Source organism: Halomonas sabkhae, assembly GCF_030409265.1.
GTDB classification, from domain to species: domain Bacteria; phylum Pseudomonadota; class Gammaproteobacteria; order Pseudomonadales; family Halomonadaceae; genus Halomonas; species Halomonas halmophila.
Genome location: NZ_JAUFPM010000025.1, coordinates 1 through 47,010, shown reverse-complemented (window position 1 = coordinate 47,010; position 47,010 = coordinate 1). Strand labels below are relative to the sequence as shown.

The 47,010-nt window shown below is 64.2% G+C and carries 43 protein-coding genes, 4 tRNA genes and 2 pseudogenes; 33 read left to right on the top strand and 16 right to left on the bottom strand.

Features of this window, described 5'->3' with window-relative positions; all coding sequences use genetic code 11:
• Nucleotides 1-184: 184 nt before the first annotated feature.
• From araD1 to QWY79_RS15740, 4 genes are all read left to right on the top strand, one after another.
• On the top strand, nt 185-1,171 hold the full coding sequence (araD1, locus tag QWY79_RS15755) for an AraD1 family protein (RefSeq protein ID WP_290274894.1): 987 nt from the start codon (nt 185-187) through the stop codon (nt 1,169-1,171).
• A 66-nt stretch (nt 1,172-1,237) separates the two neighbouring features.
• Nucleotides 1,238-2,815: an aldehyde dehydrogenase (NADP(+)) gene (locus tag QWY79_RS15750; protein ID WP_290274891.1), complete on the top strand. Its 1,578-nt coding sequence runs from the start codon at nt 1,238-1,240 to the stop codon at nt 2,813-2,815.
• 73 nt (nt 2,816-2,888) lie between these two features.
• Nucleotides 2,889-4,043 (top strand): fumarylacetoacetate hydrolase family protein, encoded by a 1,155-nt coding sequence (locus QWY79_RS15745; RefSeq protein ID WP_290274889.1) that lies wholly within the window; start codon nt 2,889-2,891, stop codon nt 4,041-4,043.
• Nucleotides 4,044-4,171: 128 nt separating this feature from the next.
• Nucleotides 4,172-4,936, top strand: coding sequence for a FadR/GntR family transcriptional regulator (locus QWY79_RS15740; RefSeq protein ID WP_290274886.1), 765 nt, complete (start codon nt 4,172-4,174; stop codon nt 4,934-4,936).
• 165 nt (nt 4,937-5,101) lie between these two features.
• Here QWY79_RS15740 and QWY79_RS15735 read toward each other — a convergent pair.
• Nucleotides 5,102-5,177 (bottom strand) — tRNA-Ala (locus QWY79_RS15735).
• Nucleotides 5,178-5,387: 210 nt separating this feature from the next.
• On the opposite strand from QWY79_RS15735, the gene uvrY reads away from it, so the two are divergent.
• The 9 genes from uvrY to nadB all read left to right on the top strand — a co-directional run bounded on the left by uvrY (nt 5,388) and on the right by nadB (nt 13,188).
• A complete protein-coding gene (gene uvrY / locus QWY79_RS15730; protein WP_290274882.1) occupies nt 5,388-6,035 on the top strand; it encodes a UvrY/SirA/GacA family response regulator transcription factor in 648 nt (215 codons plus the stop codon).
• Between the two features lie 58 nt (nt 6,036-6,093).
• Nucleotides 6,094-7,908 (top strand): excinuclease ABC subunit UvrC, encoded by a 1,815-nt coding sequence (gene uvrC / locus QWY79_RS15725; RefSeq protein ID WP_290274880.1) that lies wholly within the window; start codon nt 6,094-6,096, stop codon nt 7,906-7,908.
• 69 nt (nt 7,909-7,977) lie between these two features.
• Nucleotides 7,978-8,526 carry a CDP-diacylglycerol--glycerol-3-phosphate 3-phosphatidyltransferase gene (gene pgsA / locus QWY79_RS15720; RefSeq protein ID WP_290274877.1) on the top strand — a complete coding sequence of 183 codons (549 nt, stop codon included), beginning with the start codon at nt 7,978-7,980 and terminating at the stop codon, nt 8,524-8,526.
• 62 nt (nt 8,527-8,588) lie between these two features.
• Nucleotides 8,589-8,663 (top strand) — tRNA-Gly (locus QWY79_RS15715).
• A 200-nt stretch (nt 8,664-8,863) separates the two neighbouring features.
• Nucleotides 8,864-8,937: transfer RNA gene (locus tag QWY79_RS15710), tRNA-Cys, on the top strand.
• Between the two features lie 34 nt (nt 8,938-8,971).
• Nucleotides 8,972-9,060 (top strand) — tRNA-Leu (locus QWY79_RS15705).
• Nucleotides 9,061-9,658: 598 nt separating this feature from the next.
• Nucleotides 9,659-9,985 (top strand): hypothetical protein, encoded by a 327-nt coding sequence (locus QWY79_RS15700; protein ID WP_290274874.1) that lies wholly within the window; start codon nt 9,659-9,661, stop codon nt 9,983-9,985.
• Between the two features lie 487 nt (nt 9,986-10,472).
• On the top strand, nt 10,473-11,630 hold the full coding sequence (locus QWY79_RS15695) for an FUSC family protein (protein ID WP_290274872.1): 1,158 nt from the start codon (nt 10,473-10,475) through the stop codon (nt 11,628-11,630).
• A complete protein-coding gene (nadB, locus tag QWY79_RS15690) occupies nt 11,611-13,188 on the top strand; it encodes an L-aspartate oxidase (protein ID WP_290274870.1) in 1,578 nt (525 codons plus the stop codon). The genes QWY79_RS15695 and nadB overlap by 20 nt, the downstream gene beginning before the upstream one ends.
• 34 nt (nt 13,189-13,222) lie before the next feature.
• On the opposite strand, the gene QWY79_RS15685 is transcribed toward nadB, so the two are convergent.
• Together QWY79_RS15685 and QWY79_RS15680 are read right to left on the bottom strand one after the other, a co-directional pair.
• A complete protein-coding gene (locus QWY79_RS15685; RefSeq protein ID WP_290274867.1) occupies nt 13,223-13,585 on the bottom strand; it encodes a protein YgfX in 363 nt (120 codons plus the stop codon).
• Between the two features lie 7 nt (nt 13,586-13,592).
• On the bottom strand, nt 13,593-13,886 hold the full coding sequence (locus QWY79_RS15680; RefSeq protein ID WP_141318378.1) for an FAD assembly factor SdhE: 294 nt from the start codon (nt 13,884-13,886) through the stop codon (nt 13,593-13,595).
• A 230-nt stretch (nt 13,887-14,116) separates the two neighbouring features.
• Here QWY79_RS15680 and QWY79_RS15675 point away from each other — a divergent pair.
• From QWY79_RS15675 to lapB, 3 genes and pseudogenes are all read left to right on the top strand, one after another.
• Nucleotides 14,117-14,416: pseudogene (locus QWY79_RS15675) on the top strand (integration host factor subunit beta); the annotation flags it as partial.
• Nucleotides 14,417-14,471: 55 nt separating this feature from the next.
• Nucleotides 14,472-14,777 carry a lipopolysaccharide assembly protein LapA domain-containing protein gene (locus QWY79_RS15670; protein ID WP_141318374.1) on the top strand — a complete coding sequence of 102 codons (306 nt, stop codon included), beginning with the start codon at nt 14,472-14,474 and terminating at the stop codon, nt 14,775-14,777.
• 1 nt (nt 14,778) lies between these two features.
• The gene (lapB, locus tag QWY79_RS15665; protein WP_290274863.1) at nt 14,779-15,960 is read left to right on the top strand and encodes a lipopolysaccharide assembly protein LapB; all 1,182 of its coding nucleotides are present in this window, start codon (nt 14,779-14,781) and stop codon (nt 15,958-15,960) included.
• 24 nt (nt 15,961-15,984) lie between these two features.
• Here lapB and pyrF read toward each other — a convergent pair whose 3' ends face one another.
• Nucleotides 15,985-16,686 (bottom strand): orotidine-5'-phosphate decarboxylase, encoded by a 702-nt coding sequence (gene pyrF, locus QWY79_RS15660; protein ID WP_290274861.1) that lies wholly within the window; start codon nt 16,684-16,686, stop codon nt 15,985-15,987.
• A gap of 266 nt (nt 16,687-16,952) precedes the next feature.
• On the opposite strand from pyrF, the gene QWY79_RS15655 reads away from it, so the two are divergent.
• Nucleotides 16,953-17,285 carry a ComEA family DNA-binding protein gene (locus QWY79_RS15655; protein ID WP_290274859.1) on the top strand — a complete coding sequence of 111 codons (333 nt, stop codon included), beginning with the start codon at nt 16,953-16,955 and terminating at the stop codon, nt 17,283-17,285.
• 286 nt (nt 17,286-17,571) lie between these two features.
• Here the strand turns inward: QWY79_RS15655 and QWY79_RS15650 are convergent, their stop codons facing one another.
• Nucleotides 17,572-18,333 (bottom strand): SDR family oxidoreductase, encoded by a 762-nt coding sequence (locus QWY79_RS15650; RefSeq protein WP_290274858.1) that lies wholly within the window; start codon nt 18,331-18,333, stop codon nt 17,572-17,574.
• A 143-nt stretch (nt 18,334-18,476) separates the two neighbouring features.
• On the opposite strand from QWY79_RS15650, the gene QWY79_RS15645 reads away from it, so the two are divergent.
• From QWY79_RS15645 to QWY79_RS15625, 5 genes are all read left to right on the top strand, one after another.
• Entirely contained in the window at nt 18,477-19,010 is a 534-nt protein-coding gene (locus QWY79_RS15645) for an FxsA family protein (protein WP_141318364.1), read from the top strand.
• A gap of 196 nt (nt 19,011-19,206) precedes the next feature.
• The gene (locus tag QWY79_RS15640) at nt 19,207-19,500 is read left to right on the top strand and encodes a co-chaperone GroES (RefSeq protein WP_141318363.1); all 294 of its coding nucleotides are present in this window, start codon (nt 19,207-19,209) and stop codon (nt 19,498-19,500) included.
• 60 nt (nt 19,501-19,560) lie between these two features.
• Entirely contained in the window at nt 19,561-21,210 is a 1,650-nt protein-coding gene (gene groL / locus QWY79_RS15635) for a chaperonin GroEL (RefSeq protein WP_141318361.1), read from the top strand.
• 177 nt (nt 21,211-21,387) lie between these two features.
• A complete protein-coding gene (locus QWY79_RS15630) occupies nt 21,388-22,131 on the top strand; it encodes an RNA methyltransferase (RefSeq protein WP_290274850.1) in 744 nt (247 codons plus the stop codon).
• Between the two features lie 279 nt (nt 22,132-22,410).
• Nucleotides 22,411-22,881 (top strand): phosphate-starvation-inducible PsiE family protein, encoded by a 471-nt coding sequence (locus QWY79_RS15625; protein ID WP_290274847.1) that lies wholly within the window; start codon nt 22,411-22,413, stop codon nt 22,879-22,881.
• Here the strand turns inward: QWY79_RS15625 and QWY79_RS15620 are convergent, their stop codons facing one another.
• From QWY79_RS15620 to QWY79_RS15580, 9 genes are all read right to left on the bottom strand, one after another.
• On the bottom strand, nt 22,882-23,853 hold the full coding sequence (locus tag QWY79_RS15620) for a branched-chain amino acid transaminase (RefSeq protein ID WP_290274845.1): 972 nt from the start codon (nt 23,851-23,853) through the stop codon (nt 22,882-22,884). It abuts the gene before it with no gap.
• The gene (locus tag QWY79_RS15615) at nt 23,831-24,970 is read right to left on the bottom strand and encodes a class II histone deacetylase (RefSeq protein ID WP_290274844.1); all 1,140 of its coding nucleotides are present in this window, start codon (nt 24,968-24,970) and stop codon (nt 23,831-23,833) included. Before QWY79_RS15615 ends, QWY79_RS15620 begins: the two co-directional genes overlap by 23 nt.
• The gene (lhpI, locus tag QWY79_RS15610) at nt 24,967-25,908 is read right to left on the bottom strand and encodes a bifunctional Delta(1)-pyrroline-2-carboxylate/Delta(1)-piperideine-2-carboxylate reductase (protein ID WP_290274842.1); all 942 of its coding nucleotides are present in this window, start codon (nt 25,906-25,908) and stop codon (nt 24,967-24,969) included. Before lhpI ends, QWY79_RS15615 begins: the two co-directional genes overlap by 4 nt.
• A 1-nt stretch (nt 25,909) precedes the next feature.
• Nucleotides 25,910-26,266 (bottom strand): RidA family protein, encoded by a 357-nt coding sequence (locus QWY79_RS15605; RefSeq protein ID WP_141318351.1) that lies wholly within the window; start codon nt 26,264-26,266, stop codon nt 25,910-25,912.
• A gap of 44 nt (nt 26,267-26,310) precedes the next feature.
• Complete coding sequence (locus QWY79_RS15600) at nt 26,311-27,345, bottom strand: histone deacetylase family protein (RefSeq protein WP_290274837.1); 1,035 nt, start codon at nt 27,343-27,345, stop codon at nt 26,311-26,313.
• Between the two features lie 23 nt (nt 27,346-27,368).
• Complete coding sequence (locus QWY79_RS15595) at nt 27,369-28,646, bottom strand: TRAP transporter large permease (RefSeq protein ID WP_290274834.1); 1,278 nt, start codon at nt 28,644-28,646, stop codon at nt 27,369-27,371.
• Nucleotides 28,643-29,218, bottom strand: coding sequence for a TRAP transporter small permease (locus QWY79_RS15590; RefSeq protein WP_290274832.1), 576 nt, complete (start codon nt 29,216-29,218; stop codon nt 28,643-28,645). The genes QWY79_RS15595 and QWY79_RS15590 overlap by 4 nt, the downstream gene beginning before the upstream one ends.
• Before the next feature lie 95 nt (nt 29,219-29,313).
• Nucleotides 29,314-30,390: a TRAP transporter substrate-binding protein gene (locus QWY79_RS15585; protein WP_290274830.1), complete on the bottom strand. Its 1,077-nt coding sequence runs from the start codon at nt 30,388-30,390 to the stop codon at nt 29,314-29,316.
• 137 nt (nt 30,391-30,527) lie between these two features.
• On the bottom strand, nt 30,528-31,322 hold the full coding sequence (locus tag QWY79_RS15580) for an AraC family transcriptional regulator (RefSeq protein ID WP_290274827.1): 795 nt from the start codon (nt 31,320-31,322) through the stop codon (nt 30,528-30,530).
• A 256-nt stretch (nt 31,323-31,578) separates the two neighbouring features.
• Between QWY79_RS15580 and QWY79_RS15575 the strand changes: the two genes are divergently transcribed.
• The 8 genes and pseudogenes from QWY79_RS15575 to iadA all read left to right on the top strand — a co-directional run bounded on the left by QWY79_RS15575 (nt 31,579) and on the right by iadA (nt 39,912).
• Nucleotides 31,579-32,754, top strand: a complete 1,176-nt coding sequence (locus QWY79_RS15575; protein ID WP_290274823.1) for an alcohol dehydrogenase catalytic domain-containing protein — start codon at nt 31,579-31,581, stop codon at nt 32,752-32,754.
• On the top strand, nt 32,751-33,815 hold the full coding sequence (locus tag QWY79_RS15570; protein WP_290274820.1) for a proline racemase family protein: 1,065 nt from the start codon (nt 32,751-32,753) through the stop codon (nt 33,813-33,815). Before QWY79_RS15575 ends, QWY79_RS15570 begins: the two co-directional genes overlap by 4 nt.
• 87 nt (nt 33,816-33,902) lie before the next feature.
• Nucleotides 33,903-34,388 carry a LabA-like NYN domain-containing protein gene (locus QWY79_RS15565; RefSeq protein ID WP_290274817.1) on the top strand — a complete coding sequence of 162 codons (486 nt, stop codon included), beginning with the start codon at nt 33,903-33,905 and terminating at the stop codon, nt 34,386-34,388.
• A 133-nt stretch (nt 34,389-34,521) separates the two neighbouring features.
• Entirely contained in the window at nt 34,522-34,761 is a 240-nt protein-coding gene (locus QWY79_RS15560; RefSeq protein WP_141318332.1) for a hypothetical protein, read from the top strand.
• Between the two features lie 160 nt (nt 34,762-34,921).
• Nucleotides 34,922-35,065, top strand: a pseudogene (locus QWY79_RS15860) (IS481 family transposase); the annotation flags it as partial.
• 173 nt (nt 35,066-35,238) lie between these two features.
• The gene (locus tag QWY79_RS15550) at nt 35,239-36,087 is read left to right on the top strand and encodes a cyanophycinase (protein ID WP_290274812.1); all 849 of its coding nucleotides are present in this window, start codon (nt 35,239-35,241) and stop codon (nt 36,085-36,087) included.
• Nucleotides 36,084-38,705: a cyanophycin synthetase gene (gene cphA, locus QWY79_RS15545; RefSeq protein ID WP_290274809.1), complete on the top strand. Its 2,622-nt coding sequence runs from the start codon at nt 36,084-36,086 to the stop codon at nt 38,703-38,705. The genes QWY79_RS15550 and cphA overlap by 4 nt, the downstream gene beginning before the upstream one ends.
• A 25-nt stretch (nt 38,706-38,730) precedes the next feature.
• A complete protein-coding gene (iadA, locus tag QWY79_RS15540; protein ID WP_290274806.1) occupies nt 38,731-39,912 on the top strand; it encodes a beta-aspartyl-peptidase in 1,182 nt (393 codons plus the stop codon).
• A 204-nt stretch (nt 39,913-40,116) separates the two neighbouring features.
• Here the strand turns inward: iadA and norR are convergent, their stop codons facing one another.
• Nucleotides 40,117-41,661: a nitric oxide reductase transcriptional regulator NorR gene (gene norR, locus QWY79_RS15535; RefSeq protein ID WP_290274803.1), complete on the bottom strand. Its 1,545-nt coding sequence runs from the start codon at nt 41,659-41,661 to the stop codon at nt 40,117-40,119.
• A gap of 300 nt (nt 41,662-41,961) precedes the next feature.
• Here norR and hmpA point away from each other — a divergent pair, with 300 nt between their 5' ends.
• Nucleotides 41,962-43,146 (top strand): NO-inducible flavohemoprotein, encoded by a 1,185-nt coding sequence (gene hmpA, locus QWY79_RS15530; RefSeq protein WP_290274801.1) that lies wholly within the window; start codon nt 41,962-41,964, stop codon nt 43,144-43,146.
• A 21-nt stretch (nt 43,147-43,167) separates the two neighbouring features.
• Here hmpA and QWY79_RS15525 read toward each other — a convergent pair whose 3' ends face one another.
• Nucleotides 43,168-44,061: an AraC family transcriptional regulator gene (locus QWY79_RS15525; RefSeq protein ID WP_141318326.1), complete on the bottom strand. Its 894-nt coding sequence runs from the start codon at nt 44,059-44,061 to the stop codon at nt 43,168-43,170.
• Nucleotides 44,062-44,240: 179 nt separating this feature from the next.
• Here QWY79_RS15525 and QWY79_RS15520 point away from each other — a divergent pair, with 179 nt between their 5' ends.
• Together QWY79_RS15520 and QWY79_RS15515 are read left to right on the top strand one after the other, a co-directional pair.
• Complete coding sequence (locus QWY79_RS15520; RefSeq protein WP_290274798.1) at nt 44,241-45,293, top strand: NAD(P)-dependent alcohol dehydrogenase; 1,053 nt, start codon at nt 44,241-44,243, stop codon at nt 45,291-45,293.
• A gap of 100 nt (nt 45,294-45,393) precedes the next feature.
• Entirely contained in the window at nt 45,394-46,392 is a 999-nt protein-coding gene (locus QWY79_RS15515) for an NADP-dependent oxidoreductase (protein WP_290274795.1), read from the top strand.
• Nucleotides 46,393-47,010: the final 618 nt, after the last annotated feature.

Sequence of the window (47,010 nt, the reverse complement as noted above, 5' to 3'; positions counted from 1 at the left end):
TCATCGCCCTGCAACTCTGCGTGCTGTTTGCGCTGTTGTTCTGGCCGAACCTGTCGATGTGGCTGGTGGGCTAAAGTGGACGGCATGCGCGACGCTTGATTATGTGCAACATTTGGATTTATTTATCTAACATGCCATTGTGGCCGGCATGCACCAGCGGCGAAACGCCGAGGAGGACAACCCCATGCGCCTGATTCAGTGCCTGCACGAAAACCGGCTGTACGCCGCCCTGGTGGAGAGTGAGGACAGTGTGCGGCTCGCCGACACCGATACCTATCACCTGGCCTGCGACGCCATGAGCTCGGGCCGCTCCATGACCGAGGTGGTCGAGTCTCGCTTGACCGAGACGCGCCTCGACTACGCCCAGCTGGTCGAGACCCGGCGCCTGATGCCACCCCTGACCCACCCGGATCCGGCCCATTGCCTGGTGACCGGCACCGGCCTGACCCACCTGGGCAGCGCCGACGCCCGCTCGGCCATGCACGCCAAGGCACAGGCCAGCGATGAGGACCTGACCGACTCCATGCGCATGTTCAAGCTGGGGGTCGAGAACGGCAAGCCGGCCGCCGGCAAGGTCGGAGCCCAGCCGGAGTGGTTCTACAAGGGCGACGGCGATTGCGTCGTGCCCCCGGAAGCGCCACTGCCATCCCCTTCATTCGCCCAGGATGGCGGCGAGGAGCCCGAGCTGGCAGGTCTCTACCTGATCGATGACAACGGCCGCCCGCGTCGCCTGGGCTTCGCCGTCGGCAACGAGTTCTCCGATCACGTCACGGAACGTTTCAATTATCTGTGGCTGGCCCATTCCAAGCTGCGCGTCTGCAGCTTTGGCCCGGAGCTGCTGCTGGATGAGCTGCCCGACCACCTGGAAGGCCTCAGCCGCATCACCCGCCGCCAGGAAACCCTGTGGGAAAAGCCCTTTCTCACCGGCGAGCGCAACATGGCCCACAGCCTGGCCAACCTTGAATACCATCATTTCAAGTATCCAGGTTTTCGCCGCCCCGGCGATGTGCATGTGCATTTCTTCGGCACGGCCACGCTGAGCTTTGCCGACGCCATCCAGGCGCAGGAAGGCGACCGTTTCGAAATCGAGATTCCCGCCTTCGGCCGGCCGCTGCGCAACCCGCTGACCCACCGGGCAGAGGACGATGAAGTGGAAGTCATTCCACTCTAGACCCGCTGTGATGACAGTGTTCTTGAACATTCCGACCGAGTTTCACGCACCATGACAGGAGCGACCATGACCCTAGAAGGCAAGCAACTCATCGGTAGCGAAACCCTCACCGCGCAGGGCAATTCCTTTCAGGCCGTTGACCCCGCCACGGGAGACAGCCTCGAGCCGACCTTCACCACCGCCGGCCAGGCAGAAGTCAGCCGTGCCACCGAGCTCGCCCGGGCGGCATTCGACCACTACCGCGAAACCGGCCTCGAAGCACGTGCCGGCTTTCTCGAGACCATCGCCGACAAGATCGAGGGCATCGGTGACGAGCTGATCGAACGTGGCATGGCCGAGTCCGGCCTGCCCCGCGCACGCCTGGAAGGTGAGCGCGGCCGTACCTGTGGCCAGCTGCGCATGTTCGCCAGGGTGGTGCGTGCCGGCGAATGGCTGGATGTGCGTGTTGACCCGGCCCTGCCGGACCGCCAGCCCATGCCGCGCGTCGACCTGCGCCAGCGCCACGTGGCACTCGGCCCCGTCGCCGTGTTCGGCGCCAGCAACTTCCCGCTGGCCTTCTCGGTCGCGGGTGGCGATACCGCATCGGCGCTGGCCGCCGGTTGCCCGGTCGTGGTCAAGGGCCATCCGGCGCATCCGGGAACCTCCGAACTGGTCGGCCGCGCCATTCAGAGTGCCGTCGCCGAATGCCGGCTTCCCGAAGGCGTATTTTCCCTGCTGCAGGGCACCGGCAACGAGCTCGGCCAGGCGCTGGTCACCGATGCCGACATCAAGGCCGTGGGCTTCACGGGTTCGCGGGGCGGCGGCACTGCCCTGGCCAGGCTGGCCCAGGATCGCCCGGAACCCATTCCGGTCTATGCCGAGATGAGCAGCATCAACCCGGTCTTCCTGATGCCGGAAGCGCTGAACCATCGTGCCGCCGAGCTGGGCGAAGCCTTCATTGGCTCGCTCAACATGGGCGCCGGTCAGTTCTGCACCAACCCCGGCCTGGTGATCGCGGTCGAGGGGCAGGGGCTGGACACCTTCCTCTCGGCAGCGGCCGAGGCCGTCAAGGCCAGTGGCACCCAGACCATGCTGACACCGGGCATCCAGCAGGCCTACGACCAGGCCGTCGCCGCGCTGACGTCAAGCGGCAAGGCCACCGAGGTGGCACGCGGCCAGTCCAGCGAAGCGCCCAATCAGTGCCGGACCGGCCTGTTCGTGGCCAAGGCACAGGACTTCCTGGCCGACGAGACGCTGCAGCAGGAAGTCTTCGGTGCGACCTCGCTGGTCATCGCCTGCACCGACCAGGCCGAAGTCAAGCGGGTGGCCGAACATCTGGAAGGTCAGCTGACCGCCACCCTGCACATGGATGACGCCGATACCGAGACCGTGCGCCAGCTGTTGCCGACACTCGAGCGGCGTGCCGGCCGGGTGATGGCCAATGGCTGGCCAACCGGTGTCGAGGTCTGCGATGCCATGGTTCACGGCGGCCCCTACCCGGCCACCACGGATTCACGCACCACCTCGGTGGGCAGCGCGGCCATCCACCGCTTCCTGCGCCCGGTGTGCTACCAGAACCTGCCGCAGGCACTGCTGCCCGACGCCCTGCGTGACGACAACCCGGCCTCGGTCAGTCGCCTGGTCGACGGCAAGCGCGAACACTGATTGCGCCGTGTCCCATCGCCCTCCCATGGTGGTGCGCCACCCTCTGGGAGGGTCCCGACAGGAAACCCTGCCCATGTCTCACGATTATCGACTCCCCGAGGATCACCAACAGGCCCTGCTGGTCGGCAGAGTCTGTTGCGGTGATGCCAGGGGCCCGACCCTGGTGACGGTGCGCGATGGCCAGGTCATCGATATCTCCGCCAGCGTCAATATCATGGCCGACCTGCTGGACCGCGACGATGCTGCCCGGCTGGTCGCGCAGGCCACGGGGCCCGTGCTCTGCGATGTCACCACCCTGCTCGACAATTCCGCGCAGTCGCCCCAGGTAACGCCGCACTTGCTGGCGCCCTGCGATGTCCAGGCCATCAAGGCGTGTGGCGTGACCTTTGCAGTCAGCCTGCTCGAACGGGTGATCGAGGAACAGGCCGGCGGCAGCCCCCAGCGGGCCGGCGAGCTGCGCGCGGAGCTGCAGCAGCTCATCGGTGGCGATCTGTCGCGTATCGTCCCGGGGTCCGAAGATGCCCTGACCCTGCGTGACGAACTCAAGGCGCGCGGCGCCTGGTCCCAGTACATGGAGGTCGGTATCGGCCCGGATGCCGAGGTATTTACCAAGGCCCAGCCGTTGTCCTCGATGGGCTTCGGCGCCTGGGTCGGCCTGCACCCGGCCTCGCACTGGAACAACCCGGAGCCCGAAATCGTGCTGGCCGTCAGCTCGCACGGCCAGCCGGTCGGCGCCAGCCTGGGCAATGACGTCAACCTGCGCGACATCGAAGGTCGCAGTGCCCTGCTGCTGGGCAAGGCCAAGGACAACAACGCCTCCTGTGCCATCGGCCCCTTCATTCGGCTATTCGACGCGCACTTCTCCATGGAGGATGTGCGCCATGCCATGGTCAGCCTGCGCATCGAGGGCGAAAGCGACGACTTCATGCTCGAGGACTCGAGTGACATGCGCGAGATCAGCCGATCTCCCGAGTCGCTTGTCAGTCAGACGATTGGTGACCATCATCAATATCCAGATGGCTTCATGCTGTTTCTGGGTACCATGTTTTCGCCGATTCACGACAGGGGCAGCCCGGGCCAGGGCTTCACGCATCACCGCGGCGATACGGTGACCATCTCCACGCCACGCCTGGGAGCCCTGATCAACCGTGTCGACCGCAGCGATCGGCTGGCGCCATGGACCTACGGCATTCGCCGCTGGCTGGCCGACCAACAGCGGCGCACCTGATACGCCGCGCCAGACCGGAAGCCATTCAGCGCAACTGGCTGACGTCCGCCGCATGCACGAACGTCAGCCAGATTGCGGCCCTTTTCGACATCGGCTAGCATCAGCGCCATTTTTCGCGGAGCCCGTCAGTGCCAGCAACCGCCCGTCCTACACGAACCCGCCCTTCCGTTGCCGAACATCTCGCCGAGGCGATTTTCTCCGGCCGCTATAGCCCGGGCGACTTCGTCCCCCGCGAGGTCGACCTGGCCGACCGCTTCGAGCTCAACCGCTCGGCCGTGCGCAGCGACCTGCGCATGCTGGTGGATGTCGGCATCATCGAGCGTATCTCGGGGCATGGTTCCAAGGTTCGCGACTATGAAGGCTGGAATATCCTCGACCCCCAGGTCACCGACTGGATGACGCGCTACGCCGCGCCCAATCCGAGCATTCAGCGCGAAATCCTGGCCTTCCGGCTGGATGTCGAGCCCTACGTGGCCATGACCGCCGCCAGGCGTGCCACGGCCAGAGACCTGGTGGCCATCGAGGAAGCCTTCGAAGGCATGGGACAGCATCTGCGGGCGGGGGTCGACCCTGAGCAACGCCGCCTGCACACCGAACACGACGTTGCCTTTCATGTCGCCATCTTCAAGGCCACGCACAACATCGTCTGGTCCCAGCTGTCGCATATCCTGCGACCGTCGATCCACCTGCTGATCGAGAAATCGAACATCAGTGCCACCGATCCGGAAGATAGCCTCGAACGGCACCGCCAGGTCATGGAGTGCATCCGCGCCCGGCGCCCCGCAGAGGCCTTTCGGGCCGCGCAGGCCGTGCTCGAGGGCACGGCCTCGGCGCTGGGCATCGAGCCCGGCGAGAGCACCCTGGGCGATCAGGTCATCCCGCCCGGCGCTTGAGCTCGCCCAAGGCGGCAGCCCCGAGCCCTGGCTGGAGGCAAGCGGTCGGCCCGGGGCCGCGGGGCCAGGACCCACGACCAGGCTCCAGCTCATCATTGTTCATATAGAGTGATACAAAAAAGCCGGCTGATGCATTGCATCAGCCGGCTTAATTTTCAAAACTCTTGGTGGAGCCTAGCGGGCTCGAACCGCTGACCTCAACACTGCCAGTGTTGCGCTCTCCCAGCTGAGCTAAGGCCCCACGTGTCTCGCCGTGCGAGAACGATGCATATAATATTGATGCCGCCTCGCCACGTCAACCCGCAGCCCGAAAAATGATAAACTGTTGCAATAACAAGTTATGCTAATATTGCTTGACCATGTGACAAGTCGGCTCATATACCCATGACCAGGCCGCTGCGACGCAGACGGCGCCTCGCGACCCTGTCCCCTTCGCAGTAGGAGCTTCACCTTGATAAGAGTTCTGATCGCCGATGACCACCACCTGGTGCGCACCAGCATTGCCCACCTGTTGAACGACGAGCCGGACATCAGTGTGGTCGGTGAAGCCGCCGATGGCGAGCAGGCCATCCAGCAGACTCGCCAGCTCAAGCCGGATGTCATCCTGATGGACATTCGCATGCCGGGCATCGGTGGGCTGGAAGCCACCCGCAAGATCACTCGGCTGACAACCGACGTACGCATTCTGGTGCTGACCGCCTTCGTCGAGGAAGCCTTCGCCCAGCGCCTGCTGGAAGCCGGTGCGCATGGCTTCATCAGCAAGGGGTCGCAGCACGACGAAATGGTCCAGGCCATACGCAGTATCTTCAATGGCAAGCGCTACATCAGCCCGGACATTGCCCAGCGGCTGGTGCTGTTTCGCATCGACGACAATGACAACCCCTTCGACCATCTGTCCCAGCGCGAGCTGCAGGTGGCCATGATGATCGTCAACTGCCAGAAGGTCGCCGACATCGCCGATCACATGTTCCTCAGCCCCAAGACGGTCAATACCTATCGCTACCGCATCTTCGAGAAGCTGGGCGTTCACTCCGACGTCGAACTGACCCACATGGGGCTGCGCTTCGGCCTGGTGGACGGTTTCAGCGAAGCCGAGTGACCCAAGCCGGTGACGGGTCTGGTAGGATGACCGGGTTGCATCCGTTATCGGCACTTCGATGAGCTTCGATTCACGCCAGTTCCTCTCCAGCGTTACCCAGTCCCCGGGTGTCTACCGCATGCTCGACGAGCAGGGCGAGACCCTGTACGTGGGCAAGGCACGTCGCCTCAAGGCCCGTCTGGCCAGCTATTTCCGTGGTGCGCTGAACACCAAGACACAGGCTCTGGTGGCCCGCATTGCCGATATCCAGGTCACGGTCACCAACAGCGAGACCGAAGCGCTGCTGCTCGAGCAGACACTCATCAAGGACAAGCGTCCGCCCTACAACATCCTGCTGCGCGACGACAAGTCCTACCCCTTCGTGTTCGTCACCGACCGCCACCCCTTTCCGGCACTGGAATACAAACGGGTGCGCACGCGCCATGACGATGGACGTTACCTGGGGCCCTATCCCAGCAGTCATGCGGTACGCGACAGCCTGTCCTTGATGCAGAAGATCTTCCGCATCCGCAATTGTGAGGATACCGTCTTCGCACACCGCAGCCGCCCCTGCCTGCAGTACCAGATCGGCCGCTGCTCCGCTCCCTGTGTCGGCTACATCAGCGAAGCGGATTACCGCCGGGATCTGGAACACGCCGTGCAGTGCCTCGAAGGCAAGAGCGAGGCCGTCACCCAGGAGCTGACCCGCGACATGGAGACGGCCAGCCAGGCCCTGGACTTCGAGGAAGCCGCGCGTCTACGCGACCAGATTCAGCAGCTGCGACAACTGCAGCAGCGTCAGTTCGTCGACACCGGCAATGGTGACGCCGATGCCTTCGCCCTCGCCAGCCGCCCCGGTGCCCTGTGCATTTCCGTGCTCTCGGTGCGTGGCGGCCGGCTGCTGGGCGCCAATCATCATACTCCCAGCAATGGGCTCGACCTGACGCCCGACAATCTGCTCGGCGACTTCATCAGCCAGTATTATCTCGGCCAGGCACGGGAAATCCCGGCCGAGGTCCTGACCAGCCACGAGCTATCCGATACCGACCTGATCGCCGGGGCACTGGAAACGCGGGCCGGCAAACGCGTCCGGCTTACTTCACGCGTGCGTGGTCACCGCGCTCAGTGGCTGGAACTGGCCCGCACCAATGCCGAGCAGCAACTGGACTCTCAGCTGGCCAGCCAGAGTCAGCTGGCCAGACGCTTCGAATCCCTGCGCGACGCCCTCGATCTGGATGAGGTACCGGCTCGGCTCGAATGTTTCGACATCAGCCACAGCCAGGGGGAAGCCACCGTGGCATCCTGCGTGGTCTTCGATGCCAATGGGCCGCGCAAGTCCGACTATCGACGCTTCAATATCAAGAACATCGAGCCGGGTGATGACTATGCCGCCATGCGCCAGGCCCTCACCCGGCGCTTCAAGCGACTCCAGGAAGGTGAAGGTGAAACGCCCGACCTGTTGATCGTGGATGGCGGCAAGGGCCAGCTCAACATGGCCCGGGAGGTCTTCGCCGAACTCGGCGTGCAGCACGTCGGCCTGATCGGCGTGGCCAAGGGCACGACCCGCAAGGCCGGGCTCGAGACCCTGTTCATCGAAACGCCGGATCGCAGCATGGACCTCGATACCTCTTCCCCGGCCCTGCACCTGTTGCAGCACATTCGCGATGAGTCGCACCGTTTCGCCATCACCGGGCATCGCACCCGGCGCGACAAGACACGGCGCACCTCGACCCTGCAGGAAATCCCCGGCATCGGCCCACGCCGCCGCCGCGAACTGTTACGCTTCTTTGGCGGCCTGCAGGGCGTCAAGAACGCCAACCGCGAGGAACTGGCGCGCGTGCCCGGCATCAACGCCTCACTGGCCGAATCGATTTACCGCGCCTTGCATGGATGATGGCCCGCAAGGCGGATAGAATGGTGGCACACACCCGGCATTCCCTTCACCGCAAGGACCGCAGCATCGATGAATATCCCCAATATCCTGACGTTGGCCAGAATCATCTTCATCCCGCTGTTGGTAGTCTTTTTCTATCTACCCTTCTCGTGGAGCCTGCCGGTGGCGGCCGGCCTGTTTGCCCTGGCCTCCGTGACCGACTGGCTGGATGGTTTCCTGGCGCGTCGCTGGGATCAATCGACCCCCTTTGGTGCCTTCCTCGACCCGGTCGCCGACAAGCTCATGGTCGCCGTGGCCCTGGCGCTGCTCATCGAGCGGTATGACGCCATCTGGCTGACATTGCCGGCGCTGGTCATCATCGGCCGTGAAATCGTCATTTCGGCGCTGCGCGAATGGATGGCCGAGATGGGCAAGCGCGGCAGTGTGGCGGTCTCCTGGATCGGCAAGCTCAAGACCACCCTGCAGATGATCGCCCTGCTGCTGTTGCTGGCCTTCGCCCCCGGGACCCCCATCGCGTTGCTGGGCGTGGTCACGCTCTATGTTTCGGCGCTGCTGACCCTGTGGTCGATGATCCTCTACCTGCGTTCGGCCTGGCCGCACCTGAGCCGCTCGATGTGAAGTGAGCCAGAAAAAGCGTTTGACAGTCACCGACTTATCCGTATAATACCTCCCCGAGTCGAGCGGGAATAGCTCAGTGGTAGAGCATCGCCTTGCCAAGGCGAGGGTCGCGAGTTCGAATCTCGTTTCCCGCTCCAGATTCGAAAAGCAGTGCAGAATCAGAGTATGGCTTGAGGGTCGCGAGCCGGTGCGCCGGTCCGATCGATCTCGTTCCCGCTCCAGATTCGAAAAGCAAAAAACTGAGTCTAGCGTATGACCCGAGGGTCGCGATCCGGTGCGCCGGTCCGATCGAATCGCGTTTCCCGCTCCATTCCCCACGAATGGCATGACTCGATGAGGCTGGATGGCAGAGTGGTTATGCAGCGGACTGCAACTCCGTCGACGCCGGTTCGATTCCGACTCCAGCCTCCACTTTCCCCCGCATGATTCGGCTCGATCCCGCCCCGCCCGGATGGCGAAATTGGTAGACGCAAGGGACTTAAAATCCCTCGGAGTTGACTCTCCGTGTCGGTTCGAGTCCGACTCCGGGCACCACATGTCCTGTTAGCTCTGCCCGAGTCTGCTTAGCACTCCTCTCAAAGCCCGGCACCACCGTATTTCTGATGATTGAGTCTGACTGAGTATACGTCAGTCACTATTTGCTTGCCGGCCATTGGACATAACCCCTGAGCGAGATCACCAGAAAGGATTGCGCCGATATTCAGGCCTCGCTGGTAAAGCGCAGATGTCCTCTCAATAGCGCCCAAGGTACGGAGCTGGCTGGTAGGCCATGGCGCTCGACATACCGCATCGCCAATGCTGCGGCCTCACGACCATGTCGAGGCCCAGCTGGCTCACAAAGTCCAGGGCGTGGCCGGCGTATACAACAAAGCGGCCTATCTGGCACAGCGCCGTAAAATGAGGCGATGGTATGCCGACTACCTCGACGCTCTGGAGCGCGGCATCACGGACGAAGAACAGGCAGCATTCAAGGCGCGAATCGAATCATGAGGCAGTCGGGTCAGGTCGCCGACGCACACGATCGAATCGACGAGGTGAAACCCTGCGTCTCCCGTTCTCGTATTTATGAGCATGCTTACCGCCTCCTCGTCTTATACGGCGGTAATGCAGCTCACGAAACGGGAGGTACATCATGAATAATGCCATCAAGATTGCAACGCTTACGGCCTCAATGACCATGCTTTCAGGCATGGCCGTCGCAGACCATCATCGTGACGATATGTCCCGGATGCACGAAAACGAAGGCGAATCCCTCGTGCAGGATGGCGGCGTACAGTCCGGTTACAATGCCGAACGAGCAGATACTGGCGGCACCCTCGATGACGAACCAATCGTCTGGGATGGCGGCGTACAGTCCAACTACAATGCCGAACGAGAGAGAAACGGCAACCTGGCCGCCGATCCCATCGTCATAGACGGCGGCGTTCAATCCAGCTATAACCCTGAGGTCAGTCAATGATACCAGCGGACTGCCGCCACAAGGCAGAGCACATCAGCAAGTGAACCTACTCGCCCCTGTTCCTGCAGGGGCGAATGTTGCTCAATGGCAGAGCCGCACCCGGCTCGATTCCCCTATCGGCGGCTCCCGGAACCGATCGGCAAGGTACCGCCGGCCGAACGAGAAGCGCTGTATGAGGAGCAACAGGGTCAGGCCAAGAAGGTATAGCCTGACTCAAACCAACGGTTCTCCGAGAAAGCCGGGGCGGTTCAATCTGATGCTCGAAATGCGACGGTATACTTCCGTCTGAGTGACGTTTACGAGTATAGTAACAGGCTAATGAGCGAAGCCGGCCGATGTCGGCCAGAACGCATTTTGTACCCTGCCCGGCCAAAACGCCCCAAAGAGCCCGCCGTTGCAACACCGTTACAGGTAGACTCTGGGCACCAGCGTTCACCAAGCGGCAGGATCATCCCGTTTCCGAGAACCATCACAGGCTTACCCCGGCATGATACTGGCGCGGCTGCGCGACCCCTACTTCACGCATCGTCACCGCCGTACCCTGCATGTCATGCGAGTCATCCTGGCACTCTGCATCACCTTCGGCGTCATCCAAGTGTTTCCGATCCCCCATGGCGGCTGGGCCCTGGTCAGCACCGTGATGGTGATGGGCAACCTGCCCCATATCGGCGGCGTCCTCGACAAGGGGCGCCAGCGCCTGCTCGGCACCATCCTGGGCGCCCTCTGGGGGCTGTTGCTGATCATGCTGCCCGCGAGCATCCCGTCACTGTTGCCCCTGGGCAGCCTGCTGGGGATCGCCGCTATCACCTGGCTGACATTCGGCAAGCGTTATGGCTACGGCGGACTGATGTTTGCCATCACCCTGCTGCTGGTGGTGGGCGACGGGACCCGGGACCTCGGCCTGGCGCTGTGGCGCAGCTTCGATGTCCTGCTCGGCACTCTGATCGGCATCGCCGTGACCATCCTGGTCCTGCCCCACAAGGCGACCGACATGCTGCGCTTCATGCTGGCCGATAATGTCGACCGCATGTCTCGGCTGTTTCATGCCCATACATCCGCCACATCGGCCCCGGACGTGGACACACGGGAGCTGCTCAAGCATTGCACCGGCCTGCTGATCAAGCAGCGCAACCTGGTCGATGCCATTCATCGCGAACGCCGCCTGCATCGTGCCGAGCTCGACGACCTCATTTCCCTGCAGCGGCGCATGTTGTCGACCATTGAGCTCTTGCTCGAAACCCATTGGAATACCCGGGCGGGACACGAGCAGATCGAGGCCATGCAGGGGCTGCGAGAACAACAGCATGCCCTGGCCCACAACCTGGCCGCACTCGCCTATCAGGTACGCACCGGCCACCCGGTCGAAGTCGAGATTCCCGCCTTCGACCTGCAACGCCATGCCGCGCTGGCGGCGGATGCCCAGGCAGCGGACGGCCGCAAGCTCTTCAGTCCCAGTGGTTATCTGTGGCTCAATCGTGAGCTGGCCCGATTGAGTGGCAACCTGATCGAGCACCTCGGACAACTCGAACGCCTGCCGAGCCAGCGCTTGCGCAAGCGGGCCCTGCGCCACGGCCTGCAGGCCCCGCATCGCGACCAGGCGGATCCGCCCCAAGCAGGAGAGTCGAATGACGGAAAGCCATCATGATGTGCTGATCATCGGCGGCGGTGCTGCCGGCCTGGCCATGGCACTGGAGGTCGCCGGACAGCGTTCGGTCACGCTCCTGCAGCCGCGGCCCGATGCGCGCGGTGCCAGCCGCTGGGCCCAGGGCGGCATTGCCGCCGTGCTGTCGCCGAGTGACGATGCCGAGGCGCATGTGGCCGACACCCTGGTGGCAGGAGATGGGCTCTGCGATGAAGCGGCCGTGCGCTTTACCGTCGAACAGGGGCCGGCCGCCATCGAATGGCTGCTGTCGCTGGGCGTGCCCTTCACGGCCGACACGACCCCGGAAGCCGACTACCCCTACCACCTGACGCGTGAAGGCGGCCACAGCGCACGCCGCGTGATTCATGCCGACGACGCCACCGGCCGCGCCGTCATCGAGACACTCGAGCAGCATGTCGAGCACCATCCCGACATCCGCATACGCCATGAGCTGAGCGCCCTCGAGCTGATCGGCGATACGGCCGGCCATTGCCGAGGCGCGTACTGCATCGACGAATCCGGCCGAGCGCATGCCCTCCTGGCCCGGGACACCGTCCTGGCCACCGGCGGTGCCAGCGGCCTCTACCGGCACACCACCAGCCCCTGCCCGGCCAGTGGCGAGGGCATGATGATGGCCGCCGAACTGGGCGCGGAACTCATGAACCTCGAGTTCCAGCAGTTCCATCCAACCTGCCTGCATGACCCTGAAGGATCCCCCTTCCTGATCAGCGAGGCGGTGCGCGGCGAGGGAGGCCACCTGCTCGGCGCCAATGGCGAACGCTTCATGCTCGACGTCGACCCGAGAGCCGAGCTCGCTCCCCGGGATATCGTCGCCCGCGCCATCGACGCCGAGATGCAGCACAACGGCCTGGATCATGTGTGGCTGGATGTCCGCCACCTCGGCGAGGCGACGCTGCGTCACCACTTTCCGACCATTCATGCCCACTGTGCTTCTCGCGGCCTGGACATCAGCCAGACACCGATCCCGGTGGTCCCGGCGGCCCACTACAGTTGTGGCGGTATCGGCACCGACCTGCGCGGGGCCACCACGGTGCCGCACCTCCACGCCATCGGCGAGGTTGCCTGCACCGGCCTGCACGGCGCCAACCGCATGGCCAGCAACTCCTTGCTGGAGTGCCTGGCCTTCGCGCGTGGCTGTGCCCATCACCTGGCCCGCTCGACGCCCCCCAGCACGGCGCCCCTGCTCACCCCCACCAGCGGCGCGCACCCCGTCGACGCGGCGCTGATCGGCGAGCTGCGCGCTGCCATGCGCGACATCATGAGCGCGCGGGTCGCCATCGTGCGCGACGACCCGGGGCTGGCTGCCGCCGAACGCGCCTTGAGCGAGCTGAATCAGCAATTTGTGCGCGACCTGGGGCATACAGTAGCCGACGCCGATGTCAGCAGCCTCCGGCACGCCCTCCGCCTGGCCCGGCTGACCGTCGCCAGTGCCCGCGCACGACGCGAATCCCGCGGTCTCCACCACAACAGGGACTGCCCCTTGCATGCCGAGACTCCGCCGGCGCCCTCGCGCATCACGGCCAGCGCCCTGGGACGATGACCGCGAGCCTGCCCCGGCAGGGAGGATGTGGCCGCTAGCCCTTCTGTTCGCCCGACGATGCCAGGGCGCGGCGCAAGGCCCGCAGCCGTTCGGGGTCGGACGAGTCCGGCCATAACCACAGGCGCCGCTTGTTGCCCCGCAGACCGATCAACCAGGGGCCCAGGTAATCACATTGCAGGCTCAGCTCCTGCCACTCCGCCCGCGAGTGCTCGCGCCAGCTCCACGCCCGAACACCAATTTCGCCGGGCCGGTAGCGCAACTCGGCGTGCGGCGGAGCCCGCCGGATTCGCCACAACAACCCGCCCGAGATAGCCAACGCCAGGGCCGCCAGCCAGCCGCTCGTCGACCATGCCAGCCATGCCGCCACCAGCCCTCCGGTACCGGCATGCAGCATCATCGACAGCCTAGAGGCCCTGATAGGCAGTATTATCGGTGCCTTCGGCATGTTCGACGATCATCTTGACGATTCGGCGCCGTTCGGGCTCCTGCGGCCAGTCGCGACGCATCAACCAGAAAAACAGATCCTGATCCTCCTCGCCGATCAATGCCTGAAAGGCCAGTTGATCGCGCTCGTCGAGCGCGTCGTAGCGTTGCTCCAGGAAGGGAACCAGCATCAGGTCCAGTTCCCACATGCCCCGTCGAGAGTGCCAGTACAGGCGCTTGCGCAGAGCGCTTGCCGCGGACGCATCATCGTTCACGATCGGCCTCGTTAGATCCGTTGAGTGTGCCGCTCAGTATACCCGAGACCGGGCGTTCCGGGCACGACCCCCGGGGGCGCCTTTACGCCCCGGGCGCCCAGCTTTCAAACTGGAGATCGGCACGACTTCTGGCTAAGCTTGTAGTGCGTTGTTTTCTCGACAATTGCGCAGTATGCTGAAGCGAACAATTCACTCGGCCAGGACGACCCCGCCGGGCATCACGGAGAGAGCCGATGACCAAATCAGAATTAATCGAACAGATTGCCATGCGACAACCCGAGATGTCGGTCAAGGATGTCGAAGCCGCCGTGCGCATGATCCTGGATGACATCACCGACACTCTGTCCGATGGAGGACGCGTGGAGATCCGTGGTTTCGGCAGCTTTTCGCTGCACTATCGCGAACCGCGTACCGGGCGCAATCCCAAGACGGGCGACCCGGTCGCACTGAGTGGTAAATTCGTGCCACACTTCAAGCCCGGCAAGGAACTGCGCGAGCAGGTCGATGCCAGTCGCGCCCTGGGCTATTGAATACCGGCCACGGCCCGGTTGATCACCTCAAACCTCACGATACGGGAACAAGCACATGCGTTGGCTCAAAGGCCTGATCCTGGCCATCATCCTGCTGGCGGTGTTGCTGGTCGGCATCCTGTTTGCCGTCAACAACCAGCAGGCCCTGCCCCTCAACCTGATCTGGGTTGAATTACCGGCGGCTTCACTATCCTTCTGGTTGCTCGCCTCGCTGGCCTGCGGCGTGCTGCTCGGCATGCTGGCAATGAGTGGCGTCTACCTCCGCCTGCGCACCCTGCTCACCCGGGCACAACGTCACAATCAGCAGCAACGCAAGGAACTCGACCGGCTGCGCATCCAGGAGATGAAGGAACTCCCCTGACATGCCCGACATTCTGCTGCTAGCTCTGTTGTTGGCAGCGGTCGCCATCGGATGGTGGCTGGGCCGCCGTGAGCGCCGAGCCTCCAGCGCGGCGCCAGCCTCCTCGCCCCTGGCCCGCGATTATTTCGTGGGCCTCAATTACCTGCTCAACGATCAGCAGGACCGCGCCATCGAGACCTTCATCGGTGCCCTCGAAGTCAACAGCGACACCATTGAAACCCATATCGCGCTGGGCAACCTCTTCCGTCAGCGCGGCGAGGCCGATCGCGCCGTCAAGGTTCACCAGAACCTGCTCGCCCGCCCCGCCCTGACCCAGAATCAGGGCGAGCGCGTGCAGCTCGAGCTGTCGCGGGACTTTCTGCACCTGGGGCTGCTGGACCGTGCCGAACGTCTCCTGCAGGGCCTGATCAAGGAAGCGCATGATGACGAACTGCGTCATACCGCCAAGCGCTTTCTCGTCGACCTGCTCGAGCGTGAAGGCGAGTGGCAGGCGGCCCTGGATGTCGCCCTGCCGGCCCTGACACGACACCATGACGACATTCGCCGCGCGGCGTCGCACTGGCTCTGCGAGCTGGCGGACAGGGAACGTCACTCGGCCAGCCCGGTACTGGCGAGGCGGCATTTGAAGCAGGCCCTGACCACGGATTCCCGCTGTGTGCGTGCCAACCTGCTGCTGGCGGAAATGGCGCTGGATACCGGGCAGTATCGCCAGGCGATCAAGCTGCTCGACCGCATACCGGGTCAGGACAAGGCCTTCGTGCCCACCATGCTGACGCCGCTCGGCCGCGCCTACCGGCTGCTGGATGACGACGCCGGCCTGATACGCCACCTCGAGACCCTGCTCGACCAGGCCCCCTTCACCAGCGTGATCGTCATGCTCGCCGACAGCCTGCGCCGACATCACGGTAATACCCGGGCAGCCATGAACCTGATCGCCGACCAGCTCGATCAATCACCCAGCCTGGGCGCCGTCGACTACCTGATGCGCCTGTATCGGCAGGACGACCTGACACACGACGAGCGCATAGAACGCCTTCAGCAGCATACCAGTGCCCTGCTCCAGGCGCGGCCGCGTCACCGCTGTCGCCGCTGCGGATTCAGCGGCGAGCAGCTGCACTGGCAATGCCCCCGATGCCGCAGCTGGGGCACCACCCAGCCCATCACCGGCATCGAGGGCGAATAGCGACGCCGCCCGACAGGGCTCGACTCAGATACCCGCCAGCTCCTGCTCGATGCTCGCCAGGGCCTGCATGGGATCGCTGGCCTGGGTGACCGGCCGCCCCACTACCAGATGGGTACTCCCCGCCGCCATCGCCGCCGACGGCGTCATGATACGCCGTTGATCATCCGCCAGCGCAGAAGCCGGGCGAATGCCGGGCGTGACCTTGAGGAAATCCGCGCCGATACGCTCCGTCAAGCGGGTCGCCTCATGCGAGGAACACACCACACCGTCCATCCCGCACTCGCTCGCCAGCGACGCCAGACGCAGCACCTGCTCCGCCGCGCCGGCCGTGACGCCTGTCTCCACCAGGTCTTCCTCCTGCATGCTGGTCAGCACCGTGACCGCGATCAGGTGCGTGGCAAGCCGGTGCTGGTCCAGCCGGTCCCGCGCGGCCTCCATCATGCGACGGCCGCCAGCGGCGTGCAGGTTGACCATCCAGACGCCCTGATCAGCCGCCGCCTCCACGGCGCCGGCCACGGTGTTGGGAATATCATGGAACTTGAGATCGAGGAATACTTCGAAGCCCCGTCCATGCAGAGCTTCCAGCACGCCGGGGCCACTGCGCGTGAACAGCTCCTTGCCGACCTTCACCCGGCAGCGTGACGGATCCAGGCGATCCGCCATGCACAACGCAGCATCCTGGGAGGTGTAATCGAGCGCAATGATCAGGGGAGAAGCAACGGACACGGGCAGGCTCCTGGGCAACGGAATGAGTCGGCGCATTATACCAGCCAAGTGCCACATCCTACCTGGCCGAAATCCCGCGCTTTCCATCATCGATATCGTCGTTCGCCCTCCGCTTTCGCCTACGCCATGGCCACGGTCGTGTCACTAGCTTGAAACACGGGAGCGGACGTTGCTGGAGCCGTGTCGAGACCCTTCCGGCGAGGCCCGTTAACCAGCGCATGCCAAGCGTGGCATTGGCGACACAACCACTCGATGAGGACATTCGCATGCTGACTCGACTCAAGGGACTGACCACCAGCCTGGGGCTTGCCCTGCTACTCGGCATCGCCCTGCCCAGCCATGCTCAGGAGGAAAGCGAAGCATCCAGCACTGACGCGACCCAGGCCAGCAGCGACAGCGCCGAAGTCGCCCCGATCGACGTCAATACCGCCGACGCGACCCTGCTCACCGAACTGCCGGGTATCGGCGAGGTCAAGGCGGCATCGATCGTCGACAACCGCGAAGCCAACGGTCCATTCGACGACGCCTCCGAACTGACGCGCGTCTCGGGCATCGGCGATGCCACAGTGGAAGGACTCGCGGATCAGGTCACTTTCTGAAACGCCCCCGGCCTGTCACCGGGCCCTGCACCACGCCCCATCGAGAGACTCGACAGGCAAGGCCAATACGGGAAGTGCCGCAAGGAATGCCACCGGCCTGGTCGGTGGCATTATTGTCGCCGCCTCCGATATCGACTGACCAGGAAACGCTGATCAAATCGCCGAGCATAGTGAAACGCGAGGCGCACGGAGCACAGAAAGCGAGACATAACACATAGTTAGGCGAGCTTTCGAGTACCGCGCAACGAAGCGATTTGCATGCGTAGGCATTTCAGCAGTGTTCTCCCTATAGTCTCAAGCCGCCATCACACTCCACCAAACGCCCCGAGAAGTAATCATTCTCGAAGATGAAGGCCACGCTGGCGGCAATATCCTCGGGCTGTCCGAGCCGCTTGAGCGGCACACCGGATGTGATGCGCTCCAGCATGTCGTCGCGCATGGAGGCGGTCATCTCGGTTTCGATAAAGCCCGGTGCCACCCCGCCGACCCGGATGCCATGGCGCGCCAGTTCTCCGGACCAGGTCACCGTCAGGGCCGCCACCCCGGCCTTGGCCGCCGAGTAGTTGCTCTGCCCGACATTGCCCGCCCGGGAAATGCTCGAGATATTGACGATCACCCCCTGACGGCCTGACGCGATCATGCGTGATGCCGCCTCGCGCCCACAGAGGAATACCCCCGTCAGATTGATATCCATGACACTCTGCCAGTCGGCCAGCGACATCATGGACTCGATCTGGCCGTCACGTGCCTTGACCAGCAGGCCATCGCGAACGATTCCCGCATTGTTGACCAGTCCATCGAGCCCACCCAACGTATCCTCGATGGCCGTGAAGGCCTGCTGAACCGACGATTCGTCGGCCACATCCATCTCGAAGCCCCGGGCGCGAATGCCCGCCCCGGCCAGGGCCCGGCAGGCCCGGTCCAGTCCTTCGGCGTCCCGGTCGAGCAGGGCGAGCACCGCCCCCTGATGGCCCAGGCGCTGTGCCATGGCCAAACCCAGGCCCTGAGCGCCACCGGTGATGGCAATGATCCTGTTGTCCAGCTGCATGCAAGTCCCCCTTGAAGGATCGATAATACGATTCGCCCGAGTCTACGTGGCCGGCCACGCCAGGACACCCCCTGTCAGGGTCGAATACTTGATTTTACCGACAGCGTCCCCATTTCCTGAATATCCTCAAGATTGGAGTCATCATGCCGTTTCTCGTCATCTTTACCGTCTTTGCGTTACTCGACTTCGTCGTCCTGTTTTCGGTGGGCAGCCATATCGGGCTGCTGACCACACTCCTGCTGGTTCTGGGCACCGGCTTCGTGGGCCTGCACCTCATCCGGCGCGAAGGCGTTGCCACGTTCGCCCGCGCCCAGGAGCGCATGCGCCATGGCGAGGTCCCCTCCAGCGAGCTGCTGACCGGAGCCGCCCTGATATTCGGCGGTGCCCTGCTGATGGCGCCGGGCTTCATCTCCGACACCCTCGGCTTCATGTGCCTGATCCCCGATGCACGCCGGCTGATGGGCAAGCTGCTGGGACGCGTCGGCATGCGCATGGGCAACATCCATGTCCAGGGCGGCGTTTTTGGTTCGGGCACCACCACCGATGGCCAGTGGCACCAGGCCGACAGCAGTCAGCGCGCCCATGATACCCGGGAATCGGGCGCCGCCTCGCAACAGCAGGGTGACGGCCCTCTCGAGGGCGATTTCATCAGCCGCGACGAGCAGCGCCGTCATTGAAAATTTTTTATCGGCAGGGGCTTGAAAGGTGCTCAGCCAGCCCCACTTATCTGACAGCAACGGAATCCGACCCTGATCATTCAGGGTCCAGCCAACAGAAGGCGTTGCCTTCATTCCGCGGATGATCCGCGGTAAATCGATGTCAATCGCCGTGGCAGCGACGCCCGGCACAGCAACCATCAGGAGAACGTGAGCAATGAACATCCGTCCCTTGCACGATCGCGTCGTCATCCGTCGCGTCGAAGAAGAGCAGAAAACCGCAGGCGGCATCGTGCTCCCGGGCAGTGCCCAGGAAAAGCCGACTCGGGGCGAAGTCCTTGCCGTCGGTAACGGCCGGATTCTGGACAGCGGCGAAGCCCGTCCGCTCGACGTCAAGGTCGGCGACACCGTGATTTTCAAGGATGGCTTCGGCGTCGAGAAGCAGCAGGTCGATGGCGAAGAAGTGCTGATCATGAGCGAATCCGACGTTCTGGCCGTCGTCGAAGGCTGAGCCTCGACACCAGACTCGCGCGAATTCTGACGTTCACGAACTCACAGGAAGCATACGAAAATGGCAGCAAAACAAGTCAAGTTCTCCAGTGATGCACGCACTCGCATGGCGAAAGGCGTCGACACCCTGGCCAATGCCGTCAAGGCAACGCTGGGCCCGAAAGGCCGCAACGTCGTGCTCGAGAAGTCCTTCGGCGCACCCACCGTCACCAAGGACGGCGTTTCCGTCGCCAAGGAAATCGAACTGAAGGACAAGTTCGAGAACATGGGCGCCCAGATGGTCAAGGAAGTCGCTTCCAAGACCTCTGACGTGGCCGGCGACGGCACCACCACCGCCACCGTTCTGGCGCAATCCATCGTCACCGAGGGCCTCAAGGGCGTCATCGCCGGCATGAACCCGATGGACCTCAAGCGCGGCATCGACCAGGCCGTCGAGGCTGCCGTCAAGGAAATCGGTGAGCTGTCCGTGCCCTGCACCGACTCCAACGCCATCGCCCAGGTCGGCACCATCTCCGCCAACGGCGACAAGCGCATCGGCAAGATCATCGCCGACGCCATGCAGAAGGTCGGCAAGGAAGGCGTCATCACCGTCGATGAAGGCCGTGGCTTCGAAGACGAGCTGGATGTCGTCGAAGGCATGCAGTTCGATCGCGGCTACCTCTCGCCGTACTTCGTGACCAATCAGGAATCGATGTCCGTCGAGCATGAAGATCCGTTCATCCTGCTGGTGGACAAGAAGATCTCCAACATCCGCGAGCTGCTGCCGACACTGGAAGCCGTCGCCAAGGCCGGCAAGCCGCTGATCATCATCGCCGAAGACATCGAGGGCGAAGCCCTGGCGACCCTGGTGGTCAACAACATGCGTGGCATCGTCAAGGTCGCGGCCGCCAAGGCGCCAGGCTTCGGCGACCGTCGCAAGGCCATGCTGCAGGACATCGCCATCCTCACCGGTGGCACCGTGATCTCCGAAGAAGTCGGCCTCGACCTCGAGCAGGTCACCCTGGACCATCTGGGCACCGCCAAGCGCGTGACCATGTCCAAGGAAAACACCACCATCATCGATGGCTCCGGCAAGGACAATGACATTGAAGCCCGTGTCACCCAGATCCGTGCCCAGATCGAGGACACCTCCTCCGATTACGATCGCGAGAAGCTCCAGGAGCGTGTCGCCAAGCTGGCCGGTGGCGTTGCCGTGATCCGCGTGGGTGCCGCGACCGAAGTCGAGATGAAGGAGAAGAAGGCTCGCGTCGAGGACGCCCTGCACTCCACTCGCGCCGCTGTCGAGGAAGGCGTGGTGCCCGGTGGCGGTACTGCCCTGGTCCGCGTGCTGACACGCATCGCCGGCCTCAAGGGCGAGAACGAAGACCAGACCCACGGCATCGCCATCGCCGTGCGCGCCATGGAAGCCCCGCTGCGTCAGATCGTTGCCAACGCCGGCCAGGAGCCCTCGGTCATCCTGAACCGCGTCAAGGACGGTGAAGGCAACTTCGGCTACAACGCCCAGACCGGTGAATTCGGCGACATGTTCGAAATGGGCGTGCTGGATCCGGCCAAGGTCGCCCGCAGCGCCATCCAGTCCGCTGGTTCCATCGCCGGCCTGATGATCACCACCGAGTGCATGATCGCCGACGACCCGGACGACCAGGATTCCTCCGGTGGAGGCGACATGGGTGGCATGGGCGGAATGGGAGGCATGGGCGGCATGATGTAAGCCGACCCGTCCCTCTCGGTTCACCCTGAGACTGACCCCCGCCGGGAAACCGGTGGGGGTCTTTTCGTTCAAGACGGAAGAAGGAAGAAGGAAGGCGATAGACCATGTAGAATCGCGGATCAGCTGAATCTCCGACCCCGTGTCTTTCTTCCCTCTTGTTTCTTGCCTCATCTATCTATGCTGACCAACATCCGCATCGTTCTCGTCCAGACGTATCACCCCGGCAACATCGGCTCCTCGGCGCGGGCGATGAAGACCATGGGGCTGACCGATCTGGCCCTGGTCAATCCGCGCTGTTATCCGGACCCCGAGGCATCACGGCTCGCGGCGGGCGCCGAGGATGTGGTCGATCAGGCACGCGTCTTCACCTCGCTGACCGAGGCCGTCAGTGACTGCACCCAGGTGGTGGGGGCCAGTGCGCGCCTGCGCAGCTACCCCTTGCCCCACTATGACGAGCCCACCGAGATGGCCGCCGATCTCGTCGCCAATGCCCGCCAGGGGCCGGTGGCTCTGGTCTTCGGCCGCGAGCGCTTCGGTCTGGTCAACGAAGAGATCCGCGACTGTAGCCACCAGGTCAGTATTCCCGCCAACCCGGATTATGGTGTCCTCAACCTGTCCCAGGCGGTTCAGGTGCTGGCCTACGAAACCTTCAGCGCCTGGCGCCGACAGCCCGACAGTGACTACCAAGCGCCCGCACATGCCTCGGTGCCACTGCCCACGCGCCAGCAGCTGCATCACTTCCACGACCACCTGTCGCGTGTCATGCACGCCAGTGGTTTCATCACCCAGCCCCATGCGCGTACCGAGGAACAGCTGCGCGCCCTCTTCGATCGCGCTCAACCCACGCGACGGGATATCTCCCTGCTGCGCGGTCTGCTGAGTTCGCTCGAGGAGGGTATGCAGGGTGACGGCCGCTACTAAACCTGCCCATAATCTCACTGGCATGACACTGTCATCTCCTGCCGCCATCATGACGTTGCCCGACTTGTCGGGATGCAAGGGACACTGACACTGCCACGACACGGATGCCAGGGTGCAGGAAGCCCCTGAGGGAGATCGGCATCAGGACGCTGCCCAGGGAGGACGACTCGATGGCGCCACGTTGCTCGGCAGCGTGGCGCCCTTGTGTTGATAGAGGCGGTTTGGGGATCTCTCGCGAGCGGGCTAAGATAGCCGGGCAAGCCCTGCCCAGGAGACACCATGACCCCGAATCGCGATCCCGGACATCACCAGATTCTGCATGATGAGTTGCCGGAAGAGCACGATGACCCTCTGATCGGCGTGCTGCACAAGGCCATACGCGTCGGCGTCAGGGTCCTGGCCGTGCTGATGGCCTTCGTCATCCTGTGGGGCATCTTCGATGTCGTCTATGTGCTCTATCAGCAGCTCATGCAGCCGCCCTTCCTGCTTCTCGAAGTGGGCGACATCTTCAAGCTGTTCGGTGCCTTCATGGTGGTGCTGATCGCCATCGAAATCTTCGTCAATATACGACTCTATCTGGGCACCAATGTACTGCCCATTCAACTCGTCGTGGCGACGGCCCTGATGGCCATTGCGCGGAAGGTCATCGTGCTCGACCTCAACACCCTGTCCCCCCACTACATTGTCGCCATTGCCGCCGTGGTGCTGGCCCTCGGCGTGACCTACTGGCTGGTCTCACGCCAGCAGTGATCAGCCGGCCGGCGTCAGCCAGCTCGCATAATCCCTCAGGTCATCCCCCAGGTCACCACGGGTAACGCGCTGGTAGAGCGCCTGGATGCGCGCCGTGAAGGAATCGGCAGCCACCGGCTCAGTGGCTGCCGGCGCACCCTTCAAGGCGCCGATATGGCGCCCGTCAAGCTCGCGCAGCGGCAAGATCTCGGCCGCCGTGCCCGTGACGAAGGCCTCATCGGCGGTATACAGCTCGTCACGCGTGATGCGGCGCTCCACCACCTCGGTGCCCAGCACGTCCCGCGCCAGCTGAATCACACTGTCGCGCGTGATGCCCTGCAGGCAGGAAGTGGTCGGCGGGGTATGCAGGACGCCGTCGCGCAGCAGGAAGATATTGGCGGCCGAGGCCTCCGCCACATAGCCCTCGGTATCCAGCATCACGGTCTCGTCGAAGCCCGCCTTGACGGCGCTGTTCAGGGCCATCATGGAGTTCACGTAATTGCCGTTGGTCTTGGATCGACAGGCCGTGACATTGACATGATGACGCGACCAGGAAGCGGTGATGGCCCGCAGCCCCACCGACGCCGCTTGCGGCGTGATGTAGGCGCCGAGATCCCAGGCGGCCACCATCACGTGCGTGGTCAGGCCCTTGGCACGCAAGCCCAGGCCCTCGGCACCCAGGAAGATGGTCGGCTTGAGATAGGCATCCTGCAGCTCATTGTGCACCAGACACTGCCGCTGGGCCTCGATCAGCGACTGACCGTCGAAGGCCAGCGGAATATCGAGAATATGGGCGCTTTCCACCAGCCGGCGTGTATGAGCCTCGGCCCGGAAGAGATGGGTCCCGGACGGACCCGAGTAGGCACGCACGCCTTCGAAACAGCCCATGCCATAGTGCAGGCTATGGGTCAGCAGGTGTGTCGTGGCATCCCGCCAGGCGACCCAGTCGCCATCCAGCCAGATCCAGCCATCACGATCGTACAGAGGCGTCATGTGTCTCTCCCGAGCTCTTGAATGATCCGAACCAGCGACGCCGCCAGTCATCCATCAGTTGACGCTGATGCGACTGCAGGTCCTGATACCCCCAGGCCGCGATTTCCTCGTTCTGCGGGTCCGGCAGGGCGATACGGCTACCGCTCAAGGCCTGAATCACGGCATGGCCGCAGAACGGTACATAGCCTTCCGAATAGCCGCCCTCGTGGATGAACACCAGCCGCCCCTCACAGAGACGGGCGGTCAGGTCGCGCAGCGCCCTGGTCATGTCACCGAAGGCGCGGCTGTTGAGCATCATCTTGCCCAGCGGGTCCTTGGCGCAGGCGTCATAACCGCAGGCCACGATCACCATGTCCGGTGCGAATGCTTCGATGGCCGGCACGATCAGCGTCTGCATGGCATAGTCATAAGCCCCGAGGCCGCAGCCCGGCGGCAGCGGCAGGTTGAGGTTGGTACCCCGCCCGTCGCCACTGCCGAACTCCTCGAAAGCCCCGGTCTCCAGTGGATAGTTGCCGTCCTGATGCACCGAGATGGTCAGCACCTCGGGGTCGTCATAGAACGCGGATTGCTGACCATTGCCGTGATGCACATCCCAGTCGAGAATGGCGACGCGTTTCACCAGTCCCTGGGCTCGCGCCTGGAGCACCGCCACCGGAATATTGCCCAGCAGGCAGAAGCCCCGTCCCTGGTCCGCCTCGGCGTGATGCCCGGGGGGCCGGCACAGGGCATAGGCATTGCGCAGCTCGCCTCGCGCCACCGCCGTCACGGCGCCCATGGCCAGGCCGGCGGACTGCCGCGCCGCGGCCAGACTGCCCGGCAGATAAGGCGCACAGTCACCGGCATCCCCGCCCTGGGCGGCATCACCCGCCTGCAGGCGCGCCAGATAGTCCGCAGTATGAAACCGCTGCAGCGCCTCATCCGGGGCCGGCGGGGCCTTGACCACCTGCAGCTCATCGATCAGGCCCGAGACCTCCAGCAGGTTCTTCAGCCGGCGCTTGCTCTCGGGACTTTCCGAGGCCGCCTGGGGCTGGCGATATTCGCCGGTCGAGGCAAAGACCCCGATCGCACCAGGGTCATGCCAGAAACACCGCTCGTGCCAGAAAAACCCCGTACTCACTCGGCGTCGCTCCGGGCTTCCCAGACCTCGATGGCCGCCGCCAGGTCCTCCAGCGAGGCCCCCACCGACTTGAACACCGTGATGGCCTCGGGTCCGCTGCGCCCCGGTCGGCTGCCGGACACCAGCTCGGCCAGCTCGGCCCGCATGTCCTCGAAGGCGAAGGCGCCCTCGTCGATGGCCTGATGGATATCACCGGCTTCACCACGGGCCCCCGCATAGGTATCGACGAACACCTCGCCACGCCGCAGGCACTCGCCATCGGTCTCGCGCATGCTGGGGCGAAAGGCGCCGATCAGGTCCAGGTGGGTGCCGGGCGACAGCCACTCGCCGCGCACCAGCGGCTCGCTGGACAGCGTCACGCAGCTGATCAGGTCGGCCTCACCACAGGCGGCTTGCAGATCCGTCACCGCTCGGGTCTCGAAGCGCTCGGCATAGGCCGCCGCGATCTTCTCGGCCTTTTCCGGCTGACGCCCCCAGATCAGGACGCGCTTGATCGGCCGCACCGAGGCGTGTGCCTCGATGACCATCGGCGCCAGCTTGCCGGTGCCGACCACCAGCAGGGTCTCGGCGTCTTCCCTCGCCAACTCGCGAGTGGCAAGCGCAGAGGCCGCGGCCGTGCGACGCCGGGTGAGCTCGCTGCCGTCGATGCAGGCCAGCGGGCGCCCGTGCTGCCCCTCGCTGAGGAAATAGACGCCCGAGATGGCCGGCAGGCCGTGCTGAGCGTTCTGGGGGAAGACATTGACCATCTTGACGCCGATATAGCCATCCTGCTCCCAGGCCGGCATCAGCAGCATCGTGGCTTCACCGTCATGACGGTGCATGGCGTGATGATGCCGCGGCGGCGATTCCACGCCATGCTGGAAGATATCGGCCAGGCGGTCGACCAGCGCCGGCCATGCCAGGCTGGACGCGACCTGTTCGGCATCGATGATACGCATATCAGCCCTCCGGCAGCGCTGCCACGACCATGATTTCGACTTTCCACTCGGGCTTGGCGAGCTGGGCCTCGACCGCGGCGCGCACCGGCGGACGTCCCGGCGTCACCCAGGCATCCCAGGCGGCGTTCATCTCGGCGAACTCCGCCATGCTGTTGACCCAGATCTGCGCCGAGATCAGCTGGTCGCGCGAGGTGCCGGCCTGCTCGAGCAGGCTGTCGATGCGCGCCAGTACCTGTTCGGTCTGTTCTTTCATGCCCGCACTGGCATCGCTGGGCACCTGGCCCGCCAGGTAAACGGTGCCATTGTGAATGGCGATCTGGCTCATGCGGGCGTTACTGTCGTGAAGGGTCAGGCTCATGGTTTCTCTCGTCTCAAGTAAGCGAAATGTCGCGAATGGCGCCTTCAGGCACCGGTGAAGCCATCCATGAAGGCGGCAAGGTTGTGACTCAGGTATTGCGTGGGGTATCCCCCTTCCTGGACCAGCACCGTGGGCAGGTCCAGTCGGGCGAGTCGCCGCCCCACCTCGACGAAGTCCTCGCGCTCGAGCGCCAGCCCGGCCAGAGGATCAGCCTTGTGAGCATCCAGCCCCAGCGCCACGACCACGGCCTGGGGAGCGAAGTCCGTCATGCGCGCCAGCAGGCTGTCGAGCGCGGCGAGGAAGGCCCGGCCGTCGCTGCCCAGCGTCAGTGGCAGATTGACATTGGTGCCGCGCCCCGGGCCGCTGCCGGTTTCATCGGCGCCTCCCCAGTAAAAGGGATAGAAGTCCGCCGGGTCGGCATGCAGTGACCCTGTCCAGACATCATCACGCGCGTAGAAGATATCCTGGGTGCCATTGCCATGATGCAGGTCCACATCGACGATGGCCACGCGCGAGAAGCTCTCCCGCAGCACCGTGGCCGCCAGGGCCGAATTGTTGAGGAAGCAGAAGCCACCGGCGCGCTCCGGTCCGGCGTGATGCCCCGGCGGGCGACACAGGGCATAGGCCTGACGCTCGCCGCCACTCACCGCCTCGGCGGCCACCTGGGCGGTCGCCGCGCTGGCCAGGATGCCGGCAAAGCTGTCGACGGTGATCGGACAGGCCATGTCGTGCAGATGCCAGCCGGCCTGCCCCACCGGATGGCGCGGGTAGTGATAGCCCCCGCCGCAGGGATGCACATTGGGCGCGACGATCTCGGCCGCATCCGGCAGGGCCTGCCAGCGCTCATGGATGGTTTCCAGAAACGTCAGGTAGCGCGGCGTGTGAATGCAGGCCAGGCGCTCCCGGAGCACCGCACTGTCGACGCATCCCGGCGCCGTCAACGACAGGCCGGCTTCGGCCAGGCCCTCCGCCAGCAGCTCGGCACGCACCGGCCCCTCCGGCGAAGGCGCCGGCCGGCCCCGCAGCAGAAAATTCTCCGGGGCATGGCGCTCCTGGTCGGGATGATAGAAAAACCTCATGCTCGGTATCCTTTCAGCAGCCTTCACCCCAGCAGGGAGGGAATCCAGGTAGAGAAGAACGGGAAGGCCGCCAGCAGCATGACCACACCGATGAAGGCGCAGTAGAACGGCAGTGACGCCACGATCGCCTTCTCGTAGGGCACCTCGGCGATGCGTGCCGCCGTCATCAATGTCATGCCGACTGGTGGCGTCACATTGGCGATGTTCAGGGTGACGATCATGACGATGGCGAAATGCAGCGGATCAAAGCCCAGCGACACCATCGCCGGCACGACCACCGGCCCGATCACCACCAGTGCCGGCAGCACGTCCATGACGGTACCCAGCACGATCAGCAGCAGGCACACCAGCATGATCTGGATGAAGGGCACATCGCTGAGAGTGGTAATGATCTCGGCCGCCTCACGCGCAATACCCGAGCGCGTCACGAACCAGCCGAGCACCGCCGAGGTGGCCAGCAGGAAGAACACCACACCGGAAAACTTCACCGTGGTGACCAGGGCCTTCCAGATCTTCTTGAGGGTCAGATTGCGGTAGAAGACCACGCCGATGAAGATGGCGTAGACCGCCGCGAAGCCCGATGCCTCGGTAATGGTGGTCATGCCCGAGAGAATGCCACCGAGAATGATCAGCGGCACCAGCATCGCCGGCAGCGCCGTGAGAAAGGCCATGAAGGCCATGCGCAGCGGTGTGCCCGCCTGCTTGGGATAGCCGCGCATCCAGGCCAGCACGATGCTGGTGACCAGCAAGGCCCCGGTCATCATGACACCCGGCAGGATGCCGCCGGCGAACAGATCGATGACCGAGGTATCGCGCAGCAGGGTGGCATAGACCACCATCACCACACTCGGCGGAATGATGGGCCCGATGATCGACGAACAGGCCGTGATCGCCGCCGCATATTCGGCGTCATAACCCTGCTTTTTCATCTCCGGGATCATGATCTTGCCGATCGCCACGGTATCCGTGATGGCGGCACCGGTCAGCCCCGCGAAGAACAGCGACACCGTCACGTTGACGTGGGACAGCGAGCCGCGAATGCGACCGAAGAGCGCATTGTTGAAGGCGATCAGTTTCTGGGTCAGACCGCCCAGGTTCATCAGCTCGGCGGTGAAGATGAAATACGGCACGGCGATCAGCATGTAGCCGGAGACCCCGGAGAACATGCGATCGGCAATGATCCCCACCAGGCGCTCACCGCCCAGCGAGTAGACACCGGCAACACCCGAGATCGCCATGACGATGGCCACGGGGGCGCCGATCAGCAACACAACAACAAAAGCAATGATGGCAGGCGTCATGAGCGCGACTCCTTGTCCTGAGCCGTGGAGCCAGGCTCCTCGTTATCGTCACTGTGCAGTGCTTCCTCGATCACTTCGGCCTCGTCGGTGAAGTGTTCCAGCAGACTGAAGCCATGCACCAGATGCAGCAGGAAGATCACGCCGGCAATCGGCACCGCGACGGCCGTCCACTTGCGCGAAATCTGGATGGCGTCCGACACCATGTAGACCTGTGACGCGTTCTGGAAAAAGCCCCAGCCATACCAGATCACCAGCACGGCGAAGAAGGCGATGACCAGCAGGGTCAGTACGGCGGCCACCTTGACCAGCGACTCGGGCAGGATGCGCATCAACAGCGTCATGGCGACGTGTTCGCCGGAATGCAGCGCAATGGTCGAGGACAGCATGCCGATCCACGGCAGGAAGAGTCGGGCCAGTGAATAGGTCCAGCTGAGCGCGCCCCCGGTGAAGAGCGTATACAGAAAGCCCGTGAAGGAGATCGCCAGCATGCCGAGAATGCAGGCCACGCAGATGACGATCGCGACCTGGTTGACGGCATCGCTGAGGCGACGGGCCTGGGTCAATAAAGCCATGGACGATACCCGAAGCTAGGTGCGTTAGGAACTGCGGCAGCGGCCAGGTCCCTACCTGCCGCTACCGCACCCGATGGGGTCAGCCAGTGTCGTGCTTACTGGCCGTAACGCTGGAAGGTTTCTTCCGGCTGGGACTGGCGCAGTTCGTCGACCTTGCTCAGCATGTCCTCGACCAGCTGCTCATCGGCGCCGAAGTCATTGACGATCCAGTCCTTCCAGGCCGGCCGCGCGATTTCGGCCATGCGCTGACGCTCGTCGACGGGCATGATGTAGCACTCCTCGAACAGCTCGCAGGACTCCTGCCAGCTGGCCGTGGCCAGCATGGCCGAGGCACCGTGGCTCAGCTGCACGGCTTCGCGCGCGGCGCTGGTGACGATGCGCTGATATTCCTCGGGCAGTTCCTGATACCAGGTCTCGCTGACCATCCAGGAAGCGCTGTTGTAGACGTGACCGGTCAGGGTCGTGTAATTGGTGACCTCATCCAGGCCATAGGTGGTGTTGATCACCGGCGCATTGAACTGGCCGTCGGCCAGGCCGGTTTCCAGGGCAGTGATCAGCTCGCCCCAGGGCAACGGCGTGGCGGAAGCCCCCAGCGCCTTCATGGTTGCCACGTGGGCAGGGTTTTCCTCGGTGCGGATGTTCAGGCCCTCGAGGTCCTCGACGGTCTTGATCAGGCGCTCGTTGTTGGTAAAGGCAACGAAGCCGCCCCCATCATCGAAGGTACCCAGATAGCGCATGTCGGCTGCTTCGATGGTGCCGGACATGAAATCGGCGAACCACTGACTGTCGAAGAACGCCCAGGCCTGGCGCCAGTTGTCGAACAGGAAGGGAGCCGTGACGATCTGGTAGTCTTCATAGAAGGACGACATGGCGCCGGACGTCAGCACCGTGGATTGCAGGGCGCGGCCGCCGGCCTGCACCTGGGAGCCGGTTTCCACCTCGGAACCCATCTGGCCGCCGCCGAAGATGCTGACCGCCAGGTCACCATCGGTGCGGGTTTCGACCTGCTCCTTGAAGTGCACCAACGCCGGGTAGATGCTGTTGTTCTTGAGGTTTTCGGGAATCAGCGTCGAGATTGCCATCTCGTAGGACTGGGCCTGAGCCTGAGTGCTGGCAATGGCCAGGGGCAAGGCGGCTAGCGCCGCCCAGCGGGCAACGGAAGTCTTTTGCATCGTTTCGTCCTCGCGTCTTTGCTGTTGTTGTTGTTCGCCGGGTAGCCCCGCAACGAACCGCTACCCAGCAATGTAGAAAGCGTGACGAAATCCTGCTTGCCTGCAAATGAGAACTTTTTGCCCGAGACTCGCGCACCCTATCCCTGGGCAAGCGCTTCGCTCAGACGTCGCTCGCGGGAAGGCGAAACCTCGAAGGCCCGCCGATAGGCCCGGGAAAAGCTACCCTGATCGCGGAACCCGACCAGGGCCGCCACCTGCCCGAGGCTCAGGCCACTGTGGTTGACCAATGTCCGGGCATGATCGAGGCGGCGTTGCTGCACATAGGCCAGGGGCGTCATGCCCATGCGCTCGCGGAAGCAGGCATGGAAATGGCCGACACTCAGGGCACACTGGGCGGCCAGGCAGTCGACACGGATTTCCTCGGCCAGATGCCGATCGATCCAGTCGTCCAGGCGCGCCATGTCCAGCCGGCCATCCCGCCCGGCGGCATAGGCACCCCCGGGGCCGGAAAGTGGCTGTGATTCGAGATGCAGGTACAGCGCGCGCAGTAGCAGTGCGGCAATCTCGCTGTGCAGCGCCGGACATTGCTCGAGCTGCTGCATCAGGCTGTCCGCCAGACGATTCAGTTCCGGCGGCACCCCGAAGAAGCGCGGCTTGTCGAAGAGCCGTTCCATCTCGCTGGCATCGCGCAGGTCCGGCAGGCTGGCCACCGGGATGTCCAGCACGAAGGTGCGGTTGTTGCCATCGCCGAGATATTCATGATGGTGGGCACAGGGAATCAGGCAGCCACGACTGCCGGTGACCCGTTCGGCATTGCCTTCGATGGACAGCTCGGTGGCGCCTCTGGTTGCCAGAATCAGTTGATGGTGGCCATGCGAGTGGGCCACGTGTTCACGTGCAAGATTGGTGGCGCGTAGATCAAGGAGTGACATCGCGCAGACCCCGGCAATGATGGTGAAGACCATTTCACCATGCGCCTACCCCGGCAGCACTTCAAGCAGCCCCCCACAACCCCATGTCAACGCTGTGACAGCCACGGAAAAAATGCGTCAGTCGACAGGGAGAAATCGGAAAAAAACCCCAGTGGTCATCCGCCGATTGTTTGCTATTGTCGGCGGCTTGCGCCTCTGGCCCGCCGGACCGGACGCGCCACATATCTCAGCCATCCCCCAAGCGAGGAGTACGCCGATGGGTTCACGCCCCCTGCCCGAGACGGTCCCCACCACCATGTCGGCCATGCTGCTCACCGGCCACGGCGACATCGACACCCTGGTCTATCGCCAGGATGTGAGCACGCCGACGCCCCGAGCCGGTGAAGTGCTGGTCAAGGTGACGGCCACCGCCAAGAACAACACCGACCGCAAGGCCCGCGAAGGGCTCTACCCGACCAAGGACAAGGGCGAGGTGGCTTCCTTTGCCATGGGGGGCTCGCCGACCCTGACCTTTCCGCGCATCCAGGGCGCCGATATCGTCGGCCGGGTCGTGGCCGTGGGCGACGGCGTCGACGCAGCACGCCTGGGCGAACGCGGCCTGCTCGACTTCAACCTCTATGCCGACCAGCGCCGCAACATCAACCTGACACCCGACTACTACGGCCATGGCGCGGATGGCGGTTACGCGGAGTACGTCGCCGTGCCGGCCGACCAGTTCCATCAAGTCGCCAATCCGGAACTGAGTGACGCCGAACTGGCCGCCATGGGCATGTGCTCCTATCAGACGGCCTATCACATGATGACCTCGGCAGGCATCAAGGCCGGCGAGCGTGTCCTGGTCACCGGTGCCAGCGGCGGCGTGGGCACCGCCCTGATCCAGCTGTGCCGCACCATCGGTGCCGTGCCCTATGCCCTCAGCCAGCAGGACAAGGCAGGCCCCCTGCTCGACCTCGGCGCCGAGGCCGTGCTCGACCGCTCCGACATGAGCGGCTTTACCGAGCAGGTCAAGGCCGTGACCGGTGGCGCGCCCATCGACGCCGTCATGGACCTGGTGGGCGGCGAGATGACCGACCGCTTCATCGATACCATGATCTTCGACATGCAGGCCCGCGACAGCTATCCGCGCCTGTCCATCGCCGGCGCCAGCGGCGGCAACATCAGCGAGATCATGTGGACGCGCATCTACCTTTATCAGGTACAGATCTTCGGCGTCTCCCACGGTACGCGTGAAGAAGCCGAGCAGCTCATCGCCTGGATTCGCGGCGGCCAGCTCAAGCCGGTGCTGCATGCCGCCTTCAAGCTTTCCGAACTGCACGCCGCGGAGCGCTACTTCGTCAATCGCGGCAGCCATTACCTGGGCAAGATCGTCATCGTGCCGGACAGCGAATGGGCATCGCATGGCGCCCCCCACGCGCTCGAGGAGACCTCATGAGCTATCGCCCCCATGCCCAGGCCAAGAGCCTGCGACTGCTGGACACCCACGCCGGCGGCGACGTGAGCCGCATCGTCCTCGACGGTATCGCCGACCTGCCGGGCGATACCGTGCGCGCCCGGATGGAGTACCTGCGCGACGATGCCGACGGCCTGCGCCGACTGCTGCTCGAGGAACCCTATGGCATTCCCGAGATGTCCGTGGACCTGATCGTGCCGGCCACCGACCCCCAGGCCGTGGCCGGTTACATCATCATGGAGGTCATGGGCTATCCCATCTATTCCGGCTCGAACACCATCTGCACCGCCACCGCCGTGCTGGAAGCCGGGCTGGTGGAAAAGCGGGAAGGTTGGCAACGCTTCATGCTCGAGGCGCCGGCCGGTCTGGTGCAGATCGATGCCCTGGTCAAGGATGACGTGGTGGAAGCCATCACCTGCGAGGGCCTGCCCAGCTACATCGACACCTATCGGGCCAGCATCCATGTGCCGGACATCGGCGATGTCACCTACAGCGTCGCCTACAGCGGCGGCTTCTATGCCCTGGTCGATGCCACCGAGCTGGGCTTCAAGCTGGTCAAGGAAGAAGAGCGTCAGCTGGCCGATTGCGCCCACCGCATCGTCGAGGCCATTCAGGCCGAACGCGGCTTTTCGCACTACACCCTGGGCGATGTCGGCCCCCTGCCCTTCCTGCACTTCATGGGGCCGGTGCACCAGGTCGCCGATGACTTCTACCGCTCGCGCTCGGCGACCTACGTGCATCCCGGCGTGATCTGTCGCAGCACCACCGGCACCGGTACCTCGGCACGTCTGGCGCTGATGAATCATGAAGGCCGGATTCAACCCGGCGACAAGCTGGAGACCGTCTCGCTGCGCGAAACCGGCTTCATCGGCGAGTTCACCGGCACCCACCAGGTCGGCGAGCATCAGGTCGTCGACAACACCATCACCGGCAAGAGCTACGTCCTCGCGGACTCGTCGATCATCGTCAATCCCGAGGATCCCATGGTGAAGGACTGGAGCTTTTATCATATCCTCGAGTCGAGCGACGACGACGCGAGCTGAGCCCCGGCCGATCCGGCCCCCGGCTCGGTAGCGTCCTGTGTCGACCGGGCGGACACCCGTCCGCCCGGTATTCAACGAGAGTGCCGCATGCCGCGCGTCCTGATCCTGCTCGATGTCCAGAACCTGTACTACACCAGCCGTCACGCCTATCAGCGCAATGTCGACTACAACGCCTTGTGGGCCCGCGCCACCGCCGGGCGCGAGGTGTCACGCGCCATTGCCTATGCCATCGACCGCGGCGACGCCAAGCAGCGTCAGTTCCAGAATATCCTGCGTGCCATCGGCTTCGAGGTTCGCCTCAAGCCCTTCATCCAGCGCGCGGATGGCTCGGCCAAGGGCGACTGGGATGTCGGCATCACCCTGGATGCCGTCCGCCACGCCGGCGCCGTGGATGTCGTGGTGCTGGCATCCGGCGATGGCGACTTTGCCCTGCTCGCCGACACACTGCGCCAGGAGCATGGTGTCGCGGTGGAAGTCTACGGCGTCCCCAGCCTCACCGCCGAGGCGCTGATACGTTCGGCGTCGCGTTTCATTCCCATCGAGGGGAAGCTGCTGCTCGGCCAGTCACGCTGACGGTCACGATTCTTGACAATAAAAAAACACTGTTTCGCTGCACTACAGCCGCCGCATGGCGTATCATGTGCGCTCCGATGGCAAGGGATGCCATCTCCTCCCATGAATGCGCACGTTACAGGTAACAAGCAGGATGCTTTTCAGCAAAGCGTCTGCCTATCTCGCCGGCATCTTCATCACTACCGCCCTGCTCTGCGGTGGGCTCCATTTTGTGGCCCAGCATGTCATCGTCGGTCAGAGCACTTTGAACGAGCCCCAACTACTCGTGCCACTCGGCTGGCTCTCGTTGGGGCTCGCCGGGCTCCTCGGCATGCTCAGCCTGGTTGGCTGGAGCGTCGAACGCCTGCGCCCGGGTCGCCTGGCCGGCGAGTGAAGGCCGTCACGACGACTTGAGCCCCAATCGTCCGGCCTAGCGATGCAGATTCCCCGGGGCCATGCCGAGCGCCCGGGGCATCGCGTGACTGGTGACCGCTAGCAAAGCACGCCTGGCGCGGGATGGGAGTATGTCCATGTAGCCATCGACGCTCACTCGCTCGGATGAGCGCTACAGGCACCTGCCTGCCCGGCTTCATCAGTACAATTGGCACCGCCCGCATGCCAGTCTCGATTACCATTCTCCAGTTAGCCGTCTGGGCCTTTCCGTGAACAACCTGGTGGGTTTACACAGCCAGGCGTGATCACTCATCGACAAAATCCTTCCTCGATCAAGCGTTTGTTCTAGCCGCGCCGGCGGCTGGCTGCTATACCGTGATACAAGGGCTGGGAAGCATCCGGAGATTCATCGACCTGCTCACTTGGCCATTGGCTGTTGATATTTCCTCAAGAGCGTCGCTGGGCGACGAAAGGGATCATGACCTCTCAACGGATCGCCATACCCGGTCACATCGTTGCGATCGGTGGAGCCGAGGATAAGACATCCGACCTTGAGATCCTCAAGCAGGTATTCGCTCTCGCCCCCAGAGGCAGTAACGATGTTGCTGTGATCGCCACCGCCAGTAGCATCCCCGATCAGATACTCCCCGACTACAAAGCGGTCTTCACGCGCCTGGGCGCCGGCCATGTCCATGCGCTCGACATCCAGAGCCGCAAGCAAGCCGCCGATCCCGACAATGTCCGGCTGATCGAACACAGTGGCGTGATCTTCTTCACCGGTGGCGACCAGTTGCGCCTGACCAATTTGTTGGGCGGCTCGGCAACGCTGAATGCCGTCCGCGCACGCCTGCTCGCCGGCGCCGTCGTGGCCGGCACCAGTGCCGGCGCAGCGGCCATGCCAGGAACCATGATCTACGATGGCAACGCCACGGATGCCCTGCGCAAGGGGGCCGTCAACATGACTTCCGGTTTCGGCCTCGTCGATGGGCTGGTCATCGATAGCCACTTTCTTGAACGTGGTCGTTTCACGCGCTTGATGGAGGTCGGTGCAAGCAACCCGGAGCACCTGGGCGTGGGACTCGGCGAAGATGCCGCCGTGATCATTCATCCAAGCCGGATTCTCGAAGCCATCGGGCCAGGGCATGTCATCCTCATCGACAGCCGTGAACTGGCAAGCTCGAACATCTCCGAGCTGTCGATGGGAGGGACAGTGGCCATCGAGCACATGGTCATACATGCGCTGATCAGCGGCCACGGCTTTGACATCGAGGCACGACGCTACCTGACCCCCGACAAACTCAAGGCCTGCCTTGCGGAGACAACGTGAATATCCTCGAACACCGAGCCCTACGCGGCCCCAATTACTTCAGCCGCTACCCGGCTATTCTCATGCGGCTGGACATTGGCGAGCTCGAGGAGCGGCCCAGCGACACCGTCCCCGATATCACCGAACGGATCACTGCGCTCATCCCAACCCTGCAGACCCATCGCTGCTCGGTCGGCCGGCCCGGCGGCTTCCTGGAACGGCTGGCACGTGGCACCTGGGCCGGTCACGTCGTAGAGCACGTCGCCATTGAGTTGCAGAACCTGGTCGGCTTCTCGGTCGGCTATGGCAAGACGGTCGACAGCTACGACACCGGCATCTACAACGTGGTCTACCGCTATCGGGATGAGGCCTGCGGCCTGGCAGCCGGGGTCGAAGCCGTCGATATCGTCACTCGGTTGTTCAACGGGGATGACATCGATATGGCCGCCATCATCGACCGTCTCAAGACGGTGCGCGATGCCCACATGCTGGGCCCCTCCACCGCATCGATCGTCGATGCGGCCAAGCGCCGCGACATCCCCTACACACGCCTTAGTGAAGAAAGCAGCTACCTGCAACTGGGGCATGGCCACCTCCAGCAGCGCATCCAGGCAACAGTGACCTGCCGTACCAGCCTGCTTGGCCACAGCATCGCCGGCGACAAGGACTGGACCAAACAGATCCTCGGCGATGCCGGCATCCCGGTCCCTCTCGGGCAAATTTGTGAATCGCTCGATGAGGCGCTCAAGGCCGCGCACCTCGTCGGCTATCCGGTGGTGGCAAAACCGCTGAGCGGCAATCATGGCCGCGGCGTGAGCACCGACCTGCAGGATGACCAGGCGCTGCGCGCCGCCTACGAAACGGCCTACCGGGAGCATCCATCGGTCATCATCGAGCAACACATCAAGGGCGAGGATCATCGTCTGCTGGTGATCGATGGCAAGCTCGTCGCCGCGGCTCGGCGACGCCCCGCCCATGTGGTCGGCGACGCAACATCCACACTGCAAGCACTGGTGGACCAGGCCAATCAGGACCCCCGCCGCGGCATTGGTCACGAGAACCTGCTCACCCGAATCCACCTGGATGAGCAGTCGCACCGGTTGATCGCTCAGCAGAACCTGACCCTGCAAAGCGTGATCGCCCAGGACGAAGTCGTCTACCTGAAGTCCACGGCCAACCTCAGTTCCGGCGGCACCGCCACGGACGTGACCGACGACCTTCACCCCGCGGTTCATCATGCCGCGGAACGCATCGCGCGGCTGATCGGACTCGACATCATCGGCATCGACCTGATCGCCGAGACCCTGACCCGACCACTGGAGGAGCAGGCGGCCGCGGTCGTCGAAGTCAATGCCGGCCCAGGATTTCGCATGCACCTGTCGCCGACCCACGGGCAAGGGCGTGATGTTGGCCAGCACGTCATCGACATGCTGTTCCCCGACGGGAGCAACGGCCGCATTCCCATCACCGCGGTGACCGGCACCAACGGCAAGACCACGACGGTGCGACTGCTCTCGCACCTGCTGCGCCATGCGGGACGAAAGGTTGGCATGGCCTGTACCGGCACCATCGAGATCGATAACCATGTGATCATGCGCGGCGATTACAGCGGCCCTCAGGCGGCCGCCATCGTGCTGCGTGAGCCAACTGTCGAACATGCCGTGCTCGAAGTCGCCCGGGGCGGCATCATGCGCCGTGGACTGGGTTTCGACGAGTGCGACGTGGGCGTGCTGCTCAATATCGGCAGTGACCACCTCGGCGAGCACGATCTGCATACACTCGACGAGCTGGCGCGTTGCAAGACGGTGGTCATCGACGCCGTGCGCGAGGGCGGAACCGCCGTGCTCAATGCCGACGACCGCTATGTGCTGGAAGGTCAGCAATGGGCGCGTGGCAACATCATCTTCTTTACGCTGGATCCCGACTCACGCGCCATCCGCGAGCATGTTCGCGAACAAGGGGTGGCCTTCACCATTCACCATGAGCAGATCGTGATGCGCCAGGGCCGCGTCGAGGCCGATGTCATCCCCATCAATGACGTGCCCATCACCTTCGAGGGGCATGCCCGCTTCAACATCGCCAATGCCCTGGCCGCCAGTGCCGCCGCCTACGCGTTGGGCCTCAACATTGCCGATATCCAGACCGGGCTGCAGACCTTTCACCCCACACCCGGTCAAAATCCCGGACGCACCAATCTCGTCGCGGCTGACGGTGTACAGGTACTCATCGACTACGGTCACAATGTGCCGGCGCTCGAGGCACTCGACGAGCTCGTCAGCAGCCTTCCAGCGCGACGTCGCATCAGCGTGGCGAGTGCCCCCGGCAATCGTCGTGACGAGGACCTGATGGCGTTGGGCGCCCAGCTTGCCAGGATGCACGACGTCGTCTTCATCTGCGACCCTCTGCCCCGAGGGCGGGCCGCCGGCGAGGCCGCCGGATTACTCCGCGATGGCGCAGCTTCAGCGGGGGCTGCCTGCCAGCTCGAGATCGTCCTCGACGAGCACATGGCGATCGAAAGAGCCTTCGATGAGGCCCGTGAGGGCGACCTGCTGGTCCTGTTGATCGATGATATCGACGGCGCCATCGAACGCCTCCGCGGGCGACGCTTCTCGTCCGCCCCCACTGCCGAGTCGGGATGAGCGGCGACAACCATCGAGAAACCCCATGACGCCTCGTATCGACCAGGACAGACCACTGATCACCCTGCTGAGGGTCGGTCGTCTCCACGCGCCGGAACCGCGCGAAGAGACCGACCTGCTGATCGCCGACGGACGCATCGCGGCGTTGGGACGCGACCTCGCCATACCGTCAGGCTGGCCCGTGCACCTGGTGGAGGCTCGCGACCTCACCGCCGTTCCCGCCTTCATCGATCAGCATGTCCATGTCACCGGCGGTGGTGGCGAAGGAGGCTTCGGCACTCGCTGCCCGGAGATCACCGCCACCGAGATCGCCGCCATGGGTATCGGCACGGTGGTGGGCGTGCTCGGTACCGACAGCCTCAGCCGCTCGCCGGCGGACCTGCTGGCCAAGGTCCGCGGCCTGCGCGCCGAGGGTATCGACGCCTACCTGTACACAGGCGCCTATCGCGTTCCACCGCCGACTCTCACCGGCGACCTCCAGCAGGACCTGGCCTGGATTCCCGAGGTCATCGGCCTGGGCGAGCTGGCGATCGCGGATCACCGCTCCAGCCAGCCGCGTCAGGACGAGATCGAGCGTCTGGTCAGCGAGGTGCGCATCGGCGCCTTGCTGGCTGGCAAGCGGGGCATCTGCCACTTTCATGTCGGCGACGGTGAGCGCGGCCTGGAACCGCTGCGCCGGTTGTTGTCCGAGACCGAGATTCCCGCCGACCAGGTCATTCCCACCCACGTCAATCGCCGCCATGCCCTGCTCGACGAAGCGGCTGAATACGCGCTTACCTTCGGCGCCAGCATCGATCTGACGGCCTTCGAGGATCCCGGCGAAGAAGGCCTCTCAGCCTTCGATGCGGTAGTGCGGCTGCTCGAGCGCGGCGTGCCACGCAAGCAAATCACCATCAGCTCCGACTGCAACGGCAGCCTGCCCGAGTTCAACGCACAGGGCGACTACGTCGGCATGCGCGTGGCACGCAATACCGCCCTGATCAGCGACTGGCAGCGCCTGGTGCGTGAAGACATCCTGCCGCTCGAGCAGGCCCTGGACCTGATCGCCGGCAACGTCGCCCGTGTGCTCGGGCTACAGGCCCGCAAGGGACGGCTGGCCGTGGGGTTCGATGCCGACGTGACCCTGCTCGACAGCAAACTCCAACCCCAAGCCACATTCGTGGCGGGCCGCTGCGTGTATCAAGCAGCAACCTCTCCCGGGACATGATCAACCGGATCAACGAGACCACCTTCGACTCAATCAAGCCTGATCGAGGAACTGCACCATACCCAGCGACTGCAGCGCCTGATCGAGGCTAGGGCCTGGAACCCGAGCGCTATCGCACCATGCGTCTGCACCTGATTCCTACCGAGCCGGACATTGAGTCACTCAACGCCCCTGATCAGATGAACGCCTAGTGGAACATGCTCGCTAGGCCTTCAGGCCCAACCGCCCGGCCAGGCGATGCAGATTCCCCGGGTCCATGCCGAGCGCCCGGGCCGTCGCCGCCCAGTTGTGCTCATGCTCGGCCAGGCGCTGCTGAATCAGACGCCGTTGGAAGGCCGCAGTCGCTTCCCGCATCGAGGCCTCTTCCCCGGGTGTTGTCTGAGGTCGGTCTTCGTCCACCGACGCCCCGCTACTCGATGACCGGTGCGGCAGGTCGAGATGCGCCGGCGATATCAACAGCGTCGAACGACGCACGTCCCCCGCTGCCCCACTGGATGCCTCGCCCAGTGCCCGCAGTGCCGCCCTGGCCAGGGTGTGCTCCAGCTCGCGCACATTACCCGGCCAGTGCCAGGCCAGCAGCGCGGTCTGGGCCTCATCCTCCAGGCGCAGGTTGCCGAGCCCGAGACGAATGCGGTTCGTCTCCAGGAAATGGCCCGCCAGGAGTGGCATATCCTCGAGCCGCTCGCGCAACGGCGGAACCCGCAACGGAAAAACGCTCAGCCGATGGTAGAGGTCGGCGCGAAAGCGGCCTGCCGCCACCTCCGCGGCCAGATCGCGGTTGGTCACGGCGATCACCCGCACATCGACCTTGCGCGGCGACTCGGCGCCCAGCGGCTGGATGTCGCCCTCCTGCAGCGCGCGCAACAGCTTGGGCTGCAGCGCCAGCGGCAGTTCGCCGATTTCATCCAGCATCAGGGTGCCACCATCGGCCATCACGAAATGACCACGCCGATGCTCGGTCGCCCCCGAGAAGGCCCCGCGACGGTGGCCGAACAGCTCGCTCTCGATCAGCCCTTCCGACAGGGTGGCGCAATTGACCTGCACCAGCGGCCCCTCATGACGCCGCGAGCGACGATGCAGGCCCTGGACCACCAGCTCCTTGCCGACGCCGGTTTCCCCATGCAGCAGGACACTCATGTCGGTGGGAGCCACCATCTCGATGGCCTCAGCGAGCCGTTGCATGGCCGCACTCTTCCACCGCCGGTCGATCTCGGCCGAAGGAGGCCGGGCCAGGGCCTCGTTGAGCCGGGTTCGCGTCGCCCTCAAGCGTTCGGCGAGACGCAGGCAGGTCCCCAGCAGACGCGCAATGCTCAGCAGCTGCTCATCATCCAGCACATCGAGACTGCCCGGCTCGAGGGCATCCAGCGTCAGCACACCGATCAGCCGCTGCTCGTCGCGCAAGGCCACCCCCAGGCAGTCATGCACATCGCTGAGATCATCATCCAGCAGACCATCGAAGGGATCCGGCAGGGGACTGTGCTCGGCAAACCGGCACACACCGGGATGGTTGGCAATCGCCGCCAGCCGGGGATGCTCCTGCAGGGCAAAGCGTCGCCCCCGCACTTCATCACTCAGCCCCAGCATGGCCACCGGACACAGCGCCTCGCCATCCGCCACCATCAGGGTGCTGGCATCGGCCGGAAAGTCGCCCACCATGGCCTCCAGCAGCTGCCGCCAGTGGGCTTCGGAGGCCTCATGCTCGGCAAGCTGTGCCAGCAAGGCACGCAATGCCTGAAGAAATGCCGTCATGCTAGCGCCTTGTGTCGATCGCGGGGATATCCACGGGGAACACTGTCATCATGACACCATGGTGTCATTTTGACGATTGTCCTTTTGATCATGGTACCTGCCTGCCTGACTGGCCTGGCTTCAACCTGATCGGCAAGTTCTTTCTCCTGCTCCATGACCCCAGATAATTCAGTGTCTTATGAAGGCCATGCGACAGGATGTCGCAATGACACACCCATGGCACGGCCCTTGCTCCTGTCAGCATGAAGCCCGCCGTTGCACGGCAGGCCCTGCGTCACTCGATCACCGACAGGAGACACCATGCTCACCCAGGCCCAGGAAACCATCATCGCCGATACCGCCCCGGTCGTCGCGGAGCATCTGAATGCCATCACCGCGCACTTTTATCCGCTGATGTTCGAGCGTTACCCGGAGGTCAAGCCGCTCTTCAATCAGGCTCATCAGGCCGATGGGGGCCAGCCGCGGGCACTCGCCGGTTCGGTGCTGGCCTATGTGCAGTTACGCCAGGACCCGGCCCGGGCGCGGCACGTGCTGGAAAGCGTGGTCAACAAGCATGTGTCGCTTAACATCCAACCGGACCAGTACCCGATCGTCGGCGAGTGCCTGATGGCGGCCATCGGCGATGTGCTGGGTGACGCCGTGACGCCCGAGGTCGCGGATGCCTGGGGAGCCCTCTACCAGGAACTGGCAGACCTGCTGATCGAGCTCGAGGGCCAGCGGTATCGCGCCTTCGCCGCGGCACCCGGCGGCTGGCGAGGCGAGCGGCGCTTTCGTATCGCCTGCACTCGTCAGGAGAGCGCGGTCATCCGCTCCTTCGTGCTCGAACCGGAAGATGGCCAGGCCGTCGCCGATTTTCAGCCGGGTCAGTTCATCGGCGTGCGCCTGATGATCGACGGCACTCCCGTCTATCGCCACTACAGCCTGTCGGCATCACCCAATGGCCGCAGCTACCGGATTTCCATCAAGCGCGAAGCGCAGGGACAGGTCAGTCGCCACTTCCATGACAACCTGGACGTCGGCGATGTCATCGAACTGCTGCCACCGGCCGGTGACCTGACGCTGCCGGAGGAAGGCCAGGACCCGATCATGCTGCTGAGCGGTGGTGTCGGCCAGACACCGATGCTGTCGCTGCTTCGCCAGGCCCTGCAGCAGGGGCGCCGTGTCACCTACCTGCATGCCGCCCGGGATCAGGCCCAGCATGCCTTTGGCGACGAATTGCAGGCCTGCCGGCGCGACTACCCCCAGCAGCTCGAGGTCGTGACCCTCTACGAGCAGGCCGACGAGTACCCGGCGCAGGCGCCCTCCGGTCGCGTGACCCGTGCACTGTTGGCCGAGCACCTGCCAAGTGGCAACCCACGCTGCTATTTTGTCGGCCCCCAGGGCTTCATGGTGGCCGTCAACCAGCACCTGGCGGCGCTGGGCGTGCCGGAAAGCCATCGTCATTTCGAGCACTTCGGTCCCGCACGGGCACTGGAAGCAGCTTGAAGGTCAGACCGGTCGAGTGTCTCAGGAAGCCTGCAATGCCCGTTCCTGCTGACGGTGCTTGAGGGGAGAGTCACCGAAACAGCGCTTATAGTCGCGACTGAACTGCGAGACACTGCGGTAGCCTACTGCCTCGGCGGCCTGATTGACATTGCAGGCCTCCTGCACAAGCAGCTGCTGGGCCTTGATCAGCCGCAGCCGTTTCAGATACTGCAACGGCGAGGCCTGGGTCACCTGCTTGAAGTGCTGGTGAAAGGTCGAAGGGCTCATGCTGGCCTGTTGTGCCAGCGTCTCGATGGCGACATCCGCCGCATAATGCTCGTGCAGCCAGGTCAGTACCTGAACGATGCGCGAATAGTGGCCATCATGCTGCACCAGGGCACGCATCGCGGCGCCCTGCTCGCCCTTGAGCGCTTCGAACACCACATCGCGGACCCGGGCCTCGCCCATGGCCGTCGTCTCGGCCGGGTCATGCAGGGTGCGCAGCAGGCGCTCGACAGCCGCTTGCATGCCGGCTGTCATGGACACCGAATCCATGGGAGTCGGCGACTGCTCCACCTCGGGCTCGCCCATGGCCGTGACCAGCTCGCCGAGCAGTGCCGGGTCGAAGCGCACCGAGACGCCCAGCAATGGTGCCTCCTCGGACGCGTGCGTCTCGCACTCGAAGGGCAGCGGCAGAGTCTGCACCAGATACTGACCGGGGCCGTAATGGATCTCCCGATCCCCCAGATGACCGACCTTGTGCCCCTGGGCAACAATGATCAGGCTGGGATCATAGATCAGTGGCGTGCGCGGCACCGGACGTCGCGACGCCATCAGCGTGACGGATGGCAGGGAGGTCGGCATATAGCCATCACGCTCGACCAGCGGGGCGATCAGCTCGATCAGCGGACAGGGTCGCGCGGCGGACTCGGTCATGCGGCTCCTTGACGGCATCAGGCAAATGAATGAAACAATTTTAGCCCCTTGAATAGCGCCGCGTCGCCGCTGACTGGAGGAATTGACAAAAATTCCGGAGAAACCTCGGTCCTGTCCGGTGCCGACCGGCCCCATAATGCGGGGGTACATCAACCCGATGGAACCAACAGGAGAGCCCCATGAGTGCCACTCGTGCCTATGCCGCTCAGGCAAGCGACCAGCCCCTGACCCCCTTCAACTTCGAACGTCGCCAACCCCGCCCGGACGACGTTGCCATCGAGATCCTCTACTGCGGCGTCTGCCATTCCGATCTGCACTTCGCCCGCAACGACTGGGGCTTCAGCCAGTACCCGCTGGTGCCGGGCCACGAGATCGTCGGCCGGGTCACTTCCGTCGGCGATGATGTCAGCCAGTTCAAGGTCGGCGACATGGTCGGCGTGGGCTGCATGGTCGACTCCTGCCGTCACTGCCAGGCCTGTGCCGAAGGCGTCGAGCAGTACTGCCTGGAAGGCATGACCATGACCTATGGCAGCCCGGATCGCCAGGACGGCACCATGACCCAGGGCGGCTATTCCGACAGCGTGGTGGTCAGCGAGCACTTCGTGCTGCGCATGCCCGAGGGTCTCGACCCGGCTGCCGCCGCGCCGATCCTGTGCGCCGGCATCACCACCTATTCGCCGCTGGTCCACTATGGCGTCAAGCCCGGCCACAAGGTCGGCGTCATCGGCATGGGCGGCCTGGGCCACATGGGCGTCAAGCTGGCCAAGGCGCTGGGCGCCGAGGTCACCGTCTTCACGCGCACGGAGGCCAAGGTCGAGGAAGCCCGTCGCCAGGGCGCGGATCACGTCGTCGTCTCCGGCGATGACGCCCAGATGGAAGCCGTGGCCGAAACCTACGACTTCATGCTCGACACCGTGCCGGTGCAGCATGACTTGAACCCCTACCTGGCCACGCTCAAGTACGACGGCATCCATATCATGGTCGGCCTCGTCGAGCCCATCGAGCCGGCGATTCAGGGCGCCAACCTGGTCTTCAAGCGGCGCGTGCTGGCCGGCTCGCTGATCGGCGGCATTCCCGAGACCCAGGAGCTACTCGACTTCTGCGCCGAGCACAACATCACCTGCGATATCGAGACCATCAACATCCAGGACATCAACACCGCCTACGAGCGCATGGAGAAGGGTGACGTACGCTACCGCTTCGTCATCGACATGGCATCGCTCAAGGACTGATCGGCCGAGCCTTACAGGTCGCTTCATAACACTGGCCGCCTCCAGGGGCGGCCGGTCGTTTTGCTCCAGCCGATAGTCCGGTTCTTACAGGAGAACTTGCATGCAGTCCCGCTTTTTCACCCTCACCGATCACCCCCAGGGCACGCCGGCTCGCGAGCTGTTCGCGCTGCGCGAAGCCGAGCTCGGCGAGCTCGCCGACGGCGAAGTCCGGGTGCGCAATACCTGGTTGTCCGTCGATCCCTACATGCGCGGCCGGATGACCGGTGTCACCACCTATATCGAACCCTTCGAGCTGGGCGCGCCGCTCGAGGGCGCGGCCATCGGTGACGTCATCGAATCCCGTGCACCAGACTTCCCGGTAGGCACCAAGGTCCGCCACATGCAGGGCTGGCGCGATATTGCCCAGCTGCCGGCCAGCCACCTCGAGCCCCTGCCGGGTCATGACGTGCCCGAGCAGGCCTATCTGGGCGTACTGGGCATGCCGGGCATGACCGCCTGGGCCGGGCTCAACCGCATCGCCGAGATGCAGCCGGGCGACAACGTCCTGGTCAGCGGCGCGGCCGGTGCCGTGGGCTCGCTGGCGGTGCAACTGGCCAAGGCCAGGGGTGGCACCGTGGTCGGCATCGCCGGCTCCCAGGCCAAGCTCGACTGGCTCGAATCCCTGGGCGTCAAGGCGGTCAGCTACAAGGACCGCGACGCCGGCGAATTGACCGCCGCCCTGCTGGACGCCTGCCCCGAGGGCTTCGACGTCTATTACGAAAACGTCGGCGGCGTCTGCCTCGAAGCGGCACTGAACACCCTGCGCGTCGGGGCGCGTATCGCCGTGTGCGGCCTGATTGCCGGCTACAACGACACCGCCCCGGCCCCCGGCCCCAGCAACCTGGCCATGGTGCTGATTCGCCGGGCGCGCATGGAAGGCTTCATCGTCTTCGACCACTGGTCGCACTACCCGACCTTCCTCGAGGAAATCGGCCCTCAGGTAGCCCGCGGCGACCTCGAACACGACGAAACCGTGATCGACGGCCTCGAACAGACCCCCGACGCCTTCCTGAAGCTCTTCGAAGGCGCCAACCGCGGCAAGATGCTGGTAAGACTCTGAACCCTTCCGGGCAGGCCGTTCCCCCACGACCTGCCCAACCCCAAACGCCCATCACCGCGGCCCGTGTCTCCCAGCCCCCCCTCGCCTGTCGCCTGTCGCCTGTCGCCTGTCGCCTGTCGCCTGTCGCCTGTCGCCTGTCGCCTGTCGCCTGTCGCCTGTCGCCTGTCGCCTGTCGCCTCTCTCTTCCCTCTTCCCTCTTCCCTCTGCCTTCAGCTTTTCGCGACCCGCCCGCGGCTTGCTTCCAACCGCTCGTTTCTCGTCGCTCGCGACTCGCTTCCTGCACCACGCCACTTCCAGCTTCCGGCTTCCAGCTTCCAGCTCTTCCCTCTTCCCTCTTCCTTCTTCCCTCTTTTTATCTTCCCTCTGCTTTCAGCTTTTCGCGACCCGCCCGCGGCTTGCTTCCAACCGCTCGTTTCTCGTCGCTCGCGACTCGGTTCCTGCACCACGCCACTTCCAGCTTCCGGCTTCCGGCTTCCGGCTTCCAGCTTCCAGCTCTGGTGTGACCCCGAAAAAGTAGACACCTTGTCTCAAGCCGCTAACTCATAGGCTCTGGGCGCCACTCCGCCCAGAGTCTCGTGAGCACGGATTCCATCATAATACTCACAGATGTAATAGCGC

Bases quoted from the DNA above. Each gene is read 5' to 3' on its own strand.
- nadB (WP_290274870.1), top strand. From the start codon at position 11,611: ATGACGGAAAGCCATCATGATGTGCTGATCATCGGCGGCGGTGCTGCC.
- QWY79_RS15550 (WP_290274812.1), top strand. From the start codon at position 35,239: ATGACCTCTCAACGGATCGCCATACCCGGTCACATCGTTGCGATCGGT.
- QWY79_RS15685 (WP_290274867.1), bottom strand. From the start codon at position 13,585: ATGATGCTGCATGCCGGTACCGGAGGGCTGGTGGCGGCATGGCTGGCA.
- QWY79_RS15600 (WP_290274837.1), bottom strand. From the start codon at position 27,345: ATGAGGTTTTTCTATCATCCCGACCAGGAGCGCCATGCCCCGGAGAAT.
- QWY79_RS15640 (WP_141318363.1), top strand. From the start codon at position 19,207: ATGAACATCCGTCCCTTGCACGATCGCGTCGTCATCCGTCGCGTCGAA.
- hmpA (WP_290274801.1), top strand. From the start codon at position 41,962: ATGCTCACCCAGGCCCAGGAAACCATCATCGCCGATACCGCCCCGGTC.
- QWY79_RS15605 (WP_141318351.1), bottom strand. From the start codon at position 26,266: ATGAGCCTGACCCTTCACGACAGTAACGCCCGCATGAGCCAGATCGCC.
- lhpI (WP_290274842.1), bottom strand. From the start codon at position 25,908: ATGCGTATCATCGATGCCGAACAGGTCGCGTCCAGCCTGGCATGGCCG.
- QWY79_RS15745 (WP_290274889.1), top strand. From the start codon at position 2,889: ATGTCTCACGATTATCGACTCCCCGAGGATCACCAACAGGCCCTGCTG.
- QWY79_RS15590 (WP_290274832.1), bottom strand. From the start codon at position 29,218: ATGGCTTTATTGACCCAGGCCCGTCGCCTCAGCGATGCCGTCAACCAG.
- QWY79_RS15670 (WP_141318374.1), top strand. From the start codon at position 14,472: ATGCGTTGGCTCAAAGGCCTGATCCTGGCCATCATCCTGCTGGCGGTG.
- QWY79_RS15525 (WP_141318326.1), bottom strand. From the start codon at position 44,061: ATGACCGAGTCCGCCGCGCGACCCTGTCCGCTGATCGAGCTGATCGCC.
- QWY79_RS15520 (WP_290274798.1), top strand. From the start codon at position 44,241: ATGAGTGCCACTCGTGCCTATGCCGCTCAGGCAAGCGACCAGCCCCTG.
- QWY79_RS15515 (WP_290274795.1), top strand. From the start codon at position 45,394: ATGCAGTCCCGCTTTTTCACCCTCACCGATCACCCCCAGGGCACGCCG.
- QWY79_RS15580 (WP_290274827.1), bottom strand. From the start codon at position 31,322: ATGTCACTCCTTGATCTACGCGCCACCAATCTTGCACGTGAACACGTG.
- QWY79_RS15650 (WP_290274858.1), bottom strand. From the start codon at position 18,333: ATGCAGCTGGACAACAGGATCATTGCCATCACCGGTGGCGCTCAGGGC.
- lapB (WP_290274863.1), top strand. From the start codon at position 14,779: ATGCCCGACATTCTGCTGCTAGCTCTGTTGTTGGCAGCGGTCGCCATC.
- groL (WP_141318361.1), top strand. From the start codon at position 19,561: ATGGCAGCAAAACAAGTCAAGTTCTCCAGTGATGCACGCACTCGCATG.
- QWY79_RS15700 (WP_290274874.1), top strand. From the start codon at position 9,659: ATGAATAATGCCATCAAGATTGCAACGCTTACGGCCTCAATGACCATG.
- QWY79_RS15565 (WP_290274817.1), top strand. From the start codon at position 33,903: ATGCCGCGCGTCCTGATCCTGCTCGATGTCCAGAACCTGTACTACACC.
- QWY79_RS15575 (WP_290274823.1), top strand. From the start codon at position 31,579: ATGGGTTCACGCCCCCTGCCCGAGACGGTCCCCACCACCATGTCGGCC.
- araD1 (WP_290274894.1), top strand. From the start codon at position 185: ATGCGCCTGATTCAGTGCCTGCACGAAAACCGGCTGTACGCCGCCCTG.
- pgsA (WP_290274877.1), top strand. From the start codon at position 7,978: ATGAATATCCCCAATATCCTGACGTTGGCCAGAATCATCTTCATCCCG.
- QWY79_RS15560 (WP_141318332.1), top strand. From the start codon at position 34,522: ATGCTTTTCAGCAAAGCGTCTGCCTATCTCGCCGGCATCTTCATCACT.
- QWY79_RS15620 (WP_290274845.1), bottom strand. From the start codon at position 23,853: ATGACGCCTCTGTACGATCGTGATGGCTGGATCTGGCTGGATGGCGAC.
- uvrC (WP_290274880.1), top strand. From the start codon at position 6,094: ATGAGCTTCGATTCACGCCAGTTCCTCTCCAGCGTTACCCAGTCCCCG.
- QWY79_RS15695 (WP_290274872.1), top strand. From the start codon at position 10,473: ATGATACTGGCGCGGCTGCGCGACCCCTACTTCACGCATCGTCACCGC.
- QWY79_RS15625 (WP_290274847.1), top strand. From the start codon at position 22,411: ATGACCCCGAATCGCGATCCCGGACATCACCAGATTCTGCATGATGAG.
- iadA (WP_290274806.1), top strand. From the start codon at position 38,731: ATGACGCCTCGTATCGACCAGGACAGACCACTGATCACCCTGCTGAGG.
- QWY79_RS15750 (WP_290274891.1), top strand. From the start codon at position 1,238: ATGACCCTAGAAGGCAAGCAACTCATCGGTAGCGAAACCCTCACCGCG.
- QWY79_RS15570 (WP_290274820.1), top strand. From the start codon at position 32,751: ATGAGCTATCGCCCCCATGCCCAGGCCAAGAGCCTGCGACTGCTGGAC.
- QWY79_RS15630 (WP_290274850.1), top strand. From the start codon at position 21,388: ATGCTGACCAACATCCGCATCGTTCTCGTCCAGACGTATCACCCCGGC.
- QWY79_RS15655 (WP_290274859.1), top strand. From the start codon at position 16,953: ATGCTGACTCGACTCAAGGGACTGACCACCAGCCTGGGGCTTGCCCTG.
- QWY79_RS15585 (WP_290274830.1), bottom strand. From the start codon at position 30,390: ATGCAAAAGACTTCCGTTGCCCGCTGGGCGGCGCTAGCCGCCTTGCCC.
- QWY79_RS15645 (WP_141318364.1), top strand. From the start codon at position 18,477: ATGCCGTTTCTCGTCATCTTTACCGTCTTTGCGTTACTCGACTTCGTC.
- QWY79_RS15595 (WP_290274834.1), bottom strand. From the start codon at position 28,646: ATGACGCCTGCCATCATTGCTTTTGTTGTTGTGTTGCTGATCGGCGCC.
- norR (WP_290274803.1), bottom strand. From the start codon at position 41,661: ATGACGGCATTTCTTCAGGCATTGCGTGCCTTGCTGGCACAGCTTGCC.